38 protein-coding genes and 1 pseudogene are annotated in these 43588 nt (G+C 61.7%); 25 read left to right on the top strand and 14 right to left on the bottom strand.

Annotated features, from left to right (window positions below; translation table 11 throughout):
* Window positions 1-413: lytic polysaccharide monooxygenase (locus ACQ4LH_RS17585; protein ID WP_430698400.1), on the bottom strand; the 413-nt coding region annotated here is incomplete at its 3' end.
* Window positions 414-669: 256 nt separating this feature from the next.
* Between ACQ4LH_RS17585 and creD the strand changes: the two genes are divergently transcribed.
* The 6 genes from creD to ACQ4LH_RS17555 all read left to right on the top strand — a co-directional run bounded on the left by creD (window position 670) and on the right by ACQ4LH_RS17555 (window position 6218).
* Window positions 670-2028 (top strand): cell envelope integrity protein CreD, encoded by a 1359-nt coding sequence (gene creD, locus ACQ4LH_RS17580; RefSeq protein WP_430698399.1) that lies wholly within the window; start codon window positions 670-672, stop codon window positions 2026-2028.
* A gap of 56 nt (window positions 2029-2084) precedes the next feature.
* Window positions 2085-2390, top strand: coding sequence for a hypothetical protein (locus ACQ4LH_RS17575; protein WP_430698398.1), 306 nt, complete (start codon window positions 2085-2087; stop codon window positions 2388-2390).
* Between the two features lie 144 nt (window positions 2391-2534).
* The gene (locus ACQ4LH_RS17570) at window positions 2535-3320 is read left to right on the top strand and encodes a hypothetical protein (protein ID WP_430698397.1); all 786 of its coding nucleotides are present in this window, start codon (window positions 2535-2537) and stop codon (window positions 3318-3320) included.
* A gap of 273 nt (window positions 3321-3593) precedes the next feature.
* Window positions 3594-3854 carry a DUF4212 domain-containing protein gene (locus ACQ4LH_RS17565; RefSeq protein WP_430698396.1) on the top strand — a complete coding sequence of 87 codons (261 nt, stop codon included), beginning with the start codon at window positions 3594-3596 and terminating at the stop codon, window positions 3852-3854.
* Between the two features lie 3 nt (window positions 3855-3857).
* Window positions 3858-5627 carry a sodium:solute symporter family protein gene (locus ACQ4LH_RS17560; protein ID WP_430698395.1) on the top strand — a complete coding sequence of 590 codons (1770 nt, stop codon included), beginning with the start codon at window positions 3858-3860 and terminating at the stop codon, window positions 5625-5627.
* Window positions 5628-5711: 84 nt separating this feature from the next.
* Complete coding sequence (locus tag ACQ4LH_RS17555; protein WP_430698394.1) at window positions 5712-6218, top strand: hypothetical protein; 507 nt, start codon at window positions 5712-5714, stop codon at window positions 6216-6218.
* Window positions 6219-6279: 61 nt separating this feature from the next.
* Here ACQ4LH_RS17555 and ACQ4LH_RS17550 read toward each other — a convergent pair whose 3' ends face one another.
* The 5 genes from ACQ4LH_RS17550 to ACQ4LH_RS17530 all read right to left on the bottom strand — a co-directional run bounded on the left by ACQ4LH_RS17550 (window position 6280) and on the right by ACQ4LH_RS17530 (window position 11649).
* Window positions 6280-6462, bottom strand: a complete 183-nt coding sequence (locus tag ACQ4LH_RS17550; RefSeq protein WP_430698393.1) for a hypothetical protein — start codon at window positions 6460-6462, stop codon at window positions 6280-6282.
* A complete protein-coding gene (locus ACQ4LH_RS17545; RefSeq protein ID WP_430698392.1) occupies window positions 6459-7589 on the bottom strand; it encodes a PepSY-associated TM helix domain-containing protein in 1131 nt (376 codons plus the stop codon). Before ACQ4LH_RS17545 ends, ACQ4LH_RS17550 begins: the two co-directional genes overlap by 4 nt.
* Before the next feature lie 57 nt (window positions 7590-7646).
* Entirely contained in the window at window positions 7647-10052 is a 2406-nt protein-coding gene (locus ACQ4LH_RS17540; protein WP_430698391.1) for a TonB-dependent siderophore receptor, read from the bottom strand.
* Window positions 10053-10180: 128 nt separating this feature from the next.
* Window positions 10181-11134 carry a FecR domain-containing protein gene (locus tag ACQ4LH_RS17535; protein WP_430698390.1) on the bottom strand — a complete coding sequence of 318 codons (954 nt, stop codon included), beginning with the start codon at window positions 11132-11134 and terminating at the stop codon, window positions 10181-10183.
* Entirely contained in the window at window positions 11131-11649 is a 519-nt protein-coding gene (locus tag ACQ4LH_RS17530; protein ID WP_430698389.1) for an RNA polymerase sigma factor, read from the bottom strand. The genes ACQ4LH_RS17535 and ACQ4LH_RS17530 overlap by 4 nt, the downstream gene beginning before the upstream one ends.
* A gap of 207 nt (window positions 11650-11856) precedes the next feature.
* Between ACQ4LH_RS17530 and yegQ the strand changes: the two genes are divergently transcribed.
* On the top strand, window positions 11857-13173 hold the full coding sequence (gene yegQ / locus ACQ4LH_RS17525; RefSeq protein WP_430698388.1) for a tRNA 5-hydroxyuridine modification protein YegQ: 1317 nt from the start codon (window positions 11857-11859) through the stop codon (window positions 13171-13173).
* A 9-nt stretch (window positions 13174-13182) separates the two neighbouring features.
* On the opposite strand, the gene ACQ4LH_RS17520 is transcribed toward yegQ, so the two are convergent.
* Window positions 13183-13887: a 3'-5' exonuclease gene (locus tag ACQ4LH_RS17520; protein ID WP_430698387.1), complete on the bottom strand. Its 705-nt coding sequence runs from the start codon at window positions 13885-13887 to the stop codon at window positions 13183-13185.
* Window positions 13884-15815, bottom strand: coding sequence for a putative nucleotidyltransferase substrate binding domain-containing protein (locus tag ACQ4LH_RS17515; RefSeq protein ID WP_430698386.1), 1932 nt, complete (start codon window positions 15813-15815; stop codon window positions 13884-13886). Before ACQ4LH_RS17515 ends, ACQ4LH_RS17520 begins: the two co-directional genes overlap by 4 nt.
* 241 nt (window positions 15816-16056) lie before the next feature.
* On the opposite strand from ACQ4LH_RS17515, the gene ACQ4LH_RS17510 reads away from it, so the two are divergent.
* From ACQ4LH_RS17510 to ACQ4LH_RS17500, 3 genes are all read left to right on the top strand, one after another.
* Window positions 16057-17736, top strand: coding sequence for an ABC transporter substrate-binding protein (locus tag ACQ4LH_RS17510; RefSeq protein WP_430698385.1), 1680 nt, complete (start codon window positions 16057-16059; stop codon window positions 17734-17736).
* A 160-nt stretch (window positions 17737-17896) separates the two neighbouring features.
* Window positions 17897-18574, top strand: coding sequence for a substrate-binding periplasmic protein (locus tag ACQ4LH_RS17505; RefSeq protein ID WP_430698384.1), 678 nt, complete (start codon window positions 17897-17899; stop codon window positions 18572-18574).
* Window positions 18575-18673: 99 nt separating this feature from the next.
* Complete coding sequence (locus tag ACQ4LH_RS17500; protein ID WP_430698383.1) at window positions 18674-20671, top strand: methyl-accepting chemotaxis protein; 1998 nt, start codon at window positions 18674-18676, stop codon at window positions 20669-20671.
* Between the two features lie 74 nt (window positions 20672-20745).
* Here ACQ4LH_RS17500 and ACQ4LH_RS17495 read toward each other — a convergent pair whose 3' ends face one another.
* Window positions 20746-22923: a malate synthase G gene (locus tag ACQ4LH_RS17495; RefSeq protein WP_430698382.1), complete on the bottom strand. Its 2178-nt coding sequence runs from the start codon at window positions 22921-22923 to the stop codon at window positions 20746-20748.
* A 299-nt stretch (window positions 22924-23222) separates the two neighbouring features.
* Between ACQ4LH_RS17495 and ACQ4LH_RS17490 the strand changes: the two genes are divergently transcribed.
* Complete coding sequence (locus ACQ4LH_RS17490; RefSeq protein WP_430698381.1) at window positions 23223-23669, top strand: N-acetyltransferase family protein; 447 nt, start codon at window positions 23223-23225, stop codon at window positions 23667-23669.
* 21 nt (window positions 23670-23690) lie between these two features.
* On the top strand, window positions 23691-24209 hold the full coding sequence (locus ACQ4LH_RS17485) for a glycine cleavage system protein R (RefSeq protein WP_430698380.1): 519 nt from the start codon (window positions 23691-23693) through the stop codon (window positions 24207-24209).
* 216 nt (window positions 24210-24425) lie between these two features.
* Here ACQ4LH_RS17485 and rarD read toward each other — a convergent pair whose 3' ends face one another.
* The 4 genes from rarD to ACQ4LH_RS17465 all read right to left on the bottom strand — a co-directional run bounded on the left by rarD (window position 24426) and on the right by ACQ4LH_RS17465 (window position 27973).
* Entirely contained in the window at window positions 24426-25319 is an 894-nt protein-coding gene (gene rarD / locus ACQ4LH_RS17480) for an EamA family transporter RarD (protein WP_430698379.1), read from the bottom strand.
* Window positions 25320-25459: 140 nt separating this feature from the next.
* Window positions 25460-26032, bottom strand: coding sequence for a DUF4166 domain-containing protein (locus ACQ4LH_RS17475; protein ID WP_430698378.1), 573 nt, complete (start codon window positions 26030-26032; stop codon window positions 25460-25462).
* Window positions 26033-26067: 35 nt separating this feature from the next.
* Window positions 26068-27042, bottom strand: a complete 975-nt coding sequence (locus ACQ4LH_RS17470; protein ID WP_430698377.1) for a serine/threonine protein kinase — start codon at window positions 27040-27042, stop codon at window positions 26068-26070.
* A gap of 196 nt (window positions 27043-27238) precedes the next feature.
* Complete coding sequence (locus tag ACQ4LH_RS17465; RefSeq protein WP_430698376.1) at window positions 27239-27973, bottom strand: ComF family protein; 735 nt, start codon at window positions 27971-27973, stop codon at window positions 27239-27241.
* Window positions 27974-28053: 80 nt separating this feature from the next.
* Between ACQ4LH_RS17465 and bioB the strand changes: the two genes are divergently transcribed.
* The 11 genes from bioB to ACQ4LH_RS17410 all read left to right on the top strand — a co-directional run bounded on the left by bioB (window position 28054) and on the right by ACQ4LH_RS17410 (window position 41218).
* Window positions 28054-29109: a biotin synthase BioB gene (bioB, locus tag ACQ4LH_RS17460; protein WP_430698375.1), complete on the top strand. Its 1056-nt coding sequence runs from the start codon at window positions 28054-28056 to the stop codon at window positions 29107-29109.
* A gap of 92 nt (window positions 29110-29201) precedes the next feature.
* On the top strand, window positions 29202-30383 hold the full coding sequence (bioF, locus tag ACQ4LH_RS17455; protein ID WP_430698374.1) for an 8-amino-7-oxononanoate synthase: 1182 nt from the start codon (window positions 29202-29204) through the stop codon (window positions 30381-30383).
* Window positions 30376-31107: an alpha/beta fold hydrolase gene (locus ACQ4LH_RS17450; protein ID WP_430698373.1), complete on the top strand. Its 732-nt coding sequence runs from the start codon at window positions 30376-30378 to the stop codon at window positions 31105-31107. The genes bioF and ACQ4LH_RS17450 overlap by 8 nt, the downstream gene beginning before the upstream one ends.
* Window positions 31100-31906, top strand: a complete 807-nt coding sequence (bioC, locus tag ACQ4LH_RS17445; RefSeq protein ID WP_430698372.1) for a malonyl-ACP O-methyltransferase BioC — start codon at window positions 31100-31102, stop codon at window positions 31904-31906. Before ACQ4LH_RS17450 ends, bioC begins: the two co-directional genes overlap by 8 nt.
* Before the next feature lie 62 nt (window positions 31907-31968).
* Window positions 31969-32658 (top strand): dethiobiotin synthase, encoded by a 690-nt coding sequence (bioD, locus tag ACQ4LH_RS17440; RefSeq protein WP_430698371.1) that lies wholly within the window; start codon window positions 31969-31971, stop codon window positions 32656-32658.
* 96 nt (window positions 32659-32754) lie between these two features.
* Window positions 32755-33054, top strand: a complete 300-nt coding sequence (locus tag ACQ4LH_RS17435; protein WP_430698370.1) for a hypothetical protein — start codon at window positions 32755-32757, stop codon at window positions 33052-33054.
* Window positions 33055-33209: 155 nt separating this feature from the next.
* Entirely contained in the window at window positions 33210-33899 is a 690-nt protein-coding gene (locus ACQ4LH_RS17430; RefSeq protein WP_430698369.1) for a putative metalloprotease CJM1_0395 family protein, read from the top strand.
* Between the two features lie 165 nt (window positions 33900-34064).
* A complete protein-coding gene (locus ACQ4LH_RS17425) occupies window positions 34065-35870 on the top strand; it encodes a phenylacyl-CoA dehydrogenase (RefSeq protein WP_430698368.1) in 1806 nt (601 codons plus the stop codon).
* 176 nt (window positions 35871-36046) lie between these two features.
* A complete protein-coding gene (locus ACQ4LH_RS17420) occupies window positions 36047-37336 on the top strand; it encodes a diguanylate cyclase (RefSeq protein ID WP_430698367.1) in 1290 nt (429 codons plus the stop codon).
* Between the two features lie 110 nt (window positions 37337-37446).
* The gene (locus ACQ4LH_RS17415) at window positions 37447-39243 is read left to right on the top strand and encodes an acyl-CoA dehydrogenase C-terminal domain-containing protein (protein WP_430698366.1); all 1797 of its coding nucleotides are present in this window, start codon (window positions 37447-37449) and stop codon (window positions 39241-39243) included.
* Between the two features lie 196 nt (window positions 39244-39439).
* Window positions 39440-41218, top strand: a complete 1779-nt coding sequence (locus ACQ4LH_RS17410; RefSeq protein ID WP_430698365.1) for an acyl-CoA dehydrogenase C-terminal domain-containing protein — start codon at window positions 39440-39442, stop codon at window positions 41216-41218.
* Between the two features lie 74 nt (window positions 41219-41292).
* Here ACQ4LH_RS17410 and ACQ4LH_RS17405 read toward each other — a convergent pair whose 3' ends face one another.
* On the bottom strand, window positions 41293-41925 hold the full coding sequence (locus ACQ4LH_RS17405; protein WP_430698364.1) for a HutD/Ves family protein: 633 nt from the start codon (window positions 41923-41925) through the stop codon (window positions 41293-41295).
* 269 nt (window positions 41926-42194) lie between these two features.
* Between ACQ4LH_RS17405 and hutI the strand changes: the two genes are divergently transcribed.
* Together hutI and ACQ4LH_RS17395 are read left to right on the top strand one after the other, a co-directional pair.
* A complete protein-coding gene (gene hutI, locus ACQ4LH_RS17400; protein ID WP_430698363.1) occupies window positions 42195-43430 on the top strand; it encodes an imidazolonepropionase in 1236 nt (411 codons plus the stop codon).
* Window positions 43420-43588, top strand: a pseudogene (locus tag ACQ4LH_RS17395) (formimidoylglutamase); the annotation flags it as partial. The gene hutI and the pseudogene ACQ4LH_RS17395, both read left to right, overlap by 11 nt.

Here is a 43588-nt window from a genome sequence, read left to right as displayed (position 1 = left end):
GAGATGTGTATAAGAGACAGGTTTAACGGCTGATTGGCCAGCCAGTCAGGGCGGGTGATGTAGTAGCGCCAGTTGCGTGTGGCGTGGTTGGCGGTAAAGCGCCAGGTGAAACTCGTCGGGCCTGCAGTGATTGGGCGTTTGGCCCAGCGGCTGACGGTCTGTTCATTAAGGGGGGAGAACTGCGCCAGGCCGGCGCTGGCGATCTGGCCATCGGCGGGGCCGTTTTGCGGGAAGCCGGAGTAGCCTTCCAGGCTTTGCGGTTCCCATTGCACGGCACCGCATTGGCTGTTTTCACCCAACTTGCACAGATAGCCGCGTGCTTCAGGTTGTTTGATATAGCCGTGGGCGAATACGTTGCCGCTACCGAGCATTAATAATGCGCTGACCGCGCAAATCCATTGGCGCTTATTCATGACTGTCCCTTTTCAGATTGGATAAATCTTGGTGAAGCCGCTTACCGGTCGCCTTGTGAGCAACAAGTGAGTTAGCACTCTAGTGCAGAAAACTCTGGCTTCCAGTGGAATGGACGAACGGTCGCGCTGCTGTGAGTGCTCTATCACGGGTGCTTACTGTGGATTGATCTCCACACACTCTCCATCTGCCCTCCATAAAGCCACCACCTACGCCGCCCAGACTCTGCCTACCTAAACCGTATGGGAGAGTTGCACCATGAGCCGCATTCTGGGTTTCAAGCTGGGCGCTATTGCCTTGCTGATTTTGTTATTGCTGGTCCCGCTATCGATGATCGGCGGGCTGGTGAGCGAGCGGCAGTATCAGCGCGCTGAGGTGCTGCAGGACATCGCGCGCAGTTCCAGCTACCGCCAGCAGCTCACCGGGCCGATTCTGGTGATGCCTTACACCAAGGTGTGGAACCAGTGGAAAACCCACGCAAAGACCGGCGAGCGTTACCTGGAAGAGCAAAAGAGCCGCGGCCGTCTGTACTTCCTGCCGGAGCGCTTTGTGCTTAATGGCCATGTCTCCACCGAGGAGCGTGCGCGCGGCATCTACAAGGCGCTGCTGTACCGCAGCGACAACCAGATCAGTGGCGCATTCAAGCTGCCGGCGCGTCTGGGGCTGGGCGATGAACTGGGCTTGTATCAGTTTGACCGGCCCTTCCTCTCGGTCGGCATCAGCGATATCCGCGGCATCAGCAATGACCTGCAGCTGCGCTTCAACGGCATGAACCTGAGCTTTGCCCCTGGTAGCGCCGAGGAACGTTTCGGCGCCGGCGTGCATGCGCCGCTGCCACTGCTGGACACCCAGGGCGGGCAAACCCTGGAGTTCGCTTTTGATCTAAAACTGCAGGGCACCGAGCAGCTGAGCATCACTCCGGTAGGCCGTGATAGCCGAGTCGAGCTGACTTCCGGCTGGCCGCACCCGAGCTTTGTTGGTGAATACCTGCCGAGCAGCCGTGAGGTGTCGACCAAAGGCTTCAAAGCGCACTGGCAGACCAGTTTTTTCGCCACCAACCTGGAGGAGGCGCTGGCCGATTGCGTACGTGAAGACAGCTGCAATGCTCTGACTGCGCGCAACTTCGGTGTGAGCTTTGTCGACCCGGTGGACCAGTACCTGAAGACCGAGCGGGCGATCAAATATGCGCTGCTGTTTATCGGCCTGACCTTCGCCGTGTTCTTCCTCTTTGAAGTGCTCAAACGCATGGCCGTGCACCCGGTGCAGTACGCCCTGGTGGGCATGTCGCTGGCGCTGTTTTACCTGTTGCTGCTGTCGCTGTCCGAGCACCTTAGTTTTGCCCTGGCTTACGGCATTGCGGCGACCGCCTGCGTGCTGCTGATCGGCTTCTACGTCAGTTACGTGCTGCACAGCGCCCTGCGTGGTGCGGGCTTCGGCACCTTGCTGGCGCTGCTCTACGGCATGTTGTTCGGCCTGCTCGGTGCTGAGGACTACGCCCTGCTGATGGGCTCGGTACTGGTGTTCGGCGTGCTCGCTGGGGTGATGGTGCTGACCCGCAAGCTCGACTGGTACGGCGTCGGCCGCCTGCCGCTGGCCAGCCCAGCCAGCGACCTTTGACGAATAGCGGCGCAGGCCGGGCCTGCGCCGCTTTTTTACCTCTGTAGGATTTGAGCATGATGCGTTTACTTATGCAGTTCTCAGCCTGTTTTGCCCTGGGTCTGGCGGTAGCCTTTATGGTGCTGCTGGGCCTGATGTTCTGCGGCCAGTTTGACCTGATCAAGGGCCTGCAGCTCACCGGCCAACCCTTGGCGCAGTTGAGCCTGGTGCTGTTGCCAGAGGCGTTTTGGGAGAGCCTTACCGGCTTGGCTAACGCCCCGAAGAACCTTGAGGTGCAGTCCTTTCTCAGCCTGTGCACGGCGCTTGGGCAGGTTGGCCTGCTGCTGGCGTTTGGTTTTTTCCGTCTGTGGTATGTGCGATGAGCGGGCATGTCGGGCTACGCGAAGAGTCGCGTGCCGGGCATCTGCTGGCGCGGCGGATTGCCCGGTTGTTCCGTGACGCCCAGCATGGGCAGTGCGCTGTGTCGGGTTTAGACTGGCCGCTGGATTATCAGAAGGAGCTCAGGGATGAACCGCATAACTTTCGCCGCAGCACTGTGTGGCCTGTTAATGGGGGGCTCGGCGCGAGCCGATGACTGTCAACAACACTTACCTGCATTGCTCGAACAGGCATACCCAGGCTATGCACAGGGTCATCTGCTGGATGACGAGCGAGGTACTTATCGGATCAGTACCGAGCTGAGCATCTGCAAGGTCTGGCCGGCGCGCCCGCACCTGACCTTGTTAGCGGCATCGCTGGTGCGTGCCGAGGATGATGGACATGGCTACAGTGATCTTGAGGTACTGGTGCTGGACACTGTCAGCCAGGCCATTGTCGCGCGCCATGTTGAGCCGAACCTGCTGGACTGGGATGCGATATTTGTCGATGGATTGGAGTTCGATACCGCTCCCTATCGTTTGCGCGAGGGCGATTTAGCTTTCGGTCTTCGCATCAAACGTCGAAATATGTCGCGCCCCAATCCCTTCTATGAAACCTCGCTGAGTCTCTATGAGCTGCAGTCGCAGCGTTTGCGCCCGGTGCTGAGCGGGCTGGTGATGGATAGCTCGGGGGGAGAGTGGGATACCCGTTGCGCAGGAGAGTTCAGTGATACCAAGGGCCTGCTGATCATCACCGAACGTCCGGGGAACAAGGGTTATCGCGACTTGCTGCTTAAGCAGAGCCGAGTCGAAAGCCGCGTGGCTGAGGTGGCCGGAGAATGTGAAACCGTAGAAGAAAGCACGCGCCGAGTGCAGTTTCGCATCGAGTACGACGAGCAGCGTTACCTTCTGCCAATCGAGCTTTCACCCGTCTAAAGGGGCGTGTAACAGCTTCGATATTGCGCAGCAGGGGGTACCCATGCTGCTCATAGCGTGCCCGCACCAGGCATGTTCCTGCCTTACTCTTAGACCAAAGTTGTTCCCGCTTTTTTGGGGGCTTTTCGGTGTAGTGCCAAGTGCCTGTTAAATCGACGAAAAGCGCTGCGCGTAAGGTGGTGCAAGTCGGCTAATACCAATGTCTATCTGTCGGCCCTAGTGGCCTGCTGCTAGCTTGAAGGTGCATGAGAATAACAATAACCGGAGGAGTTTATGACTTCTGATCAAGCTAACGCTGCAGCGTACTGGAAGGCGAATGTTCGGCTGATTACCTGGAGCCTGATTGTCTGGGCCCTGGTGTCTTACGGCTTCGCCATACTTCTTCGACCGATGCTGGCAGGTATTTCTGTCGGCGGTACCGACCTTGGCTTCTGGTTCGCCCAGCAAGGTTCGATCATCACCTTTATCGTGATCATTTTCTTCTACGCCTGGAAAATGAACAGACTCGATAAACAATTCGGTGTCGAGGAATAATCCATGAGCCAGTTTGTAATCAATATGCTGTTTGTGGGCGCTTCCTTCGCGCTCTACTTCGGCATCGCTATCTGGGCACGTGCCGGCTCGACCAAGGAGTTCTACGTCGCCGGCGGTGGTGTTCACCCCGTTACCAACGGCATGGCAACTGCAGCCGACTGGATGTCCGCGGCTTCGTTTATTTCCATGGCGGGCCTGATTGCTGCCGGTGGTTATGCCAACTCAACCTTCCTGATGGGCTGGACCGGTGGATATGTGCTGCTGGCCATGCTGCTGGCGCCGTACCTGCGCAAATTCGGCAAGTTCACTGTGCCGGACTTTATCGGTGATCGCTTCTACAGCAACGGTGCACGCCTGGCTGCAGTGGTCTGCCTGATCATCATCTGCGTCACCTACGTGATCGGTCAGATGGCTGGTGCTGGCGTGGCGTTCTCGCGCTTCCTCGAAGTGAGCAACTCCACCGGTATCTGGATCGCTGCTGGCGTGGTGTTCTGCTACGCGGTGTTCGGCGGGATGAAGGGCATTACCTACACCCAGGTTGCTCAGTACGTGGTGTTGATCATCGCCTACACCATTCCGGCGGTATTTATCTCCCTGCAACTGACGGGCAATCCGATTCCGATGTTCGGCATGTTCAGCGAGCACACTGAGTCAGGTGTACCGTTGCTGCAGAAGCTCAATGAGGTGGTATCGGGTCTGGGCTTTACCGACTACACAGCGGATGTCACCAACAAGCTGAACATGGTGCTCTTCACCATGTCGCTGATGATTGGTACGGCCGGTCTGCCGCACGTAATCATTCGCTTCTTCACCGTGCCGAAAGTTGCCGACGCACGTTGGTCGGCTGGCTGGACCCTGATCTTTATCGCCCTGCTGTACCTCACTGCTCCGGCTGTGGCGTCCATGGCACGTTTGAACCTGATGACCACCATCTACCCGCAGGGTGTCGAGGCTCCAGCACTGGCGTATGAAGAGCGTCCTGAGTGGGTGAAGAACTGGGAAAAAACCGGTCTGATCACCTGGGAAGACAAGAACAGCGATGGTCGTGTTCAGCTGTATAACGATGCAGCTCCAGCCTTCACCCCAACTGCTGAAACCCGCGGCTGGAAAGGCAACGAGCTGACCGTAAACAACGACATTCTGGTATTGGCCAACCCGGAAATCGCCAACCTACCGGGTTGGGTTATTGGCCTGATCGCAGCGGGTGCCATTGCCGCAGCGTTGTCGACGGCTGCCGGTTTGCTGCTGGCGATTTCCTCAGCCGTGAGTCATGACCTGATCAAGACGCTGATAAATCCGAAGATCAGCGAGAAGGGGGAAATGCGCGCTGCGCGGATCTCCATGGCGGTCGCGATCCTGCTGGCCACCTGGCTGGGGCTTAATCCGCCAGGCTTTGCGGCGCAGGTGGTGGCGTTGGCCTTCGGTATAGCCGCGGCCACGCTGTTCCCGGCGCTGATGATGGGGATCTTCTCCAAGCGGGTAAACGACAAGGGCGCGATTGCCGGCATGCTGGTAGGCCTGGTGTTCACCGTCGTTTACATCTTCCTGTACCTGGGTTGGTTCTTCATCCCTGGCACTGCGACCTTCGCCAACACCCCGGATAACTGGATGTTCGGCATCTCGCCGCTGTCCATCGGTACTGTGGGTGCCCTGATCAACTTCGCGGTCGCCTACGGCGTGTCGCTTGCGACCGTAGCGCCGCCGAAGGAGATTCAGGAGTTGGTGGAAAGCGTGCGTACTCCCAAAGGTGCTGGTGGCGCGTTGAGCCACTGAGCATAATCACCCCGGATCATGTTTGATCAGGGTCTTACTAGCGGGCCTCCTTAGGAGGCCCGTTTTATTTTCGGGAGTCAGTACATGCTGTGGACAATACTTGCCATCGTGGTTTCGGGGCTGGGGGCAGCTGGTATTGCCATGCTGCTGCGCAAACTGACGCGCAACCGCTTGCCGAAGTGGATCATTCCGGCGTTTGGCGGTTTGGGCATGCTGAGCTACCAGATTTACTACGAGTATTCCTGGTTCGAGCACCAGCTGCAGCGTCAGCCGGCGGAGTCGGTGCTGGTAGCTAGCGAAAACGGCGAGGTGTTCTGGCGGCCCTGGACGTTTTACTGGCCGATGACCAAGGCGTTCACCGTGCTCGACAGCAAAAGCGTGCAGCGCCAGGAAACAGAGGATGGCGTGATCAGCGCCTTTAACCTGTACCGTTTTGAAAAACAGCACATCGACCATGTCAGCCATCAGGCGCATCTGCTCAATTGCACCACGGCGGAACTGCTGCCCTTGGACGCAAACAAAAAGCCGCTGCTGGATCAGTTGAAGGTCGTAGCCAAAGAGGATGCGCTCTACCGGCACGTCTGCCAGTAGCAGGCCGCAGCATCGTCAATTCTCCTCGCTAATCACCGGCTAGCCCTGGCCCCGTTCAGGGCTACGGGCGCCGGACTCGGCTGCGTTGCAGCAACGGCCAGCAACCAATCACTGCAGGTAGCCCGAGGCCAAGCCAGGCCACTGCATCCCAACCACCATCACCTAGTAGCGCACTCATCAGGCCAATGGCGCTGAACAGGCCGAGCAGCAGCGGCAGTGCGAAGGTTGATTGTCGCCAGTTCATGCCACTGTCTCCGCGCGTTCACGCTGTACGGCTGGAATGCGCCGGCGTACCCACCAGAGGTACAGGCCGCTGCCAAGCACGATGATGGTCAGCACATCCAATACGGCCCAGAGCACTTTCATCGGCATACCGCCGTAGTCGCCAAAATGCAGCGGCTGCGACATCGACAGCGCATCCATATACCAGGGCCGCTGGCCGATGGCGGTGACTTCCAGGCTGCGCGCATCGATCAATACTGGCGTCCACAGGTGCGCGGTTAGGTGCGTATTGCCTTTCATAAACACGCTGTAGTGGTGCTCGCTGGAGAAGCGCGTGCCGGGGAATGCGATAAAGTCCGGCTGCATCTCCGGCGTGGCTTGGGCAGCGATAGTCAGCACCTGGTTGACCGGTGCTCGCTGGGTCAGCGGCGGGGCATCGCGGTACGGCTCGACCATCGCTGCCAGGGATTCGGTGCGCCAGGCGCTGATCAGCAGGTCGGCGCAGGCGCTGATTACCCCTGTCATCCCCACCACCAGCGCCCAGGTCAGGGTGACGATACCGATCAGGTTGTGCAGGTCGAGCCAGCGTGTGCGGGCGGATTTCTCCCGGCGTACCTCGGCGAATTTCAGGCGGCGCATAAACGGTGCGTAAAGCACCACGCCAGAGATGATCGCCACCACGAACAGCACGCCCATAAACGCCAGCAACAGCTTGCCCGGCAGACCGGCGAACATGTCCACATGCAGACGCAGAATGACCATCAGGATGCCGCCGTTGGCCGCTGGCATTTCCACCGCCTCGCCGCTGCGTGCATCGAGCATAAAGGTGTGCGAAGAGTTCGGTTCGGTGCCGGCGGTGGCAGCGGTAATCGCCACCACGCCATTGGGCTCATCCTCGTCATAGCCCAGGTACTGGATCACCTCGCCCTGGCGATGGTGCTCGGCAGCATCCACCAACTGCTGCAGGCTCAGGTGCGGCGCGTCCACCGGCATCTCGCGTAGCTGCGGCGCTTCGCCAAGCAGGTGTTCCAGCTCGTGGTGGAAAATCAATGGCAGCCCGGTCAGGGCCAGCATCAACAGAAACAGGGTGCAGATCAGGCTGGTCCAGGTGTGCACCTGGGACCAGCGGCGGATGGTGGTGCTTTTCATTACAACTCCAGAAATACCAAAGGCCGCGTTAGGCGGCCTCGGCTACTGCACAGAGGTTTACCAGGCGTAGTTGAGGCTGGCTGTTACGCGGCGTGGGTCGCCGGCGTAGCAATAGAAACCGTCGCAGGTGGCCAGGTATTCCTTGTCGAACAGGTTGCTGGCGTTAAGCGCCACGCTGGCGCCATTCAGGCTGCTGTCGAGGTGGGCGAGGTCATAACGCACTGCGGCGTCGTAGACGGTGTAGGCGTTGGCGTGACCATCTGATGTGTCACGCACAAAGCCGATGCTGCCGACAGAAATATTGTCGGTGGAGCCGACGTAGCGCGCGCCGAAGCCAACACCGAAGCCGGCCAGCGGACCCGCTGCCCAATCATAGTCGGCCCATATTGCCGCTTGATGCTCGGGGGTCAGCGGCAGCGCGCGGTTCTTGTCGCGCGGGTCGCCGACTTTGGTCATTTTGCTGTTGGCGTAGGTGTAAGAGGCGGTCAGCTTGAAGTTCTCGGTCACGTTGCCGATCGCTTCCAGCTCGAAACCACGGACTTGCACTTCCTCCAGAGGCTGGGTGGCCCCCAAGGTGTTGGTGCTGACGATGTCCTGCCGTTTCAGGTCATACGCCGCGGCGGTGAACAACATGTCGCTGCCAGGCGGCTGATACTTGATCCCCAGTTCATACTGTTTGCCTGTGCTCGGCTGGAATGCTTCGCCCTCACTGCCACCCGCTTCGGCCTGGAAGGATTCGGCGTAGGAAATGTAAGGGGTGAAGCCCGACTCGAACACGTAGCTCAGTGCTGCGTTACCGCTGAAGGCGCTGTCGCGACGGCTGTCTTTGGCATCATTGGCGTTGTAGAACACCGAGTTGGTATCCAGCCTGTCCCAGCGGCCGCCCAGGGTCAGGCGCCAGGCGTCGAGGGCCATTTGGTCCTGCAGATAGAGTCCGGTGTTTCTGCGCTTCTGGTTGTAGTCCTGGAAGGCGGTGTAAGCGACGCCGCTGAAGTCCTGGCCGTAGATCGGGCGAATGATGTTGCTGCTGGGAGCAGTACCGTACAGCCAGCGGTAATCGGTGTTGACGCGCAGATAATCCACGCCGAGTAATAGCGTGTGCCCGATTGCGCCAGTGTTGAAGTCGGCCTGGAGGTTGTTGTCCACAGCGAAGTGGCTGATGTTTTCGTCGTACACGTTAGCACCGCGCGCAACCGTGCCGTCATCGGCAACCGCGGTGGCCCAGCCCCCAGCGGTGATGATCTGGTTATCCAGTTCGAGCTTGCTATAGCGCAGGTTCTGATTGAACTGCCAGATATCGTTGATGCGGTGCTCGAAGGCGTAGCCCAGTGCGTAGAACGTCTTGTCGTAGAACTCCCAGTCAGGGTCGCCAAGGTTCTTGTTGTAGTCGATCTTGCCGGCTGGGGTGCTCAGCTTGGTGCCTTGCAGTGGCAGGAACTGGCTGGTGCCGCCGGTATCGTCTCGGTTGAACTGGCCGAGGAAGGTCAGTTTGCTGTCGTCGGCAATGTTCCACGTCAGGCTGGGCGCGAGGTTGAAACGCTGGTCGTCCATATGCTCGATAACGGTGCCACTGTCACGGCCGGTACCGCTGAGACGGTAGAGGAAGCGACCTTCATCGTCGATCTTGCCGGTGCTGTCGAAGCTGATCTGCTTGTGATTGTAGTTACCGACTTGCACCTGCACTTCATGGCTGCTTTCGGTCTGCGGGCGGCGGCTGACGGCATCCACCAGGCCGCCTGGCGGGGTCTGGCCATACACTGCCGAGGCCGGGCCGCGCAGTACGGCGACGCGTTCCAGGTTCCAGGTTTCCAGCTTGGCCATAGTGTAACTGCCCTTGGGCAACGGCAGGCCGTCGAGCATCTGGATCGGCTCGAAACCGCGAATCTTCATCCAGTCGGCGCGGCTGTCGCTGCCGTAACTGCTGGCAACTACGCCAGGCATATAGCGCACGGCATCATCCAGGTTCTGCACCTTACGATCCTGCATCTGCTCGCGGGTGGCCACCGAGATCGAGCGCGGTGCTTCCAGCAGCGGTGTGTCGGTCTTGCTGCCAGCCGCGGTGCGCGAGGCCAGGTAGCCGGGCGCAGGGCCCCAGGCGCTTTCCACGTTCTGCGCGGCGGTCACGGTGACATCCGGCAACGCCACGGCCGCTTGCGGCACGGGGGCCAGGTTGTAGGTGCCAGCGCTATTTTGCTGCAGTTGCAGGCCGCTGCCTTGCAGCGCCTGTTGCAGGGCGCCGAGGGCGTCGTAATTACCTTCAACCGGGGCTGATTGTTTGTTGGCAGTCAGCGCGGGGTCGATGCTCAGGACGATGCCGGCCTGGCTGGCGATCTGCGTCAGGGTGCTGGCCAGCGGTGCGGCCGGCAGTTGGTAGCTGTCCGCAAGGGCGGGAGCGCAGACGCTGGCGAGGCTGATGGCGACGGCCAGTAGGCCGGGGCGGAACAGGGGCAGGGCGCGGGTCATTACGAAACTCTCCTAAGCGGGAATGTATCTCAATGACCTGTTGCCGAAGCAGAAAGAAAAAGTGACAGGGCTATTTGAAAATAATTTTCAAACGCCCTGGCGCAGCATGCGGCGGCGCAGCGCGACACTTACTGCGCTGCAGGTACGACCCTGGCCCACCAGTTGCCAAAGCGCTCGATACGCACTGGCAGGCTCGGTGGCAGGGCGGCCAAGGCCTTGTCGCTGTCGTGCAGGGGGAAACTGCCGCTGATGCGCAGGTCGGCCAGGCTTGGGTCGAGGCCCAGGTAACCGCTACGGTATTCGCCCAGGGCGTCGAGCAGGTCGGCCAGGCGCAGGTTATCGGCCACCAACATGCCGTGGCTCCAGGCCGCGGCGCTGAGTGGCGCAGGCTGCACGCTGCCGAGGCGCTGGCGCTGCATCAGCACCTGCTCGCCGGTCTGGATAATCCGTTCGCTGCTGCTTTCGGCCGGGTGCGCGGCGACGGCCGACTGCAGCACGGTCAGGCGTGTGCTGTCACCTTCACGGCGCACCAGAAAGCGCGTACCGAGGGCGCGCAGGCTGCCGTGTTCAGTGAGCACCACAAAGGGTCGCGAATCGCCGTGAGCGGTCTGCACCAGGATTTCGCCGCTGTGCAGGCGCACCGCGCGCTGGCTGTCGCTGTATTCGATATCCACGGCGCTGGCGCTGTTCAGGTGCACCAAGCTGTGGTCGCTGAGCAGCAGCTCGCGCTGTTCGCCACGGCCGGTGTGTTCATCGGCCAGGTAATCGCCGAGCGGGCGTTGTTGCGCCAGCAGGCCGAGCAGCAGCGCGCTGCTCAGCAGCAAGCCCAGTGCCGTACCGCCCACGCGCCGCAGGCCTTTGTTGCGCGCGCTGTGCAGCAAGGCCTGACGCGCGGGTGCGGCGGCGGCCGAGGCCAGGCGAATGTCCAGGCCATTCAGTTGCTGCCAGACCCGCGCATGTTCGGGGTGCGCCGCCAGCCATGCGGCGAACGCGTGCTGCTGTTCGGCGCTGACCGTGCCTGAGTCCAGGCACAGTTGCCATTCGATGGCTGCATCCAGCACCTGGGCCGATACCGCGCTCATTGCGGCGCTCCGTACAGGGCGATGTAGCACTGACGTAGGCCCTGGGCCAGGTACTGGCGCACGCGGGATACGGAAACGCCGAGGCGCTCGGCGATTTCTGCGTGGCCCATGCCGTCCAGGCGGTTATGCAGAAAGGCCGCGCGGGCGTTGCTCGACAGCTGGCCGAGCAGACGGTCGATCTCGCGCAGCGCATCCAGGGCCAGCGCCTGTTCTTCGGCGCTGGGTTGTACGTCGTGCGGTTGCTGGCCTAGTTCTTCAAGGTAAGCCCGTTCCAGCGCGCTGCGGCGGAAGTGATCGATCAGCAGACCCTTGGCGATGGTGGTCAGCAGCGCGCGTGGCTCGCGGGCCTGCTCCAGATCGCTGCGGCCGAGCAGGCGGACAAAGGTGTCCTGGCTGAGGTCTTCGGCGCGTTCCGGGCTGTACAGGCTTTTGCGCAGCCAGCCGAGCAGCCAATCGCGGTGATCGCGATAGAACAGGCTGACAAGTTGCTGGTGGGTGGAATCGCCGGCCGACACGCGGACCTCGCAATAGGAGATAGGAAGCAAATCGAGAATTATTCGCATATGATGACAGGGCCGCCCCTTGCGCTGCAATCAGCCGTTGGGCTGCCGCGATGGGTGGTTGCACCGTGCCATGACACCGCCATGGCATAGATGCAGATCAATAGCTGCCGACAACAGCCGCGCTAGAGTGACCGGCCCTGTTGGCTGAGCGCTTTATCCATGGCACCGACTCCGCGTTACCCCGAGCTGCTCTCGCCAGCCGGCACCCTGAAGAACATGCGCTACGCCTTCGCCTATGGCGCAGATGCGGTGTACGCCGGGCAGCCGCGCTACAGCCTGCGGGTGCGCAACAACGAGTTCGACCACGACAACCTTGAGGCGGGTATCCGCGAGGCCCATGCCCAGGGCAAGCAGTTCTATGTGGTGGTCAACATCGCGCCGCATAACGCCAAGCTGAAGACCTTTTTGCGTGACCTGCTGCCGGTGGTGCTGATGGGCCCGGATGCGCTGATTATGTCCGACCCCGGGCTGATCATGCTGGTGCGCGAGCACTTCCCGCAGATGCCGATTCACCTGTCGGTGCAGGCCAATGCGGTGAACTGGGCTAGCGTGCAGTTCTGGAAGCAGCAGGGCTTGAGCCGGGTGATTCTGTCGCGCGAGCTGTCGCTGGAGGAGATCGCGGAGATCCGCAGCGAAGTGCCGGGCATGGAGCTGGAGGTGTTTGTCCACGGCGCGCTGTGCATGGCCTATTCCGGGCGCTGCCTGCTGTCGGGTTATATCAACAAGCGCGATCCCAACCAGGGCAGCTGCACCAATGCCTGTCGCTGGCAATATCAGGCGAAGCCGGCCGGCGAGAACGAGCTGGGCGAGGTGGTGCAGATTGTCGAACCGACCTTAGGCGTGGGTGCGCCAACCGATCAGCTGTTTCTGCTGGAAGATGCCAGCCGCCCCGGCGAACAGATGGCCGCCTTTGAGGATGAGCACGGCACCTACATCATGAACTCCAAGGACCTGCGCGCGGTGCAACATATCGAGCGTCTGGTGCAGATGGGCGTGCATTCGTTGAAGATCGAGGGCCGTACTAAATCCCACTACTACGTGGCGCGTACCGCTCAGGTGTACCGCAAGGCTATCGATGATGCGGTGGCCGGCAGGCCCTTCGACAAATCCCTGATGAACACCCTGGAGTCCCTGGCCCATCGTGGCTACACCGAGGGTTTTCTGCGCCGTCATGTGCACGATGAGTATCAGAACTACCAGCGTGGCAGCTCAGTCTCCGAACAGCAGCAGTTTGTCGGTGAACTGACCGGCGAGCGTCGTGGCGAACTGGCCGAGGTGCGGGTAAAAAACCGCTTTGCTGTCGGCGATGGCCTGGAGCTGATGACGCCCCAGGGTAATCTACGCTTTACCCTCGCACAGCTGGAAAACAGTCGGGGCCAGGCGGTGGCAGTCGCGCCCGGTGACGGTCATGTGCTGTATCTACCGGTGCCGCCTGAGGTGCAGCTGGAATATGGCCTGCTGATGCGCGATCTGTAGGCGCAGCCCTTACATCGAATGCGCGCGCTGGCGGCGACGGCTGTTGAGTTGCTGCAGCAGTGCCGGCAGGTTGTCGAGGTGCTGCTGGCGCGCCTTGCTGAATAGAATCAGCGCCAGCTCTGCAGTCACCAGCGCATCGGCGCTGGCGTGGTGGCGTTGTTGCACCTGCAGGCCGAAATGCTGTGTCCAGTCGTCTAGCCCTGCATGGGGCAGTTTGGCCTTGGGGCAGACCAACGGGGCGATTTCGGCGACATCGAAGAAGGCATGCTGCAAGCGGTAGCCCAGGCTCTGCTTGAGGGCGCGGGCGAGCATGCGCTGGTCGAACTCGGCGTGGAAGGCCAGCAGCGGGCTGTCGCCGACAAACTCCATAAAGCTCAGCAGGGCTTCGGCCGGGTCCTCGCCATTGGCGATCTCGTTGGGCGCGATGCCGTGGATCAGCGTGCTGGCGCTGGCCTGATGGCCGTCGCGTTGCAGGGTGCATTCGAACTGCTGGCTAAGGTCGATGGCGCCGTTGTCGATTACTACTGCGCCGATCGACAGCACCTGATCGCGGCGCATATTCAGCCCGCTGGTTTCCAGATCAAGGATGACAAAGCGCTGCTGATGCAGCGGACGCTCATCCAATGCGCAGGGTTCGGCCAGTTTGCAGCGCCGCTCCAGCTGCAGTTGAGTTAGCGCCGGGCCACGCCCGCTAAACCAGGTGAACTTGCTCATAGTTGATACCTCACTGCCAGGCTGCTCTGTAGCCGCTGCGCCTGGCGGAAAGATTCACGCAGGATGCGCCGGTCGAGGTGGTTGAGGTTATCGGGATCGACGCGGTTGGAATAGGCTTGGCCATTGCGTGCCTGCAGCTGATGCTGCTGCATACGCGCCTGCTGAATGTAGTGGTAGGCCTCTTCATAGGCCGCGCCATCTTGAGCTTCGATCACCCCTTGCTGAATCAGCGCGCGCAGGCGCTCCAGGGTGTTGCAGGCGTCCACACTATGGGCCAGAGCGAGCAGACGGGCACCGTCAACAAAGGGCGTCAGGCCTTGCACTTTGAGGTCCAGAGTGTCCTTTTCGGCACCTGTGCGGGCCACTACAAAATCGCGAAAAACCCCAACCGGCGGCCGCTGGCGCAGGGCGTTCTCCGCCATCATGCGCTGAAATAGGCTATTACCGGCCACCTGCTGGAGTAGACCCTGGCGCAGCTGCTCGCAACCCTCGGTCTCGCCCCACACGGCGCGCAAGTCGAAATAGATGCTCGAAGCCAGCAGGTTCTCCGGGGTGGCTTCCTGCACAAAACTGCTGAAACGCCGTGACCACTCCTGGCGCGACAGGCACAGCTCGGGGTTGCCGGCCATGATATTGCCCTTACACAGGGTAAAGTCGCACTGCGCCAGGCGCAGGTTGATTTCATGGGCCAGCGGCAGCAGGCGGCCGCGAATGGCAGCGGCCTCGGCTGCGTCGGCGGCCTCGAAGAGAATGCCGTTGTCCTGATCGGTATGCAGGGTCTGCTCGCTGCGTCCCTCGCTGCCGAATACCAGCCAGGTAAACGGCACGCCTGGGTCGCCCAAGTCTTCCAGAGTCAGCTCGATCACCCGGCAGACGGTGTGGTCGTTAAGCAGGGTGATCAGCTGGGTGATCTGCGTCGAGCTGGCGCCGTGGGCGAGCATGCTGTCGACCAGCTGGCGCACATCGCTGCGCAGCGCTGCCAGGGTTTCCACCCGTCCCGCATGGCGAATGGTGCGCGCCAGATGCACCAGATCGACCCGCTGCAGGCTGAACAGATCACGCTCGGAAATCACCCCGCATAGTTGGCCATGTTCAACCAGGCAGACATGGGCGATATGCCGCTCGGTCATGGCCATCGCCGCATCGAAGGCGCTGGCATCTGGCGGCAGATGGAACGGTGATTGGGTCATCAGGCGGTCGATGGGCTGGGTCAGGTCGACGCCATCGGCCACCACGCGGCGCAGGTCGCGCAGAGTGAAGATGCCCAGCGGTTTCAGCGTGGGATCAACGATCACAATGCTGCCGACCTGCTGCTCGTGCATCAGCTTGACCGCATCGCGCAGCGGCATGTCCGGGGCGCAACTGATCGGGTTGCGCATGGCCAGCTGGCCAAGGCGGGTGTCGAGGGAGTACTGCGCGCCGAGGGTTTCCACCGCGCGCATCTGCACCTGCTGGTTGACCTGATCGAGCAGGCTGCTGACCCCGCGTAGGGCAAAGTCGCGCAGCGGGTTGGACAGCGAGAACAGCTTGATAAACGCCGGCTTGTTCAGCAGCAGGCAGAAGGTGTCTTCGGCAGCCAGGTGTTCGGTGCGGGTGGCGCGCTCGCCGATCAACGCGGCCAGCGGGAAGCATTCGCCGGTGGTGATCTCGAAAGTGGTTTCCGTACCGCGCCGCGCCGAATGCGGGCGCTCGCCATGCACGCGGCCCTGTTTGACGATAAAAAAGTGCTCAACCGGGCCGTCGGTCGGCTTGATGATGGTTTCGCCTTCGCCATAGAAACGCAGCTGACAGTTCTCCACCAGATACGCCAGGTGCGCGGTATCCATCTGGTTGAACGGAGGGAATTTCTGCAGAAAGGCCATGGTGCCATGGATGTTCTGCAGCACCGCCGTCTTGCCTGCCTGGGCGATTGCGTCCGCTGTGCTCATGGGCCGCCTCGGGAATTATCTGTATGGCTATGGTCGGCCGCCCTTGTCGAATCGGCTATTGGACATAAGTCTAGGCAGCTGGCCGGGTGCACCAGGATATGGCCGGATTTGCTGGGTTAACGCCGCGGATTTGCCTGGATCTACCGTTAAATCGCGTATTTGCGCACGGTTGCCCTGGATGGGTGCGACTAAAGCCCGGGCCTGCACTAAAGTGAAGTGCACATGACAGCGGGAGGCACGCATGCGCGCGGTAATCGCCCTGGTCTGGTGCTTGAGTGGCTGCGCCCTGGCCTCCGAGCCGATGCAGGCAGCTCTGGCCGAGCTGCAGCCCAGCTCGTTGAGCCGCAGCGCTCAGCAGGCCGAATTGCAGTGGTTTGTCGATGCCGCCAAGCCTTATCAGAATGTGCAGATACGGGTGATCGCCGAACGCATCGTCACCCATTGGTATGAGGCCAATGTGCTGGCGCCGCTGTTCAGCCAGCTCACCGGCATTCGCGTGATCCACGAAATCAGCGGCGAAGATGACGTAGTCAACAAGCTGCGCGCCCAGCAGCAGACCGGTCTGCCGCTGTATGACGCCTATATCAGCGACAGCGACCTGCTCGGCCAGCACTTTCGCGATGGGCAGGTGCTGGTGCTGTCTGACTTTATGCGCGGTGAAGGTGCGGCGGTGACCCTGCCTAGCCTCGATCTGGACGACTTTATTGGCCTGCCCTTCGTCACTGCGCCGGACGGCAAGCTCTACCAGTTGCCCGACCAGCAGTTCGCCAACCTCTACTGGTACCGCCAGGACTGGTTCGCCCGTCCCGAACTGCGCAAGGCTTTCCGCGAGCGCTATGGCTATGAGCTGGACGTACCGCAGAACTGGTCGGCCTACGAGGATATCGCCGCTTTCTTCAGCGAACAGGTGCAGGAAATCGACGGCCAACGGGTCTACGGCCATATGGATTACGGTGCTTTCGACCCCTCTCTGGGCTGGCGCATTTCCGATGCCTGGCTGGGCATGGCCGGGGTGGCCGATGTCGGCCTGCCCAATGGCCTGCCGGTGGACGACTGGGGCATCCGGGTCGAGGGCTGTCGTCCGGCGGGTGCCGGCATGAGCCGTGGTGGCGCCCTGGACAGCCCCGCGGCGGTTTACGCACTGCAGCGTTATATTGACTGGCTGAAACGCTATGCGCCGCCCGAGGCGCAGCGCATGAGTTTTAACCAGGCCGGCAATGTTGCCGCCCAGGGGCAGATCGCCCAGCAGATCTTCTGGTACACCGCCTTCACCTCCGACTACACCCAGCCGGGCAGCGCGATGCTCGATGAGCAGGGCATGCCGAAGTGGCGGGTGGCGCCTTCGCCGCGCGGCGCCTATTGGCGCGATGGGATGAAATCCGGCTATCAGGATGTCGGTGCCTGGACCTTGCTGCGCGCCACACCGCTGAAGCAGCGCCAGGCGGCCTGGCTTTATGCGCAGTTCGTGGTGGCCAAGTCGGTATCGCTGCGCAAGACCCTGGTCGGCCTGACGCCGATTCGCCGTTCCGATCTGGATTCCCCGGCGCTGCTTGCCGCGGCGCCCAAGCTCGGCGGCCTGATCGAGTTCTATCGCAGCCCGGCGGCGCAGCGCTGGACGCCCACCGGCGCCAACGTGCCGGACTACAGCGGCATGGCCAATCTGTGGTGGCGCCACCTGTATCCGGCCGTCAATGGCCAGCTTAGCGCCAGCCAGGCCATGGGTAACCTGGCGACGGCCTTTGACCAGCATCTGCAGCGGCTTACCCTGCGCCAGTTGCACGCCTGTGGCCCGGTGATGAACCTGGCGCGCAACCCCGACTATTGGTTGAAAAATCCGGGAGCGCCTTGGCCGGCCCTGGCCGATGAGCGCCCAGTGGGGCGTACGTTGCCCTATCAGGAGGCGTTGCGTGCTTGGGATTAACAGGTCGTTGAAAAATTACTGCGCTCGCCTATGCGGCGTTGAAAGCGGCCTCGGAATGCTCATGTACAACTCGTACACTCCGCTTCCTCGGCCGCTTTCGCCTTGCATAGCCTTCGCTCGCTACATTTTTAAACGACCTGTTGGCCTGCTGGCTTTGCTGTTGCTCAGCCCGTCGCTACAGGCCGAGGTGCAACTGTTCGCCTGGGAGCGCCCGCCATTGGTGCAGCAGGGCGCGGATGGGCGTGGCAGCGGGTTGGTGCCGGAACTGACTGCCGAGCTGTTTCGCCGGGCGGAAAGCTCCTACCAGCTGCGCTTTATGCCCTTGCAGCGGGCCTTGCGTCAGGTGCAGGCGCAGCCCAATAGCTGTGCGCTGCTGGTGGAGCGCCAGCAGGAGCGCGAACCGGGCTATGTGTGGGTCGGGCCGATGCTGATTTCCCGCCTCGGGTTGTATGCCCGGGCCGAGGACGACGTGCAGTTGCTCAGCCTGGAGCAGGCACGTGGCTTGAGCATCCTCAGCCACCAGGGCTCCGGCGCCGGCGAGTACCTGCAACTGGGCGGCCTGCAAGTGCTCTATTCGAATAACGAGGCGCTCAATCTGAGCATGCTGCAGCGCCAGCGGGCTCGTTTGTGGGCCACCAGTGCCGCAGTGGCGCGGGCGCGAGCAGTCAACCCGCCGCTGCGCGAGGTGCTGCCTTTTCTGACCCTGATGGAAGATATCGCCTGCCACCCGCAGTTCGACCCAGTGCTCTTGCAGCGCCTACAGGCGGAGTTGCTGCAGATGTACCGCGATGGCTGGGTGCAGTCGCTGTATCAGCGTTACGACGTCAGTCTTTACTAGTCGCCGCTTATGGCGATGGACTCAAGGGAGTGAGTGAGGGGTAAGCGTTAGCGGCTGAGCCGCTGGCGGCCTATTTAGCTGTGTAAGCCGAGGTGCAACATGGTTTCGCTTAAGACCATCCAGTCGCGCTATACCCTGATTTTTATTGCCTTTCTCGCCGTGATCTTCCTGCTGACCGAGGAAGGCATCCGCCATTTCATCACCCCGCAACTGAAGACGGCGGAAGAGCAGCTGGTGCTCGGTAAGGTCAACAAGATTGCCGAAACCATCCTTTTCGAGCTGGCCAAGGTTGAGGCGCAGTCGCGCAGCATCACCCAGACCATTCCGCTGCTCGACAGTGACAGCATCGATCTCGTGGTGCCCGGTCTGGTTGATCAGTACGGCGATGCCAAGGTGTTCGGCGGCGGTATCTGGCCGCTGCCACAGCAGCGCTCGGAGCGCGACAAGCACAGCACCTTCTTCCACCGCGACGGTAGCGGCAAGATGACGGTCAACACCTATTGGAACTCCGCGGAGTCGCTCAAGTATTACGAGCAGCCCTGGCACCGTGCCGGCATGCAGGCGCCGCGTGGCCAGTGCACGTGGGCCGCCGCCTACAAGGATGACGCCAGCGCCCAGCCGCGCACCAACTGCGCTATGGCTATCAGCAAGGATGGTGCGCCGTTCGGCGTGTCGACCATCGACGTGACCCTGGGCTTCTTCAATAGCCTGGTGGCCGAGAAGGAGAAGGAAATCCAGGGCGAGGTGATGATTGTCGAGCCCGACGGCAAGGTGCTGAGCAATCAGGGACGCATCAGCGGCGAGATCGTGCTGAAGAACGTTTCCGAGTTGGCCGGCCAGTCGCCGTTCGTTGCCGAGATCCAGAGCGGCCTGGGCAAGATTGGCAGCACTACATTGCTCAAGCACGAATACCAGGGCAGTGATGGCAGCGACTGGACCTTCTTTCTGCAGCCTATTGCGGGCACGCCCTGGCTGCTCGCCGCAGCTTTGCCCAGCCGGCTGTTGACCGAGAACAGCAGTGAAGTGCTGCAGACCCTGGCCATGATCCAGATTCCCATGGTGATCCTGCTGCTCGCCGTGACCCTGTTCGCCATCCGCCAGTTGATGCAGCGCCTGCATGTACTGCGCGGCAGCATCGATTCGCTGTCGGCCGGCGACGCCGACCTGACCCGGCGCATTGCCCTCAAGGGCGAGGATGAGATGGATGCGGTGGGCCGTTCGGTAAATAAATTTATCGCCTACCTGCAGGCCATGATTGTCGATATTAGCCAGGCCAGCGCGGTGATCGCCGACGAGCTCAAGCAGCTGCAACAGCAGTCGCGGCACAGCAACGAGGTGCTGGCGCGTCACGCCAACGAAACCGACCAGACCGTTACCGCCATCACCGAGATGGGTGCCACCGCCGATAGCGTGGCGCAGAGCGCCAGCGAGACGGCTAGCTTCACCCGCACCGCCAACGACAATGCCGAGAAGTCCAAGCTGGTGGTGGCCGAAGCGTCGGCCAGCGTGCTGGCCCTGGTCGAGGAGGTGCAGCGGGCCACCGAGCGGGTGCAGGAGATGCAGCAGGATGCGCAGCGCATCAATGACGTGCTTGGGGTGATCGGCGCCATAGCCGGGCAGACCAACCTGCTCGCGCTCAACGCCGCCATCGAGGCCGCCCGGGCCGGCGAGCAGGGCCGCGGTTTTGCCGTGGTGGCCGACGAGGTGCGCGCGCTGGCCGGGCGAACTCAGCAGAGCACCTCGGAGATCAATGAGATGCTTAGCAAGCTGCAGCAGGGCGTCAGCTCCGCAGTGCTGGCCATGGAGCAGACCAAGGCCAGTTGCGAGGCCACCGCAAACACTACCTCGCGGGTTAACGTCAGCCTGGACGACATGGCTTCGGCGGTGGGGCGCATCCATGATCTCAGTGCGCAGATTGCCACTGCCGCCGAGCAGCAGAGCGCCGTGACCGAGGAGATCAACCGCAATATGGCGGCGATCCGTCATATGGTCGACGAGCTGGTCAGCAGTGGCCTGCAGGCCGATAAGAGCACCGAAGCGCTGCTCGGCTCGAACAACCGGCTGCTGCAACTGATGAACCGCTTCAAGGTGAAGTAGCGTGCGCCGCGCTTAAATCGCAGTGATAAAAAACCGCCCCGAAGGGCGGTTTTTTATGGGGCTACAGCTGCGGGTTACAGGCCGTTGGCGGCTTTGAACTCACGGCGGCGGCGGTGCAGAACCGGCTCGGTGTAGCCGTTCGGCTGCTTGGCGCCTTCGACCACCAGTTCCAGGGCAGCCTGGAAGGCGATGTTGCTGTCGAAGTTCGGTGCCAGCGGACGGTACAGCGGATCGCTGGCGTTCTGGCGGTCAACCACCGGGGCCATGCGCTTGAGGCTGGCCACGATCTGCTCTTCAGTGGCGATGCCATGACGCAGCCAGTTGGCCAGTAGCTGGCTGGAGATGCGCAGGGTGGCGCGGTCTTCCATCAAACCGACGTCATTGATATCCGGCACCTTGGAGCAGCCTACGCCCTGGTCGATCCAGCGCACTACATAACCGAGGATGCCCTGCGAGTTGTTGTCCAGTTCGTTCTGGATCTCCTCGGCCGACCAGTTGGTGTCTTTGGCCAGCGGGATGCTCAGGATGTCGTCGATGGACGCGCGAGCACGTTTGGCCAGTTCGGCCTGACGGGCGAACACGTCGACCTTGTGGTAGTGCAGCGCGTGCAGCGCGGCGGCGGTCGGCGACGGCACCCAGGCGGTGTTGGCACCGGCCAGTGGGTGAGCGATCTTCTGCTCGAGCATGCCGGCCATCAGGTCGGGCATGGCCCACATGCCTTTACCGATCTGCGCGCGACCTTGCAGGCCGGTGGCCAGGCCGATGTCGACGTTCCAGTTCTCGTAAGCGCTGATCCACTTCTCGGCTTTCATGGCCGCTTTACGCACAACGGCGCCAGCTTCCATGGAAGTGTGGATTTCGTCACCGGTACGGTCGAGGAAGCCGGTGTTGATAAACACCACGCGCTCGCTGGCAGCCTTGATACAGGCTTTCAGGTTGACGGTGGTGCGGCGCTCTTCGTCCATGATGCCGACTTTCAGTGTGTTGCGAGTCAGGCCGAGGACATCTTCAACGCGACCGAAGATTTCGGTGGTGAAGGCCACTTCTTCCGGACCGTGCATCTTCGGCTTAACGATGTACACCGAGCCGGTGCGGGTGTTCTTGCGGCTGGTGTTGCCATTCAGGTTGTGGATGGCAATCAGGCTGGTGAACAGCGCGTCCTGGATGCCTTCCGGGATTTCGTTGCCCTGGGCATCGAGAATCGCCGGGTTGGTCATCAGGTGGCCGACGTTACGCACGAACAGCAGGCTGCGACCGTGCAGGGTCAGCTCGCTACCGTCGGTCTTGGTGTAGACGCGATCCGGGTTCATGGTGCGGGTGAAGGTCTGGCCGCCTTTGACCACTTCTTCCGCCAAGTCGCCCTTCATCAGGCCGAGCCAGTTCTTGTAGATCACCACTTTGTCGTCGGCATCGACGGCGGCTACGGAGTCTTCGCAGTCCATGATGGTGGTCAGCGCAGCTTCCATCAGTACATCTTTAACGCCGGCAGCGTCGGTCTGGCCGACCGGGGTGTTGGCGTCGATCTGGATTTCGAAATGCAGGCCGTTGTGCTTGAGCAGTACGGCGATAGGCGCGTCGCTGGCGCCCTGGAAACCAACCAGCTGCGCGTCGTCACGCAGGCCGCTGTTGCTGCCGCCTTTAAGGCTGACAACCAGCTTGCCTGCTTCGATGCGGTAAGCGGTGGAGTCGACGTGAGAGCCGGCAGCCAGCGGCGCGGCTTCGTCGAGGAAGACGCGGGCGAAGGCAATAACCTTGTCGCCGCGAACCTTGTTGTAGCCACGGCCTTTCTCGGCGCCGCCTTCTTCGCTGATCACGTCGGTGCCGTACAGGGCGTCGTACAGCGAACCCCAGCGGGCGTTGGAGGCGTTCAGGGCGAAACGCGCGTTCATCACCGGTACTACCAGCTGTGGGCCGGCCAGTCGGGCGATTTCTTCGTCGACGTTCTGCGTGGTGGCCTGGAAGTCAGCCGGCTCTGGCAGCAGGTAACCGATTTCCTGAAGGAAGGCTTTGTAGGCAGCGGCGTCATGGGCCTGGCCTGCGCGGGCCTGGTGCCAGCCGTCGATCTGCGCCTGAATCGCATCGCGTTTGGCGAGCAGCGCACGGTTTTTCGGGGCCAGGTCATTGATGACCGCTTCGGCACCCGCCCAGAACGCCTCGGCAGCAATGCCGGTCCCGGGGATGGCTTCGTTATTCACGAAGTCGAACAGCACTTTGGCAACCTGCAGGCTGCCTACTTGAACGCGTTCAGTCATCACTTGCCTCACTCTGCTCAGCTCTACTCAATAGCCGCGTCGGACATGGGAAATACGTCATGTAGTCCGAGGCGCGGCATACTACATCAAGATCCGGGGAAAATCAGTGGGTGCGCGTCGCTCTGCGACCAAGAAGTGCTTTGCAGTCACTATGTGTGGCGTATTGTCGCGGTTAACGTTGAATATTGTTTCATAAAAGTTAAAAAACAGTACACAGTTTATTGCGTGTGTTTCTCGATCTGCTTGCTCAAGGCGCGCCTGCCTATACTGCTGCTCCACCGTTCTGGAGAGTGATCACCATGCATATACAGGCAGCCACTGCTGCGGATCTGGACGAGCTGGCCGAGCTGTTTGGCGCGTATCTACGCTTCTATGAGGTGGCCAAATCTCAGGCGCAGGTGCGGGATTTTCTCGCCGCGCGCCTGCGCAACGACGATTCGACCATTCTGCTGGCCCGTGATGCGCAGGGTGCGGCTCAGGGTTTCGTCCAGCTCTATGCGTTTTTCTCCTCACTGGCGCTACAGCCGGCCTGGCTGCTGAGTGACCTGTATGTCAGCGAAGCGGCGCGCCGCCAGGGCGTTGGCGAGGCGCTGATGAACGCCGCTCGCACCCATGCCGAGGCCACAGGCGCATGCGGTTTGCAGTTGGAGACGGCAAAGAGCAATCTGCCAGGACAAGCCCTCTACGAACGCCTGGGTTATGTGCGTGATGAGGTGTTTTTTACCTATTGGCTGGCGCTCAAATAAGCCTCGAATAAGGAGTAGTTCATGGACCATCTGGTATTGACGGTTATTGCCCAGGATCAGCCGGGGCTGGTCGAGCGCATCGCCCAGTGCATCAGCGAGCACGGCGGTAACTGGCTGGAAAGCCGCATGTCGCGCATGGCCGGGCAGTTTGCCGGGATCCTGCGGGTCGATGTACCGCTGGATGCGCACTCCGGGCTGGTCACGGCGCTGGAGGAGTTACAGGCTCATGGCATCCGTGTGCAGATCGCTGCCGGCGGCACCGAGCCGGCAACCGTTTGGCAGGCCATTCGCCTGGAGCTGGTGGGCAATGATCGTCCGGGCATCGTGCGCGATATCACCCGCCTACTCAGCAGCCACGGGGTCAACCTGGAAAGCCTGAACACCGAAGTGGTGCCGGCGCCCATGAGCGGCGAGCTGCTGTTCCAGGCCCAGGCTGTGCTGGGCGTGCCGCAGAGCCTGAGCCTGGAGCAGTTGCAGACGCACCTGGAAACCCTGGCTGATGATCTGATGGTTGAGCTGAAGTTGCAGGCCGAAGAGTAACGTCGAGGCTTATCCACGATCCATGTGGATAACTCTGTGCGTAGCATGAGGAGCCCCGGAGCACTGCCTAGTGGCCCGGGGCTTTTTGCTAAGTGCTTATTTTTTAAGCACTTAGCAACTGGTTGTGCACAAAGGTCGGGGATGCTTCTGTGGATAAGCCGGGGGCAACTGGCTGCAGGCCAGGTGTCCTCTGCATTACGGCTCGCTGGTTGTTTTTTAGCCAGCCTGACGTTTACGTAGGCTCAGCCAGGCATCCACGCTATAGATCGCCAAACCCGCCCAGATGCAGATAAAGGCCAGCAGTTTGCTCGGGTCGAAATGCTCATCAAACAGAAAGATCGCCTGCAACAGCACCAGGGTTGGCGCCAGGTACTGCAGAAAACCCAGGGTGGTGTAGGGCAGATGGCGGGCGGCGGCGTTGAAGCACACCAGTGGCACCAGGGTGATCGGCCCGGCGGCAATCAGCCAGAGGGCTTCCGGGGTGCTCCAGAAATCGGCCTGGGTGCTCATTGCCGCTGGGTGCATAAGCAGCCAACCGAGCGCCAGTGGCAGCAGCAGCCAGGTTTCCACCACCAGGCCGGGCAGCGCGGCAACCGGCGCCTGTTTGCGAATCAGCCCGTAGAAACCGAAGGTCAGTGCCAGTACCAGGGATACCCATGGAATGCTGCCGACCTGCCACAGCTGCTGCAATACACCCAGCGCGGCCAGGGCCACGGCCAGCCATTGCAGGCGGCGCAGACGCTCGCCAAGAATCAGCATGCCCAGCAGCACGTTGACCAGCGGGTTGATGTAGTAGCCCAGGCTGGCTTCGAGCATGCGCTCGTTATTCACCGCCCACACATACACCAGCCAGTTGCTGGCGATCAGCACGCCACTCAGGGCCAGCACGGCAAAGCGTTTGGGATTGTTGAGCAGCTCGCGCAGCCAGCCGGGGTGCTTCCACACCAGCAGCAACAGCGCGCCGAACAGCGCGGACCAGAGTGCGCGATGGACGATGATTTCCAGCGCTGGCACGCTCTGGATAGCTTTGAAATAGAGCGGGAACAGGCCCCAGATGATGTAGGCGGTCAGGCCGAGAATATACCCGCGGCGCGGGTTGGCGGTGGCCATGAAGGGTCCTTGCTTAGGCTGCTAACTAGAGGCTCGGAATTCTAGTCGGGGCAGCAGGGACTTGTCTGGCCGTTCAGCTTTGTTATTAACGCCCCGCGGGCAATTAGCGTAAGCCTGGCTTTACAGGGCGTCGGTAACTGTTATGGCGTGTGGTCGCGCGACTCGGTTGTCGCGCTGTCCAGTTGCAGCGCCCCGCTATAGCTGAGCAGGTTGCCGAGCAGGGGCAGGCTGAAGCCTACGTGGAAGTGATAGCGGCCATCTTCAATACGTTTGTAGGCCTCGGTACGCGGCAGTAGCCATAGTGGAATGCGCACACCGTGCAGCCAAGCCTTGAGCGGCCGCCAGTACCAACCGCCTTGGCGAATATCTACCGCCAAGGCCAGTGTCAGTGCCCCAGTGGACTCCAGCCAGTAACCGTCCGGCCAGCTGCCACTGGGCTGAAAGCGTGAGTAGAGCACGGCGGAATCGGCGAAACAGCGGTTCCAGTGCAGGCTGTCATCTGTGCCATGGATATCCACTTGGAATGCGACACGTGTGTGTTCCGTTGGAATGCCCAAACGCGTCGCCAGGCGTGCACCGACGATCCCGGCAAGACCTCGACCCAATTGCAGATCGACCTGTCCGTGCAGCTTGCCGCCCTGCTGGTGTAGCTGTTGTAGCAACGGGTTTAGTTGAACAAAGCCCGCACCAAACCAGCGTTCGACGATAGACATAGAGAGCTCCTTTCTCGATTAGAGGTGTTGCCGGTTTAGAACAGCTTTAGCGGCTCTTCATCCAGCGCCGACAACTGCTCGCGCAGGATCAGGATCTGCTCGCCCCAGTAACGCTCGCTGCCAAACCAGGGGAAACTCATGGGGAAGGCCGGGTCGTCCCAGCGCCGCGCCAGCCAGGCGCTGTAATGCATCAGGCGCAGCGTACGCAGGCCTTCGATCAGCGGCAGCTCGCGCGGGTTGAAGTCGTGAAACTCCTGATAACCATCCATCAACTCCGAGAGCTGGCCGAGGCGTTCGTGGCGGTCGCCAGCCAGCATCATCCACAAATCCTGCACCGCCGGGCCCATGCGGCAATCGTCGAGGTCGACCATATGGAAGGTGTCGTCGCGGCACAGCAGGTTGCCTGGGTGGCAGTCGCCATGCAGACGAATCGCCTGCACCGGGTGGGCGGCGAACAGCACATCCAGGCGCTTGAGCAGATCCCGCGCCACCGACTCGTAGGCCGGCAGCAGGCTGCGCGGAATAAAGTTGCCCTCGAGCAGGGTGGCCAGCGATGCATGGCCGAAGTTGCTCACCTGCAGAGCTTCACGGTGGGCAAACGGCTTGAGTGAGCCGACCGCATGCAGGCGGCCGAGCAGCTGGCCGAGGCGATACAGTTGGTCGAGGTTGCCAGGCTCCGGCGCTCGGCCGCCACGGCGCGGAAACAGGGCGAAGCGAAAGCCCTGGTAACTGAACAGGGTTTCGCCGTCGCGCACCAGTGGCGCAACCACCGGTACTTCGCATTCGGCCAGCTCGAAGGTGAAGCTGTGCTCCTCGCGAATCGCTTCATCGGTCCAGCGGTCCGGGCGATAGAACTTGGCGATCAGCGGCGTTTCGTCCTCAATGCCCACCTGGTAGACGCGATTTTCATAGCTGTTCAGCGCCAGTACGCGGGCGTCGCTGAGGTAGCCGATGCTCTCCACGGCATCCAGCACCAGGTCGGGTGTGAGTGCGGCAAATGGATGGGACATGGGTGACTCCAGCAGGTGGGCCGCAAAGTGTACCGCTTAGAGCCTGTCCAAAGTCTGCTGCGCGTCGGCCCTGCTGCGTTAAAAACAGGCTCGGAATGCTCATTTACACCAGTAAACTCCGCTTCCTCGCCTGTTTTTGCCTTGCATGGCTCTAGCTCGCGAGCCTTTGAACAGGCTCTTTCCTGCAACTAATTACTCAGTCGCCTGGCTTGGGCGTGCGCGCCAGGCAGTACACATCAACCCGCGCTGCGCCGGCCTTCTTTAATAGACGCGCCAGGCTTTCGGCGGTGGCGCCGGTGGTCAGTACATCATCGACCAGTGCCAGATGTATGCCGCTGACTGCACTGTTCGGTGCCAGGGCAAAGGCCTTGCGCAGGTTGCGTTTACGGGTGGCCGCATCCAGCTGCTGTTGCGCCGGTGTGTCGATAATTCGCTGCAGCCAGTCTTTCTGCAGCGGCAGTTGCAGCAGAGGGCTTAACCATTCACAGAGCAGGTTGGCCTGGTTGAAACCGCGCTGGCGTTGGCGCGGGTCCGCCAGTGGTACGGGCAGCAGCAGGTCTGGGCGCGGCAGCCCTTCATCGAAGGCATGTTGCAGATGGTGTGACAAAAGCTCGCCGAGCAGACGTCCCAATGGCCACTTGGCCTGATGCTTGAACCGGGTGATCAGGCTGTCGATGGGGAAGGCGTAGCGCCAGGGCACTTCAACTTTGCTAAAACTCGGCGGCTTCTTCAGGCAGGCCCCGCAAACCAAGCCTTGGCTGGGCAGCGGCAGGGCGCAGACCTGGCAATGCCCGCCGAGCCAGGGCAGCTCGGCTTCGCAGTTGCTACAGATGGCCAGCTCGGCGTCTGCGGCTTCATCGCAGAGCAAACAGGTTTGTTTGTTTTTTAGCCAGTTGTAAACCTGGTGTCGCTGGTTGGGTTGACAGCGCATACGCCTTCCATAACTATGCCGAACATCCGTGTCGCGTCCGCTGAATCTAGCAGGGCGTAGCCAACAATAAGGAATTACCGATGAGCGCAACCACCGCCGCCAACCTGCGTCACGACTGGACCCTTTCCGAGGTCAAGGCGCTCTTCGAGCAACCGTTTAACGATCTGCTGTTCGCCGCACAAACCGTGCACCGCGCGCATTTCGACCAGAACCGCGTGCAGGTCTCGACCCTGCTGTCGATCAAGACGGGCGCCTGTCCGGAAGACTGCAAGTACTGCCCGCAATCCGGCCACTACAACACCGGTCTGGAGAAGGAAAAACTGCTGGAAGTGCAGAAGGTGCTGGAGGCGGCCGCCGAGGCCAAGGCCATAGGCTCCACCCGCTTCTGCATGGGTGCGGCGTGGAAGCATCCGTCGGCCAAGGACATGCCCTACGTGCTGAAAATGGTTGAGGGCGTTAAAGCCCTGGGCCTGGAAACCTGCATGACTCTGGGCAAGCTGGATAAAGAGCAGACTCAGGCCCTGGCCGCTGCCGGCCTCGACTACTACAACCACAACCTGGATACCTCGCCGGAGTTCTACGGCAATATCATCACCACCCGCACCTACGCCGATCGCCTGGAAACCCTGGCCTATGTGCGTGATTCGGGGATGAAGATCTGCTCCGGCGGCATCCTTGGCATGGGCGAGTCGCTGGACGACCGCGCCGGCCTGCTGATCCAGCTGGCCAACCTGCCGGAGCATCCAGAGTCGGTGCCGATCAACATGCTGGTGAAAGTCAAAGGCACGCCGCTGGCCGATGAGCAGGACGTCGATCCCTTCGACTTTATCCGCATGCTCGCCGTCGCGCGGATCATGATGCCGCAGTCGCATGTGCGCCTATCCGCCGGCCGCGAGGCGATGAACGAGCAGATGCAGGCTCTGGCGTTCTTCGCCGGTGCCAACTCGATCTTCTACGGCGAAAAACTGCTGACCACTGCCAACCCGCAAGCCAATCAGGACATGCAGCTATTCGCTCGTCTCGGCATCAAGCCGGAAGAGCGCGAAGAACATGCTGACGAAGTGCACCAGGCAGCCATCGAGCAGGCCTTGGTCGAGCAGCGCGACTCCAAGCTGTTCTATAACGCCGCAGTCTAACTTCTTCGAACCTGTAGGAGCCAGCTTGCTGGCGATCTTGTTTGCCGCTGATCGCGAGCAAGCTCGCTCCTACAAAAGCCAACCGGGCTGCCATGAGCTTCGATCTGTCCTCTCGCCTTGCCGAGCGCCGCACCGCCAACCTCTATCGCCAACGCCCCCTGCTTGAGTCACCGCAGGGGCCGCTGGTTACGGTCGACGGCCGTCAACTGCTAGCCTTCTGTTCCAACGACTATCTGGGCCTGGCCAATCACCCGCAGGTGATCGAAGCCTGGCGCGCCGGTGCCGAAAAATGGGGCGTGGGCGGCGGCGCCTCCCATCTGGTGATCGGCCATAGCACCCCGCATCACCAGTTGGAAGAGGCCCTCGCCGAGTTCACCGGGCGGCCGCGCGCACTGCTTTTTTCCACCGGTTATATGGCCAACCTCGGCGCAGTCACCGCGTTGGTCGGCCGTGATGACACGGTGCTGGAAGACCGCCTTAATCACGCTTCGCTGCTGGATGCCGGGCTGCTTTCTGGTGCGCGCTTCTCGCGCTATCTGCATAGCGATGCCGTCAGTCTGTCGAGTCGGCTGCGCAAGGCCAATGGCAATACCCTGGTGGTGACCGACGGCGTGTTCAGCATGGATGGCGACCTAGCCGACCTGCCGGCGCTGTGTGGTGAGGCGCGCCTGAAAGGCGCCTGGGTGATGGTTGATGATGCCCACGGCTTCGGCCCGCTGGGTGCGACCGGCGGCGGTATCGTCGAGCACTTCGGCCTGGGCGTAAATGACGTGCAGGTGCTGGTCGGTACCTTGGGCAAGGCCTTCGGCACCGCCGGCGCCTTTGTCGCTGGCAGCGAGGAGCTGATCGAAACCCTGGTGCAGTTCGCCCGTCCTTATATCTACACCACCAGCCAGCCGCCGGCGCTGGCCTGCGCCACTCTGAAAAGCCTGGAGCTGCTGCGCAGCGAGCACTGGCGCCGCGAGCATCTGCAGGCGCTGATCAAACGCTTCCGCGAAGGTGCGCAGGCTATCGGTCTTGAACTGATGGACAGTGCTACGCCGATCCAACCAATCCTGATTGGCGACAGCGGACGTGCGATGCAGCTGTCGCAAATGCTGCGCGAGCGCGGCCTGCTGGTCACCGCGATTCGCCCGCCCACCGTGCCGGCTGGCAGTGCCCGCCTGCGCGTGACCCTATCCGCTTCCCACAGCCTGGAACAGTTGGAACTGCTGCTGGAAGCCCTGGCCGAATGCTGGCCATTGTTGACGGCCGAGGGCGCAGGCCATGCGTGATCGGCTGATTCTGCTACCCGGCTGGGGCCTGGGCATTGCACCGTTGCAGCCGCTGGCCGAAGCCTTGCGCGGCCTCGATCCACGCTTACATGTCGAGATCGAACCGCTGCCTTTGTTGGTTTCCAGTGACCCGGCCGACTGGCTGGATGAACTGGACGCCAATCTGCCACAGGACGCCTGGCTTGGAGGTTGGTCCCTCGGTGGCATGCTCGCCGCTGAACTGGCGGCACGCCGTGGCGAACGTTGCAGCGGCTTGCTGACACTGGCCAGCAATCTGCGTTTTGTTGCTGAGCCAAGCTGGCCTGAGGCTATGCCGGCCGAAACGTTTAATGCTTTCCGTCAGGGCTGCGCAGCCGATGCGTCCGCTACGCTGAAGCGTTTTGCCCTGCTTTGCGCTCAAGGAGCGGTGGATGCACGCGGCCTGTCGCGGCAGTTGCTCGGTGCGGCTCCGTTGCCGCAGTCCGCGACTCTGTTGGCCGGGCTGGATCTGCTCGCCAACCTGGATACGCGGGCGGCGCTGCAAGCCTTTGTCGGCCCGCAGCTGCATCTGTTCGCCGGTCAGGATGCTCTGGTTCCTGCGAGTGCCGCGCAGGCCTTGCTGGCGCTGTTGCCTGATGTGGAAATTGGCCTGATTGATAACGCCAGCCATGCCTTCGCCCTGGAACGCCCGCATGAAATTGCCGCAGCGATTCAGGCTTTTCTGCATGAGGCCGGTGATGACTGATCTGGCCCATGATCCACTCGGCGGCCTGCCGGATAAACGTCAGGTGGCGGCGTCGTTCTCCCGCGCAGCGGAAAGCTACGACAGCGTCGCCGCCTTGCAGCGCAATGTTGGCCAGCAATTGCTGGCGCAGTTGCCCGACTCAGTCAGCCCTGCGCGTTGGTTGGATCTGGGCTGCGGCACCGGCTATTTCAGCCGCGCCTTGGGCGAGCGTTTTCCGGCTAGCCAGGGCGTAGCTCTGGATATCGCCGAAGGTATGTTGCAGCACGCCCGGCCATTGGGCGGCGCGCAGCAGTTTATTGCTGGCGATGCTGAGCGTTTGCCGCTGCAAAGCGCGTCTTGCGATCTACTGTTTTCCAGTCTGGCGTTGCAGTGGTGCGCAGACTTTGCCGCCGTGCTTAGCGAAGCCAAGCGTGTGCTGCGCCCTGGCGGCGTGCTGGCCTTTAGCAGCCTATGTGTCGGCACCCTGCAGGAGCTGCGTGACAGCTGGCAGGCAGTGGATGGCTTTGTCCACGTCAATCGCTTCCGGCGCTTTGAGGACTATCAGCTCCTGTGCGACGGTAGCGGCCTGACGCGACAGAGCCTGCAGACCACCCCGCAAGCCCTGTACTACCCGGATGTGCGCAGCCTGACCCATGAGCTGAAAGCCCTCGGTGCACATAATCTCAACCCCGGCCGGCCAGGTGGTTTGACCGGGCGCGCGCGGATGTTGGCGCTGCTCAATGCCTATGAACAGTTCCGCCAGCCACAAGGCCTGCCGGCAACCTATCAGGTGGTTTACGGCGTACTGCGTAAGGATTGAGATAAGCGCGGCGGTCCTGAGTTACCCCAGAGCGTCGCCACTACCCCTCGTCAGAGAGCGTTATGAGCCAAGCATTTTTTGTTACCGGCACCGATACAGAAATCGGCAAGACCACCATTGCCGCCGGCCTGCTGCATGCGGCGCGGTTAAGCGGCTTGTCCACGGCTGCAGCTAAACCAGTGGCATCCGGCTGTGTGCGCACAGTGGACGGTCTGCGCAACGACGACGCCCTGGCACTGCTCGGCGAATGCACCCTGGCGCTGCGCTACGACGAGGTCAATCCGCTAGCATTCGAGCCGGCCATTGCCCCGCATCTGGCCGCGCGCGAGGCGGGTGTATTGCTGGATGTTGCTGCGTTGCAAGGGCCGGTGCAGGCGATTCTGGATAAACGTGCGGACTTTACCCTGGTCGAAGGCGCGGGCGGTTGGCGCGTGCCGCTGGCTGGGGATGCGGCGCTTTCGGACCTGGCGATTGCCCTGCAGTTGCCGGTGATTCTGGTGGTCGGCGTACGACTGGGCTGCATCAATCAGGCGTTGCTCACTGTCGAGGCGATCCTGCGCGACGGCCTGCAGTTGGCCGGCTGGGTAGCCAATCTGGTCGACCCGCAGACCTCACGCCTGCACGACAACCTGGCGACCCTGGCTGAACGTCTGCCGGCTCCTTGTCTGGGCTATGTGCCGCGCCTGGCCGAGGCCACGCCGGCTGCGGTTTCTGGCTATCTTGATCTCGATTTATTGCACCGCACGCTATAAGCAGGCCAAGGGCCATAGCCTTTTGCTTGTACGTTTTTCGAGCAATTTCTGCTTCAATTGAAGCTGTTAGTGGTTTGCCATAGCGGGAGCTTGGGCATGGAAATTTCTGGAAGCGCCTTCAATTCGGGCATCAGCACCATTCAGTCCGGCCAGCGCCGGGTCGATCAGGCGGCAGCGGATATCGCCAGCAATGCGGTTACTCAACCGCAACAGCCGACCTCCACGCCGCCGGCCAATCAGGTCAACCCTTCCCCCAGCTCAGCTGAGCAGACGCGTCCCGATCTGGCGGAAAGCTTGGTCGCTCTGCGCCAAGGTCAGAATGAGGCGGAAGCGGGTGCCAAGGTGGTGAAAACTGCCGATGAGGTGCTGGGCACCTTGATCGATACCACGGCTTGATACGCTTGCCCCGAGCGTAGTCCGGCTCTGTTGCGGAGTTTTAGCAGTCAGGGGCGAGGAGTCATTGCATGCAGATTGGCGGCGCAACGTCTTACCCTGCGCCTGCAGCAAATCTACTGCCGGCTCGGCCTCTTGCGTCCAGTGTTTCCCCTGATGTGTCCCCCGATATCACTCGCGCCGCCCAGGCGCCGGTAACCGCAGCCCAGCCGCTGGCTGATGAACAATCGGCTTCTGCTCGTGAAGAAGCGGACAAACCTGCCGATTCCTCGGCCAATCCCGGTCAAGCCAAAAGCAGCGAAGGCGAACCCAGCCCGCAGCAGCAGCGCCTTGAGCAACTGGAAATCGCCAAGCTGGTCAGCCGCGATCAGGAAGTGCGCGCTCACGAGCAGGCGCACGCTGCCGTGGGCGGCCGCTACGCTGGCGCGCCGAGCTACACCTATGAACGTGGTCCGGATGGCAAGCGCTATGCGGTGGGCGGTGAGGTTGGCATCGACACCAGCCCGATCCCGAACGACCCCGAAGCCACCTTGCGCAAGATGGAGGTGGTGATTCGCGCGGCCTTGGCGCCTGCCGAGCCGTCTGCGCAAGACCGTCAGGTGGCGGCGCAAGCCATGGCGCAAATGTCCGAGGCGCGCGCCCAGTTGGCGCAGCAACAGAGCAGTGAGGCGCAGGCTGCCAGTGAAGCGCGTGCCGAGCGGCGCAAGGAGGATGAGGAAGAACCCGCCGAGGAAGATAAATCCGTCGCGCCTGCTCGGCAGGATCTGCCGCCGCCACCTAGTCTTGATCTGTACAAGCAGCTCAGCGGTTTGCAGGCGCCAGCCCCGGTTGTCGATCTGGTGGCCTAAACGGCGCTTGGGGTGCTTGACATTAAATAGGCATAAACGTATGTTTCAAACGCTTGTTTGATTAGCTCGGTTGCCAAGGGGCAGGCGAGCGCCGGGATTGCTCCCGAAAACGACCGAATATCCGGTCACCTACACACTAAGAATCCACCGCAGAGGTTAACCGCTATGCCTGATTACAAGGCCCCCTTGCGTGATATCCGTTTCGTACGCGACGAACTGCTCGGCTACGAAGCGCATTATCAGAGCCTGCCTGGCTGCCAGGACGCTACTCCGGACATGGTCAGCGCCATCCTTGAAGAAGGCGCCAAGTTCTGTGAGCAAGTGCTGTCTCCGCTGAACCGTGTAGGTGACACCGAAGGTTGCACCTGGTCCCCGGAAGGCGTGAAAACCCCTACCGGCTTCAAAGAGGCCTATCAGCAGTTCGTTGAAGGCGGCTGGCCGAGCCTGGCCCACGACGTTGACCACGGCGGCCAAGGCCTGCCTGAGTCCCTGGGTCTGGCAATCAGCGAAATGGTTGGTACCTCGAACTGGTCGTGGGGCATGTACCCAGGCCTTTCGCACGGTGCGATGAACACCATCTCCGAGCACGGCACCGACGACCAGAAGCACACCTACCTGACCAAGCTGGTATCCGGCGAGTGGACCGGCACCATGTGCCTGACCGAGCCGCATTGTGGTACCGACCTGGGCATGCTGCGTACCAAGGCCGAGCCGCAGGCTGATGGCTCGTACAAGGTTTCCGGCACCAAGATCTTTATCTCCGCTGGTGAACACGACATGGCCGATAACATCGTCCACATCGTGCTGGCCCGCCTGCCCGACGCGCCACAAGGCACCAAAGGCATCTCGCTGTTTATCGTGCCGAAGTTCTCGGTCAACGCTGACGGCAGCATCGGTTCGCGCAACGCCGTTTCCTGTGGCTCGCTCGAGCACAAGATGGGTATCCACGGTAACGCCACCTGCGTAATGAACTTTGACGGCGCCACCGGTTACCTGATCGGCCCAGCCAACAAAGGCCTGAACTGCATGTTCACCTTTATGAACACTGCCCGCCTGGGTACTGCTCTGCAAGGTCTGGCTCACGCCGAAATCGGTTTCCAGGGTGGCCTGAAGTACGCTCGTGAGCGTCTGCAGATGCGTGCTCTGACTGGCCCGAAAGCGCCGGAAAAAGCCGCTGACCCGATCATCGTCCACCCGGACGTACGTCGCATGCTGCTGACCATGAAAGCCTTCGCTGAAGGTAACCGTGCGATGGTGTACTTCACTGCCAAGCAGGTCGACATCGTCAAGTACAGCCAGGACGAAGCCGAGAAGAAGCAAGCCGACGCACTGCTGGCTTTCCTCACTCCGATCGCTAAAGCATTCATGACCGAAGTTGGCTTCGAAGCCGCCAACCACGGCGTACAGATCTATGGCGGCCACGGCTTTATCGCCGAGTGGGGCATGGAGCAGAACGTTCGCGACAGCCGTATCTCCATGCTGTACGAAGGCACCACCGGTATCCAGGCACTCGACCTGCTGGGCCGTAAAGTGCTGCAGACTCAAGGCGAAGCGCTGAAAGGCTTCACCAAGATCGTGCACAAGTTCTGCCAGGCCAACGAAGGCAACGACGCTGTCAAAGCGCTGGTTGCACCGCTGGCCAAGCTGAACAAGGAGTGGGGCGACATCACCATGAAAGTGGGCATGGCCGCCATGAAAGACCGTGAAGAAGTCGGTGCCGCTTCGGTGGATTACCTGATGTACTCCGGTTACGTCTGCCTGGCTTACTTCTGGGCTGACATGGCTCGCCTGGCTGCCGAGAAGATTGCTGCTGGCGCTGAAGACGCGGCTTTCTACAAAGCCAAGCTGCAGACTGCCAACTTCTACTTCGCTCGTATCCTGCCGCGTACCCGTGCGCACGTTGAAGCCATGCTGTCTGGCGCCAACAACCTGATGGACATGGCCGAAGAAGACTTCGCCCTGGGCTACTAAGCCTTAGTCCTTTCCAGGTCAAAAAAACCGCTGCCCCTTGGGGTGGCGGTTTTTTTATGTCGAATTAAAAGTCCCAGGCAACTTGTCGAATTGCCTGTCAGGTTCCGTGCGAAACACTCTCTTTACATGCAAACTGCGCGACGTTATCCACTTTTCATCGCTGTGTGGAGCCCGTCTTGTCGCGTCTTGCTGCTGTGCGCTTCAGCCATTTTCTGCCTTCACTGCTGCTTCTAATCAGCGGCTTGCTATTGGCGCGGCTGGCGGTGCTGAGCGAGTTTTTCACCTCGCTGTTCAATGTGCTGCCAACCCTGCTGCTGTTGCTCGGCGGGGCGTTCTGTTTGGTGTATGGCCGTCAGCGCGAGGTGTTTCTGCTGCTGACGCTGTACCTCGGCTACTTTCTGCTCGATACCCAGGTCGATCATTTTCGCGCCTCGGGGCAAGTGCGCAGCGATGCAGCTCTGATCTTTCATCTATGCAGCCTGCTGCTGCCGCTGCTCTATAGCCTGTATGCCGCCTGGCAGGAACGTACCCATCTGCTGCAGGACCTGATCGCTCGGGCCGCAGTTCTGCTGGCAGTCGGTGCGGTGGCGGCGGGCCTGGCACAGCGTTATCCCGAAGCATTGCTGCACTGGTTGTCGCTGGTGCGCTGGCCGGCGCTGCAGGTCGAGTGGCTGGCGCTGGTGCAGCTGGCCTATCCGGTATTTTTCCTCGGTCTGATTCTGCTGCTGGTGCAGTACTTGCGCGCGCCACGGCCGCTGCATGCAGCCCAGCTGCTGGGGCTATGCGGCCTGCTGTGGATGCTGCCGAACACTTTTATTCTGCCTAATGCGCTGAATGTGATGAGCAGCCAGATCATGCTGATCCTGGTTGCCGCCGTGGCGCACGAGGCCTATCAGATGGCCTTCCGTGACGAACTTACCGGCCTGCCGGGGCGCCGCGCATTGAATGAACGCCTGCAGCGTCTGGGTCGCAGTTATGTGATCGCCATGGCCGATGTCGATCACTTCAAGAAATTCAACGACACCCACGGCCACGATGTCGGCGATCAGGTGCTGCGTCTGGTCGCGGCTCAGCTGCGCAAGATCGGCGGCGGGGGCAAGGCCTACCGTTATGGCGGCGAGGAATTCACCTTGGTGTTCCCCGGCAAGACGCTTGACGAGTGTCTGCCGCACCTCGAGGTGGTGCGTCAGGCCATCGAGGTCTACCGCATTCAACTGCGCGACAAGCAGCAGCGCCCGCAGGACGATAAACAGGGCAGGGCGCGGCGGGCCGGCAGCGCGGCCAATCAGGTGTCGGTGACGGTCAGCATGGGCGTGGCCGAGCGCGGGCTGGAGCAGCGCAGCCCGGAAGAGGTGCTCAAGGCCGCCGACCAGGCGCTGTATAACGCCAAGAGTGCCGGGCGTAACTGCGTGCGCAGTTATGGCCAGCGGCGCGGGGCGGTCAAGCTGGATACCGCGCGGGGTTAAGACTGCCGGCGAATGGCAGTGTATTCAGCATTTGCACTGTGATTGTTGAGGCGGCGCGTGAGCCGTAGCGTAGGGGGCTAATCCACGCTCTAGCTGACGGAGATGCCAGCATGCCCGAGTACAAAGCCCCCCTGCGCGATATGCACTTTCTGATCGACGAGGTCTTCGACTTTCATGCTGGCTACGCCGCGATGGGTGCCAGCGACGCCACCCCGGATATGGTCAGCGCGATTCTTGCCGAAGGTGCGAAGTTCTGCGAGCAGGTGCTGGCCCCGCTGAACCGCTCCGGCGATGAAGAGGAATGTCAGATCAATGACGGCGTGGTGACCACACCCAAGGGCTTCAAGGAAGCCTTTGCCCAGTACGTTGAGGGCGGCTGGAATGGCCTGGCTGCGGACCCGGCCTACGGCGGCCAAGGCCTGCCGCATTCCCTCGGCTTGCTGATCGGCGAAATGGTCGGCGCCAGCAACACCTCCTGGGGCATGTACCCCGGTCTGACCCATGGCGCGATGTCGGCGATCCACGCCCACGGCTCTGAAGCGCAGAAGCAGACCTACCTGAGCAAACTCACCGAAGGCAGCTGGACCGGCACCATGTGCCTGACCGAAGCTCATTGCGGCACCGACCTGGGTCTGATCAAGACCCGCGCTGTGCCCCAGGCCGACGGCAGCTACGCGGTCAGCGGCAGCAAGATCTTTATCTCTGCCGGCGAGCACGATATGAGCGAGAACATCGTTCATCTGGTGCTGGCCAAGCTGCCCGATGCGCCGGCTGGCACCAAGGGCATCTCGCTGTTTATCGTGCCCAAGTTCCTGCCCAGCGGGGAAGGTCAGGCAGGGGAGCGCAATGGCGTCAGCTGCGGCTCGATCGAACACAAGATGGGCATCAAGGCCTCGGCCACCTGCGTGATGAACTTCGACAGCGCCACTGGCTACCTGATCGGCGAGGCCAACAAGGGCCTCAACTGCATGTTCACCATGATGAACCACGCGCGCCTGGGCACCGGCATGCAGGGTTTGTGTCTCGGCGAGACCAGTTTCCAGGGCGCGATCAAGTACGCCACTGAGCGTCTGCAGATGCGTGCGCTGACCGGGCCAAAAGCGCCGGATAAAGCCGCCGACCCGATCATCGTGCACCCCGATGTGCGACGCATGCTGCTGACCATGAAGGCCTTCAACGAAGGCAATCGCGCGCTGGCCTATTTCACCGCGCAACTGATCGACCAGGCGCATCGCGGCAACAGCGCAGAGCAGCGTGAAGAGGCAGAGAACCTGCTGGCCTTCCTCACGCCGATCTGCAAAGCCTTTATGACCGAGACCGGCCTGGAGGTGACCAACCACGGCATGCAGGTGTTCGGCGGCCATGGTTTTATCCGCGAGTGGGGCATGGAGCAGCTGGTCCGTGACTGCCGCATTGCGCCTATCTATGAAGGCACCAACGGCATCCAGGCCCTCGACCTGCTCGGGCGCAAGGTGCTCGGTAGCCAGGGCAAGTTGCTGCGCGGCTTTACCAAGGTCGTCCACAAGTTCTGCGAGGCCCAGGCCGAGCATCCGCAGCTCAAGGGGTATGTCGCGCAACTGGCGACGCTCAACCAGCAGTGGGGCGCGCTGACCCAGAAGATCGGCATGGCGGCGATGAAGAATCCGGACGAAGTCGGCGCGGCGTCGGTGGATTACCTGATGTACTCCGGATACATCACCCTGGCGTACTTCTGGCTGCGCATGGCCCTGGTGGCCGAGCAGAAGCTGACGGCGGGCGCCGGCGAGGCGGCGTTCTACCAGGCCAAGTTGGCGACCTGCGAGTTCTACTTCAAGCGCCTGTTGCCGCGTACTGCCACCCACCTGGCCGGTGCCGAGGCAGGCAGCGAATGCCTGATGCGTTTGCCGGCGGAACACTTCGCCCTCTGACAGGCGGTTGTAACCCAGGCAAAGCCCGCCACCCGGCGGGTTTTGCTGTTATTAAGGCGCTCGTTAGCCTAACAAACGAATGGTGACCATTTGGTCACGACGCGACGCTATGTGTCTAAAAAGTTGTTCGGTTAGACTCCGCGTACATCTTTACACCTACTGCTTCACATCTGCTGCTCGTTCGAGGAATTGCCCCATGGCTGACTACAAAGCTCCCCTGCGCGATATGCGCTTCGTGCTCAATGAAGTGTTTGAAGTTTCCAAGCTGTGGGCCCAGTTGCCGGCCCTGGCTGAAGTGGTTGATGAAGACACTGCAGCGGCCATTCTCGAAGAAGCCGGCAAGGTCACCGGCGGCGTGATCGCCCCACTGAACCGCAGTGGCGACGAAGAAGGCTGCTCCTGGGTAGGCGGCTCGGTGAAAACTCCAGCCGGCTTCCCGGATGCCTACAAAACCTACGCCGAAGGCGGCTGGGTGGGCGTTGGTGGTGATCCGGTATTCGGCGGCATGGGCATGCCCAAGGCGATCTCGGCCCAGGTCGAGGAAATGGTCAACTCGGCCAACCTGTCGTTCGGCCTGTACCCGATGCTGACCGCCGGTGCCTGCCTGTCGATCAACGCCCACGCCAGCGAAGAGCTGAAAGAGAAATACCTGCCGAACATGTATTCCGGTGTCTGGGCGGGCTCCATGTGCCTGACCGAGCCGCATGCCGGCACCGACTTAGGCATTATCCGCACCAAGGCCGAGCCACAGGCTGATGGCAGCTTCAAGGTGTCCGGTACCAAGATCTTTATTACAGGCGGCGAGCACGACCTGACCGAGAACATCATTCACCTGGTACTGGCCAAGCTGCCGGACGCCCCAGCGGGCCCGAAAGGCATCTCGCTGTTCCTGGTGCCGAAGTTTATGGTCAATGCCGACGGTTCCCTGGGCGAGCAGAACAGCCTGTCCTGCGGCTCCATCGAGCACAAGATGGGCATCAAGGCCTCGGCCACTTGCGTGATGAACTTCGACGGCGCTACCGGCTGGATCGTCGATGCGCCGAACAAGGGCCTCGCCGCGATGTTCACCATGATGAACTACGAGCGTCTGGGTGTAGGTATCCAGGGCTTGTCCCTGGGCGAGCGCAGCTACCAGAACGCCGTGGAATACGCCCGCGACCGTATCCAGAGCCGCGCGCCGACCGGCCCGGTAGCCAAGGACAAAGCCGCCGACCCGATCATCGTGCACCCGGACGTGCGTCGCATGCTGCTGACCATGAAAGCGCTGAACGAAGGCGGCCGTGCCTTCTCCAGCTACGTGGCCATGCAACTCGACACCGCCAAGTACAGCGAAGATGCCGCCACCCGCAAGCGCGCGGAAGAGCTGGTGGCTTTGCTGACCCCGGTAGCCAAAGCCTTCCTCACCGATATGGCGCTGGAAACCACCACCCATGGCCAGCAGATTTTCGGCGGCCACGGTTATATCCGTGAGTGGGGCCAGGAGCAGCTGATCCGCGACTGCCGCATCACCCAGATCTACGAAGGTACCAACGGCATCCAGGCGCTCGACTTGGTCGGCCGTAAAGTGGTTGGCAGCGGCGGCGCGTTCTACAAGCACTTCGCTGAAGAGATCAAAGCCTTCACCGATTCCGCCGACAGTAGCCTGGCCGAGTTTATCGAGCCGCTGAAAGGCGCCATCGCCAACCTGGAACTGATGACCAGCGATCTGCTGGAACGCGCCAAGGCCAACCCGAACGAAGTCGGCGCTGCCTCGGTCGAGTACCTGCAGGTGTTCGGTTACACCGCCTACGCCTATATGTGGGCCCTGATGGCACGCACCGCCCTGGCCAAGCAGGATCAGGACGAGTTCTACGTGAGCAAACTGGGCACCGCGCGCTTCTTCTTCGCCCGCCTGCTGCCGCGTATCCACTCGCTGACTGCTTCGGTTAAAGCTGGTAGCGAGTCGCTGTATCTGCTTGACGCCGCACAGTTCTAACGGCCTTTGTTGTAAAGCAGAGCCCCGGCCCAGTGCCGGGGCTTTTGCGTTTAAGGGCCTGGGTTTGCCTGGCGCTAAATCCAGTTGTCGCTTAGCAGATCAATGGCTTCCTGCCCGGCGCTGGCCGGCTCCAGTCGCGCCAGGTAGAGGCCGCTGCGGCCATGGCTGGTCAGCCGCCAGGGGCCGGCTTCGTCTTCCAACAGCAAGCCTTGCCCGGCGTTCAGGCTCACGGGTGCGGTGTCGGCCCTGGTGCACGTCAGGCCTGCGCCGCTGCAGCAGTAGATAAACAGTACGGCGCTGCTGTCGAGCCACTGCTGGCCCTGCAGTTCGCGGTATTCCAGGCGGTGCTGCCAGCTGTTACGACGGCTCATCAGATTGAAGTCCTGCACCGGACCATCAAGCAGTTCGGCCTGCACATCCAGCTCGCCGGGAAAAGCCACCACCGGGGTGTGGCTATCGAGCTCGAGGCTGATCTGCTCGGGCAGATTCAGGCGCAGGCCCGCGCCGCTGAGCAGGCCCAGGCTACGGTCGATGCCGGGGTAATGAGAGAAGGGGGCGGCGCTTTCCACCCGCGCGCTGCTGATACGCCACTCAAAGTTGCTTAGGCCCGCGTCAGGCGGTGCGATGGCCAGTTCTAGGGTCACGCCCTTGCCGTTCTTCCACGGCAGTTGGCGGGCGGTGCTGCTGTCGATAATACGGATGCTCACGGCGGTTGCTCATACAGGCTGTTTGCATATGTATATACATTAACGTTTTGCGGCTGCCCAGAGGCTGGGCCAGCCGAGCGCTGCCGTTCGTCTGCTGTTGGACTTTGCTGCTGAACAGCATGCGCCGTCTATCTCGGTGATTCTTTGGTTATGCCTTAGCGCGGGCATATGACGGTTGTAGCACGGCAGTGATTTTTCGGTGACGAACGGGGTTGACGACTGCAGGGTCGAATTCTATTGTATATACAAGTTCGCTCAAGGAGAGTCCCATGTCCCCGTCCGCCCCGCGCCTGCTTTGGCGTGAGCTCTGCCTCTTTGATGGCCTGACGACGCTGGCTGAGCCGATCAATCTGCTGGTGGCGGATGGCAAGGTAGCCGGCATGTGGCCAACCAGCGCGTTTCCTGAAGCTATGGCTGAGGGCGCGGTCGAAGCCGGGCGTGGCGGGGTGATGACCCCGGGCCTGGTGGATTGCCACACGCACCTGGTGTACGCCGGCAACCGCGCCGCTGAATTCGAACAGCGCCTCGAAGGTGCCAGCTACGCCGAGATCGCCAAGGCCGGCGGCGGCATCCTCAGCACCGTGCGCGCCACTCGCGCGGCCAGCGAGGACGAGTTGCTGGCGCAGAGTCTGCCGCGTTTGCAGGCGCTGCTGGACGACGGCGTGACCACCCTGGAAATCAAATCCGGCTACGGCCTGAGCACTGCTGATGAATTGAAGATGCTGCGCGTCGCCCGCCGCCTCGGCGAGTTGTTGCCGCTGCGCATCACCACCACCTTGCTCGGCGCCCACGCCTTGCCGCCGGAGTTCGCTGGCGACAGCGATGGTTATATCGCCCTGGTGTGCAACGAGATGATCCCGGCGGCCGTTGCCGAAGGCCTGGTCGATGCGGTGGATGTGTTCTGCGAAAACATCGCCTTTAGCCCTGCGCAGTGCGAGTTGGTATTTCAGGCTGCGCAACGTCACGGCCTGCCGATCAAGGTGCACGCCGAGCAGCTGTCCAATCAGGGTGCCAGCGCCCTGGCCGCGCGTTATCAGGGCCTGTCGGCTGACCATATCGAGTTTCTCGACGAGGCCGGGGTGCAGGCCATGGCCGCTGCCGGCACCGTGGCCACCCTGTTGCCAGGGGCCTTTTATACCCTGCGCGAAACCCAGTTGCCGCCCATTGCATTGCTGCGTCAGCACAAAGTGCCGATGGCCCTGGCCAGTGATGCCAACCCCGGCACCTCACCGATCTGTTTCCCGACCCTGACCCTTAACCAGGCCTGCACCCTGTTCCGTTTGACCCCGCGCGAAGCCCTGGCCGGTATGACCACCCATGCCGCCCGCGCCCTCGGCCGCCCTGACCTGGGGCGGATCGAGGTTGGGGCCCCCGCCGATCTGTGCCTGTGGGATGTGCAGCAACCTGCCGAGTTGGCCTATGCAGTCCAGCCGGGCCGGCTGCGTCAGCGCATCTTCAGCGGCGTCATTAGCTACAGCAAAGAGGCCAATACCCATGCACGCTGATCGCAACTCCATGGACCTCTGGCAGGGCCGCGTCGACCCGGAAGCCGACAGCCCGCGCTGGCATCAGCGCATTCAGGCCCTGAGCGCGGACAGCCAGCCTGGCGTCGCCCTGCTCGGTTTCGCCAGCGACGAAGGCGTGCGCCGCAATCATGGCCGCG

Source organism: Pseudomonas peli (assembly GCF_050563605.1).
In the GTDB taxonomy this organism is placed as follows: domain Bacteria; phylum Pseudomonadota; class Gammaproteobacteria; order Pseudomonadales; family Pseudomonadaceae; genus Aquipseudomonas; species Aquipseudomonas peli_A.
The sequence above is the reverse complement of the archived record's forward strand: the minus strand, read 5'-3'. Positions and strand labels throughout refer to the sequence as shown.

Bases quoted from the DNA above. Each gene is read 5' to 3' on its own strand.
- ACQ4LH_RS17515 (WP_430698386.1), bottom strand. From the start codon at position 15,815: ATGAGCACAGCGGACGCAATCGCCCAGGCAGGCAAGACGGCGGTGCTG.
- rarD (WP_430698379.1), bottom strand. From the start codon at position 25,319: ATGGCCACCGCCAACCCGCGCCGCGGGTATATTCTCGGCCTGACCGCC.
- bioD (WP_430698371.1), top strand. From the start codon at position 31,969: ATGAGCCAAGCATTTTTTGTTACCGGCACCGATACAGAAATCGGCAAG.
- ACQ4LH_RS17555 (WP_430698394.1), top strand. From the start codon at position 5,712: ATGCTGTGGACAATACTTGCCATCGTGGTTTCGGGGCTGGGGGCAGCT.
- yegQ (WP_430698388.1), top strand. From the start codon at position 11,857: ATGGCACCGACTCCGCGTTACCCCGAGCTGCTCTCGCCAGCCGGCACC.
- bioC (WP_430698372.1), top strand. From the start codon at position 31,100: ATGACTGATCTGGCCCATGATCCACTCGGCGGCCTGCCGGATAAACGT.
- hutI (WP_430698363.1), top strand. From the start codon at position 42,195: ATGTCCCCGTCCGCCCCGCGCCTGCTTTGGCGTGAGCTCTGCCTCTTT.
- ACQ4LH_RS17425 (WP_430698368.1), top strand. From the start codon at position 34,065: ATGCCTGATTACAAGGCCCCCTTGCGTGATATCCGTTTCGTACGCGAC.
- ACQ4LH_RS17485 (WP_430698380.1), top strand. From the start codon at position 23,691: ATGGACCATCTGGTATTGACGGTTATTGCCCAGGATCAGCCGGGGCTG.
- ACQ4LH_RS17520 (WP_430698387.1), bottom strand. From the start codon at position 13,887: ATGAGCAAGTTCACCTGGTTTAGCGGGCGTGGCCCGGCGCTAACTCAA.
- ACQ4LH_RS17560 (WP_430698395.1), top strand. From the start codon at position 3,858: ATGAGCCAGTTTGTAATCAATATGCTGTTTGTGGGCGCTTCCTTCGCG.
- ACQ4LH_RS17450 (WP_430698373.1), top strand. From the start codon at position 30,376: ATGCGTGATCGGCTGATTCTGCTACCCGGCTGGGGCCTGGGCATTGCA.
- ACQ4LH_RS17470 (WP_430698377.1), bottom strand. From the start codon at position 27,042: ATGTCCCATCCATTTGCCGCACTCACACCCGACCTGGTGCTGGATGCC.
- ACQ4LH_RS17415 (WP_430698366.1), top strand. From the start codon at position 37,447: ATGCCCGAGTACAAAGCCCCCCTGCGCGATATGCACTTTCTGATCGAC.
- bioB (WP_430698375.1), top strand. From the start codon at position 28,054: ATGAGCGCAACCACCGCCGCCAACCTGCGTCACGACTGGACCCTTTCC.
- ACQ4LH_RS17465 (WP_430698376.1), bottom strand. From the start codon at position 27,973: ATGCGCTGTCAACCCAACCAGCGACACCAGGTTTACAACTGGCTAAAA.
- ACQ4LH_RS17575 (WP_430698398.1), top strand. From the start codon at position 2,085: ATGATGCGTTTACTTATGCAGTTCTCAGCCTGTTTTGCCCTGGGTCTG.
- ACQ4LH_RS17475 (WP_430698378.1), bottom strand. From the start codon at position 26,032: ATGTCTATCGTCGAACGCTGGTTTGGTGCGGGCTTTGTTCAACTAAAC.
- ACQ4LH_RS17510 (WP_430698385.1), top strand. From the start codon at position 16,057: ATGCGCGCGGTAATCGCCCTGGTCTGGTGCTTGAGTGGCTGCGCCCTG.
- ACQ4LH_RS17545 (WP_430698392.1), bottom strand. From the start codon at position 7,589: ATGAAAAGCACCACCATCCGCCGCTGGTCCCAGGTGCACACCTGGACC.
- ACQ4LH_RS17435 (WP_430698370.1), top strand. From the start codon at position 32,755: ATGGAAATTTCTGGAAGCGCCTTCAATTCGGGCATCAGCACCATTCAG.
- ACQ4LH_RS17570 (WP_430698397.1), top strand. From the start codon at position 2,535: ATGAACCGCATAACTTTCGCCGCAGCACTGTGTGGCCTGTTAATGGGG.
- ACQ4LH_RS17495 (WP_430698382.1), bottom strand. From the start codon at position 22,923: ATGACTGAACGCGTTCAAGTAGGCAGCCTGCAGGTTGCCAAAGTGCTG.
- ACQ4LH_RS17535 (WP_430698390.1), bottom strand. From the start codon at position 11,134: ATGAGCGCGGTATCGGCCCAGGTGCTGGATGCAGCCATCGAATGGCAA.
- ACQ4LH_RS17500 (WP_430698383.1), top strand. From the start codon at position 18,674: ATGGTTTCGCTTAAGACCATCCAGTCGCGCTATACCCTGATTTTTATT.
- ACQ4LH_RS17540 (WP_430698391.1), bottom strand. From the start codon at position 10,052: ATGACCCGCGCCCTGCCCCTGTTCCGCCCCGGCCTACTGGCCGTCGCC.
- ACQ4LH_RS17490 (WP_430698381.1), top strand. From the start codon at position 23,223: ATGCATATACAGGCAGCCACTGCTGCGGATCTGGACGAGCTGGCCGAG.
- creD (WP_430698399.1), top strand. From the start codon at position 670: ATGAGCCGCATTCTGGGTTTCAAGCTGGGCGCTATTGCCTTGCTGATT.
- ACQ4LH_RS17550 (WP_430698393.1), bottom strand. From the start codon at position 6,462: ATGAACTGGCGACAATCAACCTTCGCACTGCCGCTGCTGCTCGGCCTG.
- bioF (WP_430698374.1), top strand. From the start codon at position 29,202: ATGAGCTTCGATCTGTCCTCTCGCCTTGCCGAGCGCCGCACCGCCAAC.
- ACQ4LH_RS17410 (WP_430698365.1), top strand. From the start codon at position 39,440: ATGGCTGACTACAAAGCTCCCCTGCGCGATATGCGCTTCGTGCTCAAT.
- ACQ4LH_RS17565 (WP_430698396.1), top strand. From the start codon at position 3,594: ATGACTTCTGATCAAGCTAACGCTGCAGCGTACTGGAAGGCGAATGTT.